We start from the raw sequence: 55708 nt of genomic DNA, 5'->3' as shown, positions 1-55708 counted from the left end.
CGCGGGCCAGGGCCCCGGTGCCGACGGATCGACCCGCCCATGTGCGCCGCGTCCTGGCTGTGGCCAGCGGCAAGGGTGGGGTGGGGAAATCGACCGTGTCGGTGAACCTGGCGACCGCCCTCGCCCGGCGGGGTCTGAGCGTCGGTATCCTGGACGCCGACGTTCATGGGCCCAGCCTGCCGACCATGCTCGGCCTGTCTGGCAAGCCGGACTATGTCGACGGCGCGATGGTCCCGCACATCGCCCACGGCCTGAAGGCCATGTCCGTTGGCCTGCTGACCAAGGCGGAAGACGCCATGGTCTGGCGCGGCCCCATGGCGTCCCAGGCCCTGACCCAGATGCTGACCCAGACCCGCTGGGGCACTGCGGAGGCTCCGCTGGACATCCTCGTCGTCGACCTGCCGCCGGGCACCGGCGACGTCCAGCTGGCCCTGATCCAGAAGACCCCCCTGGACGGAGCCGTGATCGTCTCGACGCCTCAGGAGGTCGCCTTGGCCGACGCCCGCCGCGCCCACACCCTGTTCCAGCGGGTCAACGTGCCGACCCTGGGCCTGATCGAGAACATGTCTGGTCCGGTCTTTGGACGCGGCGGCGCGGAGGCAGAGGCGGGCCGTCTCGGTATCGATTTTTTCGGCGATCTGCCTCTGGAGGCTTCGATTCGGGAGGCGGGCGATGCGGGTGTTCCGCTGGCCTCGGGACCGGTTGCCGACCGGTTCGACGCCATCGCGGATGCCGTCGCGCAAAAACTCAGCCTCTGAGGGTTTTCAAAGGCAACGGCAATCGCCACCTTGTCGGTATCAATCCTCCTCCGCGAGTTTCCCGATGAGCGTCGACACCCTGTTCCGCCCCTTCACCATCAAGGGTCTGACCCTGCCCAATCGCATCGTCATGGCCCCCATGACGCGGTCGTTCAGCCCCGGCGGTATTCCGACCTCGGACGTCGCCGCCTACTATCGTCGCCGCGCGGAGGGTGAGGTCGGCCTGATCATCACCGAGGGCACGGTGGTCGAGCGCCCGGCTGCCCGCAACGACGCCGCCGTGCCCGTCTTCCATGGCGACGCGCTGCCAGAATGGAAGAAGGTGGTGGACGAGGTCCACGCCGCCGGTGGCCTGATCGCGCCGCAGATCTGGCACGTCGGGGCCGCGCGCGGTCAGGGCGAGGACTGGAAGCCGCTGGGTCAGGTCGACAGCCCGTCCGGCCTCGTCGCGCCCGGCAAGCAGAAATATGAACCGATGACCGAGGAGGACATCGCCGACACCATCGCCGCCTTTGGTCGGTCGGCCCGGGCCTCGCGCGAGTTGGGTTTCGACGCAGCCGAGATCCACTCGGCGCACGGCTATCTGATCGATCAGTTCTACTGGTCCGGCCTGAACGCGCGCGGCGACAAGTGGGGCGGACCGTCGATCGGCGAACGCGCCCGGTTCGGCGTCGAGGTGGTCAAGGCGGTGCGCGAGGGCCTGGGTCCGGATATCCCGCTGATCATCCGCCTGTCGCAGTGGAAGCAGCAGGACTACACCGCCCGCATCGCCGAGAACCCGGACCAGATGGCCGAATGGCTGATGCCGCTGTCGGACGCCGGCGTCGATGTCTTCCATTGCTCGCAGCGTCGTTTCTGGGAACCGGAGTTCGAGGGATCGGACCTGAACTTTGCCGGCTGGGCCAAGAAGATCACCGGCAAGCCGACGATCAGCGTGGGCTCGGTCGGTCTGGATGGCGAGTTCATGGCCGCCTTCCGGGGCGAGGGATCCAAGCCTGCCTCGCTGGACGGCCTGATCGAGCGGATGGAGCGCGACGAGTTCGACCTGATCGCCGTCGGCCGCGCCCTGCTGTCCGATCCGCACTGGGTGCTGAAAATCAAAGAAGGCCGCGAGGACGAACTGTCGGCCTTCGAGCGCGGCCATATGGCGGTGCTGCACTAGAGAAGTGGCGAGTATTGAGTGGCGAGAGCCATCCACACCGGCGCGGCGATCTCGTCACTCGCCACCCGCCACTCGTCACTCTAACCTTCGCCCATGACCCCCGCCGCCGTCGCCCTGACCACCCTGTGGCTGACCCTGATCATCGGCGCGCGCTATCTGCTGATCGCGGGCGGAGTGTGGTGGCTGACCTGGGGGCGGATGAAGGGCGTCGGCCGCCGCCTGAACCGCGAACGCCCGTCGCGCCGCCTGATCTTGCACGAGATCAAGTTCTCGCTGCTGTCCACGCCCATCTACGCCTTCCCCGCCGCCATCGCTCTGGAGGCGTGGAAGGCGGGCGGGACGATGATGTACGTCGATCCCGGGGCCTATCCGCTGTGGTGGCTGCCCCTGAGCTTCGTCCTTTTGCTGGTCGTGCAGGACACTCATTATTACTGGACCCACCGCCTGCTGCATGACCGGCGCATCTTCAGCTGGGCCCACGCTGCCCACCACCGTGCCCGCGACCCCAGCCCCTTCGCCAGCTTCGCCTTCGACCCGGCCGAGGCGGTGGCGACGGCGTGGCTGTTGCCGCTGCTGACCTTCCTGATCCCGCTGAACCTGTGGATGTTGGCCGTGATGCTGGCGGTGATGACCGCGACGGCGGTGATGAACCACTGCGGGTGGGAGATGTGGCCCGATCGCTGGGTCAGGGGCCGCGTCGGCTCCCAGCTGATCACCGCGACCCACCACAGCCGCCACCACACCCATATGAAGACGAACTTCGGGCTCTATTTCCGGATGTGGGACCGGTGGTGCGGGACCGATGCGATGCCGGAAGTCAGGTCGGCTCCTCCGCAGGCTTGATCAACAAGTCAAGATTTACCAAGGTAGTCCGCAAGATCGCCGACTAGGTAAGGCGAGAGTCGAGTAGATGGCGCTATGAAGTCGGAACTCTTAGTTTCAATAATCGTCCCGATATTGATCGTTTTTCTTCCCCTGGGGATATATCTTGCCTGGCGAGGATTCTCCGGAAGATCCGCGGGAGGCGCTAAAATTCAAGCGACTAGGCTGACGTTGGCCTGGTCTGCTGCGGCCTTCCTACTTGCCGGATTAACAATCATTTCTGGGTTCTGGGCTGGATCGACAAACATACATTTCTCGCCCGTCGGCATCGCTTGTTTGGTGGCTGGGTTCTGTCTCTCGCTCTTGGCAAGGATGACGAAGCCTATGGCTTAAGCTGAGGTCAGCCAGGCTCCACCACCACCGCCGTGCCATAGGCCAGCACCTCGGTGATGCCGGGCATGATCTCGGTGGCGTCGTAGCGCAGGGCCAGGATGGCGTTGGCGCCGGCGGCCTGGGCGTGTTCGACCAGCTGTTCGAAAGCCTCCTGACGCCCGGCCTCGGCCAGCTTCACATAGGCCCCGACGCGCCCGCCCATCATCGACTGCAGACCGCCGATGGCGTCGGACACGACGTTCCTCGATCGCACGGTGATGCCGCGCACCACGCCGATGTGGCGCACGATCCGGTGGCCGGCGATGTCGTTGGTGGTGGAGGTCATCATGGCGTCAGCTCCGGTCAGATGCGGTCGAGGATGCGGAAGACGAACGGATGGTCGTCCTTCTCGCCTGCATCATGCCGCTCGTTCAGCGTCTCGGCAAACAGGGTCTCGTCAAAGGCGGGGAACACCGCGTCGCCCTCCGGCTCCGCCTCCACCTCGGTGATGTAGAGTCGCCTGGCGCGCGGCAGGGCGGCCTCGAACAGGGCGGTGCCGCCGATCACGCAGATCTCCTCGATCCCGTCATCCTCGGCCGTCTCGCGCGCGATATCGATGGCGTCGGCCAGGTTGGAACAGACCACGGCCCCCTTGGCCTTGCCGCGCTCTTCGTAAGACAGGTCGCGCGACAGGACAAGATTCAGCCGGCCGGGCAGGGGCCGCAAAGGCAGGCTCTCCCACGTCGAGCGTCCCATGATGCAGGGCTTGCCCAGGGTGATCGCCTTGAACCTCTGAAGGTCGGAGCGCAGCTTCCAGGGCAGGTCGCCGTCACGGCCGATGACGCCGTTGCGCGCGCGGGCGACGACCAGGGCGATGTGGGGAATGGTCATGCGTTCCGACGTTGGCTGAGCAAGTACCGGTCAAGCTCGCTCACTGAAAAACTGAATCTGGTCGACCGATCCATTAGTTTGGAGATCTCCCTGTAGGTTTCGTCCGACGTTCGGGCTTCGCTAAACGTATCTCTCACATATTCATGTGCCCAGTTACGATGGAGGCACTCCAGGATTTGCTGTTCAAGTGCAACTATCGACCTACCACGCAAAAGGCGCAGCTCATTTATCAACGTCGCGCAACGCTCGTAATGGTTTAAAACCTCAATAAGAGCAGTCTTATAAGCAGTACGTCTTCTCGAGTTGATGCTATTGAGATTTTCCCATTTTTCATCGATCTGTTCGGAAAGTTTAGTACAAATCTGGAATTCGTTGACTCTTGAGGTTCGCAGAAATGCAATCGTAGCGACTGCAAAGGAAAGCGCTGAGATTATTGGAGGCAACCAAATTGTAAGGCTGGTGCCATCGTGCGGTATCGCGGTTGTGGTGCTCACTTACTTCTTCGTGGGCGGCTTGACGTTTTGGCCTGTCGTGGACGTGCTTCTAGTAGCGCCACGGGGGCCAGCAGCACCTTCGTTGAAGCGGCCGGCTCGGTCCGCACCTGTGGAAGGCGAGGGCCTCGAGGAGGGCGGCTGGCCTGATGGGCCAGTAGGCTTATCGCCGTTTTTGCTCATCTGAAGTTATCTCCTCTAGACCGCGACCGGGGCCTTGATGTGGGGATAGGGCTGATAGTCGCTCAGCACGAAGTCGGACGGCTCGAACGCGAATAGGTCCCGCTTCGCCGCCACCGTCATCGTCGGCAACTCCAGCGGTTGCCGCGTCAACTGCAGCTGGGCTTGTTCGACATGGTTCAGATACAGGTGCGCATCGCCGAAGGTGTGGACGAAGTCGCCAGGCTCCAGCCCCACCACCTGGGCCACCATCAGGGTCAGCAAGGCATAGCTGGCGATGTTGAATGGCACGCCCAGGAAGACGTCGGCGCTGCGCTGATACAGCTGGCAGCTGAGTTTCCCGTCCGCCACGAAGAACTGGAACAGGCAGTGACACGGCGGCAGGGCCATGTCCTCGATATCGGCGGGGTTCCAGGCGGACACGATGTGGCGGCGGCTGTTGGGGTTGGTCTTGAGCCCTTCGATAAGGCGGGTGATCTGGTCGATGCTGTCGCCGTTGGGCGCGGCCCACGATCGCCACTGCTTGCCATAGACGGGACCCAGTTCGCCGCTCTCGTCGGCCCATTCGTCCCAGATGGAACAGCCGTTGTCCTTCAGCCAGCGGATGTTGGTCTCGCCGCGCAGGAACCACAGCAGTTCGACGATGATGGAGCGCAGGTGCAGCTTCTTGGTCGTCAGCAGTGGAAAGCCCTTGGACAGATCGAACCGCATCTGGCGGCCGAACACGCCGAGCGTCCCCGTGCCCGTCCGGTCGTCGCGGCGCACGCCGTTGTCCAGGATGTCGCGCAGCAGGTTCAGATACTGGAACTCGGGATGGTCGGCGGGCGCGGCGGTCGAAGTCCCAGTCCGGGTCGCGAGATCGTTGAGCTGGGCCACGGCGTTCATCGGATCACTTTGCCCGTGATTCGCGGGCTCCGACATGCCGCCGATTCGGTTGCGCACAGATCATTGCGGACCGATGCGGACGGGGGACCCACGGATTGGACTCGGACGGGCCCGAGTCCAGAGAGTCCAACGTCTCAGACCTGAAGGTCACATCGGTTCATAGAGCGTTGTTTTTATTATTATCTTACAACAATCGCAGCTGCCGAGATGTCAGCCCGCGAAGCCGCCTTCGTCCAGAAAGACCTGTTCTTCCGCCGTCGTCTGGCGGCCCAGTGCGCGGTTCCTGTGCGGAAAGCGGCCGAAGCGGACGATGATGTCGCGGTGGATCTTCGCGTATTTCGCCGTCTCCGGCATGTCGTCGCCCAGCAACGGGATCAGGGCGTCGTGGTCGGCCAGATCCTCGGAATGCTCGAACGGGGTCATGAAGAACTGGCGCAGGTCCGGCTCGAAGGTCGCGGGATGGCCGAAGGCGAACGCGCGCCGGGCGAACATCAGGCCCAGGGCGTCGGTGGCGAACTGGTGCCCCGTTCCGCGAAAGCTGTTTCGGGGGTACTGGTCCAGCAGGATCATCAGGGCCAGCGCGCCTTCGGGCGTCTCGATCCAGGCGTCCAGCTGACGTCCCGCCGCCGCCCAGTGCAGGGCGCGGCCCGCATCGCGGAATTCCCGGTCGAAAGCCTCGTCCTTGGCGTACCACTTGCTGCGTCCCACCTCTTTCCAGAAGGCGACGACCGAGGAAGGCGTTATGAGGATGGCCATGACCCAGACCCTACCCGCTCCGCTGCCCGTCTTCCATGACCGCGACTGCGACCTGTCGATCATTCGCGCAAAGCGCGTCGCCGTGATCGGCTATGGCAGCCAGGGGCGGACGCATGCGCTGAACCTGCGCGACAGCGGCGTCGCCGACATCGTCGTCGGGCTGAAAGCAGGATCGGCGACGCGGGCGAAGGCTGAGGCCGACGGCTTTCCTGTCCTGACCGCTGGCGAGGCCACCGCCGGAGCCGATGTCGTCGCGGTCATGGTTTCGGACGAGGCGCACCGCGACCTGTATCGCGATGAGATCGAGCCGAACATCAAGCCGGGCGCGGCGCTGATCTTCGCCCACGGGCTGTCGGTGCGGTTCGGCCTGGTGACCCCTCGCGCGGATCTGGATGTCATCCTCGATTCGCCCAAGGGCATCGGGCCGCGCATCCGCGATCTGTATGAGGCCGGGGAGGGGGTCTTCTGCCTGTTCGGCGTGCATCAGGACGCGACGGGCGGGGCGCATGCGCTGGGTCTGTCCTATGCGGCGGCGCTGGGCTGCGGTCGCAAGGGCATTCTGGAGACGACCTTCGCCGCAGAATGCGAAAGCGACCTGTTCGGCGAACAGGTGGTGCTGTGCGGCGGCGTCGGCGAGCTGATCGACGCCGCCTTCATGAAGCTGGTGAACGCCGGCTATCCGCCCGAGGTCGCCTGGTTCGAGTGCTTCTATGAGGTCAAGCTGGTCACCGACCTGATGTACGAGCGCGGGATCGCCGGGGCCTTCGCCAAGATTTCCAACACCGCCGAATACGGGGCCTATCTGACCGGGCCGCGCGTGATCGGCGAGGCATCGAGGACCGCCATGGATGGGGTGCTGGGCGAGGTCCGCAGCGGGGCCTTCGTCAGGCGGCTGATGGCCGACTACGACGCCGGCTCGCCCGAGTTGCTGGCGCGCAGGAAGGCGCTGGGCGAGCGCACGATCGAGGCCGTCGGCGCGCGACTGGCGGCCGTTGCGGCGAAGGCGTCTGATTGAGGGAAAAAGTGTCCGGGTCGCGCCCGGAAATCTCATGGTCGGAGTGAGAGGATTCGAACCTCCGACCCCTGCGTCCCGAACGCAGTGCTCTACCAGGCTGAGCCACACTCCGACATGAGGACGGGCCTTATAGCGACGGGGTCGAGAGGCCGCAAGCGGCGTTCATGCGGGCGGAAAAATAGTCCGGGAACCGGGTGTTGCATCCCCAGCGGCCTTGGCGTATTCGACCGCCTCCCCAAGGCCCAGGCCCTGGGGCGCACCGGTCCTGCTGGGGAATGGTGTAATGGTAACACTCCGGTTTTTGGTACCGTCATTCTAGGTTCGAGTCCTAGTTCCCCAGCCACCGACCTTCATCGTTCCGATGGCGATCGCCGATCCGGCCCACGGGTCAGTGGGTCGTCGATCCCGTGATCGGCAGGCGCACGCGCACCCCCACGCCGGCTCGTGGCGCGGTTTCCACCGCCATCGTGCCCCCAAGATGCTCCACCAGGCCCTGCACCAGCGAAAGCCCGTCGCCGAACGTCAGGCCGTCGGACCCGATGCCCGTGTCGCGGATCACCAGACTGACGCCGTCCGAGGCGCGTGAATAGGCGACCGCGATCGACCCCCGACGGCAGTCCTCGAAGGCATGCCGAACGGCATTGGACATCAACTCATGAACGATGATGGCCAGCGGCAAGGCGTGGGTTTCGGGTAGCAAGGCCTCCGATGCCCGCACGTCGATTCGGACGCCCCGCGCCTCGGCCACGCGCCGCCAGAAGGCGATCGCGTCATCCAGATAGGCGGCGAAATCGACCGGGCCTTCGTCCGTCATACGCCGGTTCAGCAGGCCCATCGCGGCAACGACGTCGCTCAGCCAGGTCAGGTGACGACGGCTTTCGGGATCGGAAACGCTGCGCAGACGTATACCGACCAGAGCTTGCAACAGGCTGTAGCTTCCCGTCAGGCGGCGCTCGAGCGTCGCGATCCGGACTTCCGCGTTCGCGGTCATTCGCCCTCCGGGCACAATAATACTGACGCTTTTCATAGAGGCGGTGAACCCTTTGGCCAAGCGCGCGTTCGGTGTGTTCGGTAACCGACACAGTAAGCTTAAGATCGGCGGCCGGGACTTTGGGGTGTGTGGGTGAATATGGCTTCTGACCTTCGGGTCATGATCGTTGAAGACCAGGCCATCCTTGCGATGGAGCTGGAGTTGGTGCTCGGCGACGCCGGGTGCGACGTGGTGGGCTGCGCGATGGACCGCGCCGGCGCGTTCGAGATCGCGGCCCGTGAGCGCCCCATGCTGGCCCTGGTCGACGTCAACCTGCTGGATGGCATGACCGGGCCTCAGATCGCGCAGAAGCTGGTCAGCGAGTATGGCACGGCTGTCGTCTTCTTGACCGCCAATCCCGAGCAGATTCCAGACGGCTTCGCCGGTGCTCTGGGTGCCGTGTGCAAACCGTTCGATGACCAGACGATCCACGCCGTCGTCGCCTTCGCCAGCCGGTTCATCACCGACCGCACGGTCGGCGAGGCACCCCGAAAGTTCCGGCTGGCTCCCTGGCTCAAGACACCGCCTGCGGGCATCCCGACCCACTAGAGATCAATCGATCTTCAGCCGGATGAAGATCATCCCGCCGTCCGGATCGCCGCCGTAGGATGGCTCCAGGCCATCCGGCACGACGTTGGACGCATAAAGCGCGCCCAGCCCGAAGCGGACATGTTCGGCCACACGCCAGTCGCGGATCGCACCGACCGAAACCTTGGCGACGGTGAACACCGGACCATGTGCGCCCCCGGGCAGGGCCAGAAGCTCGTCTGTTTCCGTCCGTTCTGCGCGGGCGAAGACGGTCCAGCGTCCGTTTGGGCTGAAAGCGGACTCGAGCGCGAAGGCGTTGGTCGCGTCGTCGTCGCCGTGAGACTTGGCCCCCCAGGCCAGGGTCGTGGACCACCAGCCCCCGGTGCCGACCCGGCGTGTATGAATGGCGCTGGCGGACCATTTCGTGTCGTCTTCGCCCGGGGCCAGCTGTTCCGGAGCCTTTACGTCGGCGTAGGAGGCCTGCAGCGACCATTCCGGCGACGGATTCCAGGACGCCCGCATCGACCAGCTGTCGAACTTCGGTCTTTCGATGTCGAAGCGGTTCTGATCCGGCTCGCGACCCTTGAACGTCGAGGCCTCCACCTTGAAGGCGTCGTGCACCCAGCCCAGCGTCGCGACGCCGAACACAATGTGGGTCGAATCCAGCCAGTGGTGGGTGATGGGCGCTTCGGGTGAGTCCATCGTGCTCATGCGGTGCATGAAGGCGGGCGGGCCGAACGCCGGTTCGCCGGGCAGGCCGACGTAGGCGAAGACGCTGTCGGCATCGGACAGGCGGCGCGCATAGCTGGCCGACAGCTCCATGAACAGGTCGTGCGGGTGCTGGCGATCGACCAGGGTGTTCACCCCGTCCGCGGTCTCTCCGGCGGCCAGCAGCAGGGGATAGCCGCGCTTGCCCATCAAGGGGTCGGGGCTGACCATGGCCCGCAGGTTCAGGGTCGAGCTGTCGTCGAAGTCCCGCCGCGCCGTGGTCATGACCATGCCGGACACGAAGGTCTGATCCTCGCCGCGCGGTCCGTTCTGACCGTCGTATGTCAGATTGAGCAAGGCGTGGGTCATGAACGACCAGGCGCCGCGCGTCGTGTGGATGCCGGCGTGTTCCGACACATCGGGCTGCCAGCTGGTGCCGGAGGCGTCGCGGGTCATGGGCCAAGGACCCAGGGCGCTGGTCATGGGTCTGTCGCCATGGGCCATGACGGACATGTCGTGTCCCTGATGGGTTGTCGGCACCGGCAGCGTCTGAGGATGTTCAGCCGTCGGCGCGGCTTGTCCGGCGTAGGGGGTCGGGGTCGCGGCCGATGTCGCGGTCGCCGGGGGCGGAATCGTCACCGTGTGCCCGGAATGATCCTGGGCGAAGACCGGCTGGGCGAAGGCAAGCAGAGAGACACCGGCACTGAGCGCGGCAAGAGATCGGGCAGCCATGATCGGCTCCTTGCAAAGAGAGTTCGGGTTGGCGAGCGGGTCGCCGGCGAATCCGTTCGAAGGGCTCAGGCCTTGGGGGGGTCGGTATCAGGCGTCGTGCGCAGGCCTGTGGGCAGGGCGCGTTCGAGGGCGATCGGACGGTCGCGAGGCAGGGTCATCGTCGATCGCAGGGGCGGGGTCAGCGACGGCGCGGCGATGCAGGCCACGCAGCAGGCCATTGTCTTCATCGGGCGCTCTGGCGTGGATGCCGGGGCGTTCGATGCCGCGCCTTCCATCCCGGCCATCTCGTGACAGGGCGCCGGGCCAGTGTCGGCCATGACTGGAGAGGCCGCGCCGATCAGCAGGACGCCAAGGGCCCCCAACAGCATCAGCAATGTTCGGATCGTGGACACGGCTCTCTGTAATCGCCATGGCGTCAGGCCTCAAGCCAGGCCACCGCCGAGGTCGAGGCCTGGGCCGGTCGGTGGGGTGTCGGACGGGTTGAGGTCCAGCTGCATCAAATGCACGTCGAGCCAGCGATCGAATTTCCAGCCGACCTGCGCATACGTTCCGACACGCCGGAAGCCCAGCCGTTCATGCAGGGCAATGGAGGCCTCGCTGCTCGCGCTGTCGCTGATGGCACCGATGATGTGGCGCAGGCCCATCCGCGTCACGCGCTGGATCAGGGCGGTCAGCAGAGCGCGACCGACGCCGTGCCCGCGCGCCGCTTCCTCGACATAGATCGAATCCTCGACGCCATAGCGATAGGCGGGACGGGGCCGGAACGGCGAGGCATAGGCATAGCCGGCGAACACTCCGTCGATCTCGGCGACCAGCCACGGCAGGCCCTTGGCGCGAACGGACTCGAACCGGGCTGTCATGTCCGGCAGCGACGGCGGGTCCAGTTCGAACGTCGCGGTGCCCGTCAGGACCTCACGGCCATACAGGGCCGCGATCGCCGGCAGATCAGCCAGGGTCGCGTCGCGGATCACGCCGTCTCCCAACCCCGATCCACAGCCCAGACCGCGAAGGCGTAGTCGTGGGCGACTTCCTTCAGATAGTCGAACCGCCCCGACGCTCCGCCATGCCCGGCCTCCATGTTGATCTTCAGCAGGACTGGATTGCCCGAGGTCGTCGCGGGCCGCAGCTTGGCGACCCACTTCTGCGGCTCCCAGTAGGTCACACGTGGATCGGACAGGCCGCCGGTCGCCAGGATCGCGGGATAGGCCTTGGCCTCCACTTGATCGTAGGGGCTGTAGCTCATCATGTAGTCGTAGGCTGCCGGGTCCTCGATCGGGTTGCCCCACTCGGGCCATTCGGGCGGGGTCAGCGGCAGGCTGGTGTCCGACATGGTGTTGATCACGTCCACGAACGGCACCTGGCCGATGACACCGGCCCACAGGTCGGGCCGCATGTTGTTGACGGCCCCCATCAGCAGGCCCCCCGCCGATCCGCCCTGGGCAACGATCTTTCCGGCGCTGGCGTAGCGGTTGGCGATCAGGTGTTCGGCCGAGGCGATGAAGTCGGTGAAGGTGTTCTTCTTGGTCATCCGCCGCGCGTTCAGGAACCAGCCCCAGCCCTTGTCCGACCCGCCCCGAATATGGGCGATGGCATAGATCCAGCCCCGATCGACCAGCGACAGCCGCCCGGTCGAGAAGCTGGCGGGCATGGGAATGCCGTACGAGCCGTAGCCATAGAGCAGCAAGGGTGCCGAGCCATCGACCGGCGTCGTCTTGCGGCGCAGGACCGTGACCGGAACCAGCTGCCCATCCGTTGCCGGGGCGTTCAGCCGCTCGACGACATAGTCGGCAGGGTCGTGGCCGGATGGGATTTCCTGCACCTTCATGAGCGTCCGCATCTGGGTCGCCATGTCGTAGTCGTAGGTCGATGTCGGGGTGGACGGCGAGTTGTAGGTGTAGCGGGTGACCGTGGTGTCGAACTCCGACGCCCCGGCCAGGGACAGGGCATAGGCGGGCTCGTCGGCGGTGATCTCGTGCTCAGCACCGTCCTTGTCGCGGATGATGATCGTCGTGTTGGCCTCGGCCCGCTCCTGCCAGGCCAGGTGGGCCGAGCTCAGGTCGAAGCCCTCGATGAAACGGCCGGGGCGATGGGGCACCAGCTCGCGCCAGGCGGTGCGCGCGGGCTGGCCGGTCGGGGCCTGCATCAGCTTGAAGTCGACGGCATCGTCGTCGTTGGTGCGGAACACCCAGCCGTCGGGCCAGTGGTCGGCGTCATAGCGGATGCCGACCCTGCGAGGGGCCAGGACGGTCGGCATGGCGGTCGGGGCGCCGTTGGGGATCTGCCAGGCCTCGGACGTCTCCTGGTTCTGGACCGTGATGATGACGAAGGCATCGTCCGACGACCGACCGACGCCCAGGAACATGCCGTCGTCCGCCTCGTCGTAGACCAGCACGGTCTCGCCACCTCGCGACGGGCGGCGATAGATCTTGTCCGGGCGGCCGTTGTCGTCGCGGTTCGTCCAGAAGATGTGGGCGCTGTCAGGCGAGAAGGTGAAGTTGCCGTTCGAGGACTGGATCGGGTCGGGCAGCAGTTCGCCGGTGGTCAGGTCGCGGACATAGATCTGATGGACCTCGGACCCCTGCGCATCCTCGGCATAGGCGAACAGGGTGTGGTCCGGGCTGTGCGCGACGGCGGAGACTTCTGAATAAGCCTTGCCCTGCGCCAAGACGTTGGCGTCCAGCAGCAACTGCGGCGTCGGGGCGACGATGAAGTTTTTCGTCACCCGTTGGCCATTCTCCATCCATGTGCCCTGACGCTCGACCCGCATGAAGCGGGGATGCTGGTCGCCGGTCTTGAACTCGGAGTAGTAGAGCCAGGGACCGTCGGGCGCGGGAACCGACGAATCGTCCTCCTTGATGCGGCCCTTCATCTCTTCGAACATCTGGCCCTGCAGCCCGACTGTGGAGGCCAGCATGGCCTCGCGATAGGCGTTCTCGGCGATCAGGTTTTCCTTCACGTCGGACTTGATCAGGGTCGGATCGCGCAGCACCGCCTGCCAGTTGTCGTCCTTCATCCAGTGATAGTCGTCGGTCCGGGTCCGGCCCAGCTGTTCGATGGTCACCGGGATCTTCTTGGCGACGGGAGGCGTGGGCAGGGTCATCGAAACTCCAGACGGGCGGGCGAAAGCGGGGGAGGCGGCCACAGCCAAGGCGGACACGGCGGTGGTGGCGACGAACTGGCGGCGGTTCATGGCGAGGCTTCCCTTTAGGACAGGACGCCAGCTTGTGCGACGGCAAGCGTCCGCGTCAAATGAAGAGGCGGCGCGCTGACGCTTGGCTCGCGGAGCCTCGCTGCTTGAGCGCGTCGCGATCGCGAGGAGACCTATGATCCAGACCCCGCCCGTTCAGGACGCTCCCCCGCCGGTCGCCGCCCCCGTCTGGGATCTGACCGTCGGGCTGATCAATGCGACGGTGCAACTGGACCAGCCGTCAGGGCCGACGACGCGTACCGTCGGCACGGGCTTCCTGATCCAGGCACCGCGCCCGGATGGCACGCCGCGCATCGTCCTGGTCACCGCCGCCCATGTGCTGGAGACCATGGCGGAGCCGCAGGCGCGGATCGGGTGGCGTGTCGCCTTGCCGGATGGAGCATGGCGGTTCGATCCGGAGCCGTTGACGATCCGCGACGACGTGGGCGAGCCGTTGTGGATCCAGCATCCCACGCAGGATGTCGCGGTCATGGAGGTCACCGCACCCGACACCTTTGCGCGGGCCGCTATCCCGATCGGCTGGTTGGCGGATGCGAACGCCTTCGACGCCTGGCAGGTCGGACCGGGCGATGAACTGCTGTCGCTAGGCTTTCCGCGTGGGCTGTCGGCCAACCGGGCCGGGTTTCCGATCCTGAGGGTCGGACGAATCGCCTCCTATCCGCTGTCGCCGGTCAGCGCCTTTCCCACCTTCCTTCTGGATTTCACGGTCTTTCCGGGCAACTCCGGCGGGCCGGTGTTCTGGACGCCCAGCGCCCGCAAGCGGCCCGGCACGACCGAGCCGGAGACGGCCTTCATCGCGGGCCTGCTGAGCCAGGAGGTTCGTGTCGGCGGTGATGCACTAGAGATCGGCGTGGTCACCCACGCTGTCTTCATCCGCGAGGCGATCGCCCTGCTGGACGCCGAGGCTAGGCCCGCGCCGTGAGGGCGTTCAGCCTGGCCAGCTCGCGGGTGCCGTAGAACTGCGGCTCGAACCCCTTGGTCCAGAAAACCTTGCCCAGGCCGCGTGCGGTGCGATCCATCATCTGCGCGCGCGCCGGATGGGCGACGACTGTCAGGGCGATGGCAGCGAGGCCCCAGACCACAGCCTGCGCTGCGCCGATCAGCATCCAGCGGGCGACGGCCGCCCAGTCTCGCGCCTTGGCCGCCGTCTGACTGGGCCCCTGACCATAGGCGAAGGCGCGCGACAGGGCGTAACGCATCGTGGCCCGGTGCGCCGGCGCGAACTCTTCGACCCAGGCATCGGCGGCCCAGCCGAAGCGACCGCCGCGCGAGCGGAGCGCCGCGAACAGGGCGTCGTCCTCACCGCCGCTCTGGTCGGCGCGGGCGTCGAACGGTGTGGCCCCTTGCAGCGCCTTATCGCGCACCAGAAGCGAATTTCCACAGCCGTAACTGTGGTTGATCAACCCTGTGGACAGGGGGCCTTCGCGGCCGAAGAAGCGTTTGAGATAGGGGGTGGCCCAGCCGGTGCCTTCGGGGACCTGTCCCTCGATCGGTCCGAAGACGGCGTCGGCGCCCGTTTCGGCCTGTGCCGAAAGCAGGCTTGTCAGCCAGCGGGGCGATGCGGCCTCATCGTCATCGAGGAAGGCGATCAGCGGCGCCGCCGTCATGGCCAGCCCGGCATTGCGTGCCGTGGCCACGCCCGGGCGCGGCTCGTGTCGATAGATCAGAGGGCAGGGGCTGTCGGGTCCCAGACGCGATACCGTGTCGGCCGCCGTTCCAGCCGGGTCGTTGTCGACGACGACGATGGACGACAAACGGTCGGCCACCCCTGTCTGGGCGAACAGTGAGCCCAGCGCCCGCTCGAGGCTTTCGGGCCGCCGCATCGTCGGCACGACGACAGCGACATCCGCCATCAGACGGCCTCGGCGTAGAGCGCGGCGCGGTACAGACGAAGAGAGAAGGCACGCGCGCCTGTCGGCATCCAGCGCGCGACGGCGGCCTGTTTCATCCACGGACGGACGCTGGCCAGAGCCGGCATTCGCTTCAGCAATTTCGCCGCCTTGAAGCTGGGATAGGAGCCGACGATGTCGGGGTGGCGAGCGACGACGCGCGCGAAGTTGTCGGCGGATTGCTCATATTTCCCGGCCAGGGCCTCGACCGTGTCCAGGCCCATGTGCGTGGCCGGATTGTCGACGTGGACGACCGTGAAGCGGCGAGAGACCCGCATGGCCCACTCCACGTCCTCCCAGCCCCAACCTGTGAAGGTGGGGTCGAAAGTCTCGGCCTCGAACACATCGCGACGGACCAGCAGGTTGGAGGTGTAGACGTATTTCTCGGGCGTCCTGGCGCGCTCTCCATAAGGCACGCATTCGCTGCGCGTCGCCATGGCGCGGTGAACGCTGAACCGCGCATCGGTCGGGGCCTGCAAAAGGGAGAAGCCACCGAAGGCCACGGCCGGATCCTCGCGCGCCACCAGATCGGCCCAGGCCCACAGGAAGCGGCGATGATCGGGCCGCATGTCGCTGTCTAGGAACAGCAGGCTGCCGCCGCGCGCCGAAGCCGCCAGTCGGTTTCGCCCCTTCGAGCGGCCCTCGTTCTGGGGCAGGGTAATCAGCCGCACGGGCAGGGCCATCGCCCGGACCACCGACTGCAGCCGCGCGGTCAGGTCAGGATCATTGGTCCCGTCGTCCAGCAGGACGATCTCGACCGCGCCATCCAGCGCGCCCGCTTCCTCGTCCAGCAAGCCGAGAAGCTCGGTCGGGTCGTCGTGAAGGAAGGGGATCAGAACCGAGACAGCGGGCTTGGCCGACTTGCGGCACGCGTTGTCGGTCAGCACGGGACGGGTCATGCGGTCATGCTCCGGCCGGTGCGCGCGGCGATGAGGCGGGTGGCCAGGTCACGCACGCCGGCGGCGTTCAGGGCCAGGACGACAGCCGCATAGACGACCGCGCCGACCGCGGCCTTAAGCATCACCTCGAACACTCCGCCGTGCGCGGGCAACATCGGGACGAGCGCGGCCATGGCCCCGCAAGCCAGGGCGCAACGGCTCAGCGTCGTCCACGGGATGGGCATGGGCACGATGCTGCGTCCCATGGCGATGGACGCCAGCACGCCGATGCCGAAGCTGGTGGTCGTCGCCAGCGCCGCGCCCATAACACCCATCCGTGGCACCAGGATCAGGTTCAGGATCACGTTCGACGCCGCCGGAATGCACAGGGTCGCCAGCAGCCTGTCTGTCCGTCGCCCCAGCACGAAGGACTGGCTGAGGTAGTAGGAGGTCATGCCCGACAGCAGCGCCGACAGGGCGATCCAGGGCGTCACCGAAGCCGCGACGCTGCGCAGATCCTCGCCGATCATGAAATCCGCCAATGGGCGCGCGACAAGGGCCACGCCGACGGCGGCGGGCAGGCCGATCAGGATGAAGGTCGAGGCCTGTTCGCGCGCGGCCTTCATGAAGGCCTCCCGACTGCCGCGCTCCCAGGCCATGATAAGGGCAGGCGTTCCCGCCGCGCCCAGCCAGATGAACAGCACGTCCAGCGTCCGGCTGGAGAGGCTGTAGCCTGCGTGATAGGCCCCGACGGCCGCCGGACCCATGAAGACTTCCAGCAGGAACCGGTCGGTCGACGCCATGATCAGCGACAGACCCAGACCGGCCGCGATCGGATAGCCATAGCGCGCATAGCCAAACAGCCGTTCGCGATAATGGACTCCGCCGCGCGCCTGTTTCAATTCGCCCGGCAGGACGAAGGGCAGGGCCAGCAAGGGGGCCGCGGCCAGACCGATCAGGGGCGATGCGGCACCGACCCCCATCAGCGCGCAGGTGGCACCGATCAGGAACCCGCCCAGGGTCACGCCGATGTCCATGGCTGCGGATTTGGTCACCTCACCGGCTGCACGAAAACGCTCCTGGGCCAGCTTTGCCAACGACCGGATCGGCAGTCCCGCCAGCCCCGCCCCGATGGCCAGCTTCAACCCGTCGCCGATCGGCGACAGCCACAACACCAGAGCCGCGAGGGGCAGGACGGCGGCCGTCATCACAGCCATGGTCCGGTAGAGCGTGGTGAAATGATCGGCGAGCCCCTGGTCCTTTTCGGCGGCCCAGAACCGCGCCATGGAGGCCTCAAGCCAGCTGAATGTGCCGACATGGACCAGCGTCATGATCGAAAAGGCGATGGCATATCGGCCGAAGTCCTCGGGGCTCAGCAGTCGGGTGAAGACCACGATGGCCCCGAACCCGACCAGACCCTGGACGATGTTGGCGGGCAGATAGCCCCAGACGCCGCGCCAGAACATCAGCGGACCCCGGTCATCGGACGGCCGCGCGGTCGCCCAACAGGACGGGCACGGTCACGGCCATGATCCACAGGTCGAGCCAGAGCGATTGCCGCTCGATGTAGCTGATGTCCAGCTGCACCCGGCGACGCACGTCCTGGGCGCTGTGCAGAGGGCCGCGCGACCCCTTGATGGCGGCCCAGCCGGTCATGCCCGGCTTCATCCGGTGGCGGTGGGCGTATTCGGCGACCAGGCGCGCGCTCTCGACCGCGCCGGTCTTCATTCCGATGGCGTGGGGGCGCGGGCCCACCAGCGACATCTCGCCCTTCAGCACGTTGAACAGCTGGGGCAGTTCGTCCAGGCTGGTCGAGCGGATCAGCTTGCCGACCCGGGTCACGCGGTCATCGTCGGTGGTGACCTGACGGCTGGCGGTGGCGTCGGCGGCGTCCGCCCGCATCGAGCGGAACTTCCAAACCACGATTTCCTCGTGATTGAAGCCGTGGCGGCGCTGGCGAAAGAAGACCGGGCCGGGGCTGTCCAGCTTGATCGCCAGCGCCGTCAGAAGCATGACGGGCGACAGCAGGATCAGAGCGATGACACCAACGATCAGGTCCTGCATCCGCTTGTTGAAGGCCCGACGGTCATCGTCGACAGGCCCGTCCAGAGAGGCAAGCGGAGCCTTGGCCAGCCGGTCCAGAGCCGCGCCGCGCTCGCCCGCGTCGGCCGGATCGACCAGCAGAGTGACTTCATTGGGCAGGGCGGACAGGCGGGAGGTCAGCTCGCGCACCCGCTTTTCCGCCTTTGGATCGATGGCCAGGACGATCCGGTCGACGTAGGGCGTCATGCGGTGCGTCATCAGCGCCTCCGCGTCGCCGAGCACGGGAACGCCTTCGATGCTGTCCGGCGAGCGCGCCAGGCGGTCGTCGAATACACCCAGCACATTGATGTCGCGCCGCTGCAGGGCCTCACGGATCAGGCGCTCGGCGTGGCGCGTCGCCCCGACCAGAACGATGTTCGGGGTCAGCGCGCCAGAGGCCCGCCAGCGAACAACCGCCTGGCTCCAGCCCAGATGCAGGCCGTAGAGCGCCACGGTGACCAGGGCGGTCCACAGAATATAGCCGGTCAGGGCCGGACTCGAACCGGTGAGCAGGGCTTCGAGGAGGATGGCGCACAGACCACCGCCCAAGGCCACGCCGGACACGGCCGCCAGATGAACTGGAACCTGTTGTCCCCGCGCGAACCGATAGAGGCCCAGCGACCGCAGCAGACCCAGGATCACGAAGGCACCGCCCGCCAGCGGGACGGCGCGAGACAGGGGCATGACCATCAGGCCGCCCGGGGTCATGGCCCAGCCGACGGCGAGGGTCAGGGCGACGACGACCGCCACGTCCGCGCTGCGGAACCAATGCACGGCCAGGCGAGACGCCCCCTTCTGTCGGGCGTTCAGCCAGACATCGGGTCGAAACGGTCCGCGCCGCGCCGCGCCCTGTGCCGGGCCTACCATTGACTTGGCGGCCAGAGCCTGCAGGCCCGGCGCGTCCAGCCGTGGTGCCGCCGCGCGGTCCAGGTCGAGGGCATTGGTCATGGGGGCACTCTGCACACCCCCCGTGGATGTCGCGTTAACGCGGCCGTCTAGGTGTCGGAAGCCAGTCCCCGAAGAGGCCGCAGCGGCTCGAACTGACCTGGCGATCCTGTCTGGCGCGCCTGTATCGCTCCCATGACGTCGGCGACGTTCCACAGCGAACCCTGCATGATCGCGGCCCATTCCAGGCCCTCGGCGACCGTGTGGTCCCGGGCATAGTTCAACGCGGCCTTTGACCCGGAAATCGCCAGGGGGGCCTTTGACGCGATGGCTTGTGCCATCCCCAGGGCGGTTGCAACGCAGGCTTCGGCGTCCGCCACCACCGCATTGACGAAGCCCAGTCGCTCGGCCCGTTCGGCCTTCAGCCCGGTTCCCAGATAGGCCAGCTCGCGCACGACGGCGTCGGGCAACTGCTTGGGCAGGCGTTGAAGACTGCCGACATCGGCCATCATGCCGATGTTGATTTCCTCGATCCGAAAATAGGCGTCCGCCGATGCCACCCGCAGATCGCATGCCGCGATCATGTCGAGCCCCGCACCGACGCAGGCCCCCTGAATCGCGGCGATGACGGGAAACCGGACCCGCTCCAGTTGGCTCAGGGCGTCCTGCAAATCCCGGGCGGCCTGATGAAAGGCCTGGCGCGCGGCGGCGGTATCCGTCTGCAGGATGGCACCGCCTGCGAAAACCGAGACGTCCATGCCCGCGCAGAAGTTTCGACCTTCGCCCGACAGCACCAGGGCCCGCGTGTCGCCGGCCGCGTCCAGGGCCTTCAGCGCCGGGCCGAACTCGTGCCAAAATGCGATGTCCAGCGCATTCGAAGCCTCCGGCCGCGCCAGCCGAAGGTGGGCCACGTGACCCTCGCGGGTGATCTGGAATGCGGTCATGACAGTCCCTTTCCAAGCCGAGCGGCACGTTGACGCCAGATTGGCGACGATCGATGCGAACAGAAAGGGTTCTGGCGGAGACGGAGGGATTCGAACCCTCGGTACCCCTTACAGGGTACGACGATTTAGCAAACCGTTGCCTTCAGCCACTCGGCCACGTCTCCGGCAGGACGGCTCGATAGCGGAGGGCGGGCGAACGCGCAATCCGCGTGGTGAATATCCGGGTCGCCGGTGCGCCAGGGCGAGCCGCGACTTTCCCCGACGTGATCTTGTGACCGGCACCGGGGAGGGATAGGGCTTTGCCTCCATCGCTTCCCAGGAGAGCAAAATGGCCGATCTGGCTCAGGTTACCGATCACATCCGCGCCGCCGTCGGCAACAACTCCGGTCTGGGCAAGACCGTGAAGCTGGACATGGGCGATGCGGGCAAGATCTACATCGACGGCGCGTCGGTGCCCAACACCGTGACCAACGAGGACAAGCCCGCCGATACCACCGTGACCGTCTCGTGGGACGACTTCATCGCCATGTCGGAGGGCAAGCTGGACGGCATGATGGCCTTCATGCAGGGCAAGCTGAAGATCGCCGGCGACATGATGATCGCGCAGAAGCTGATCCCGCTGCTGAAGCGCTGATCTTGCTCCGATAATCAAAACAAGACGCGGCGCGGTCCCACCGGGGTCGCGCCGTTCGTGTCTCGGGAGGACACCGACCATGGATTTCAGACATTCCGACAGGGCCTTGCATTGGCAGGAGCGCGTCACCCGGTTCCTGGACGACAAGGTGCTGCCGCGCGCCGCCGATTACTGGGCCGAGGTCCATGCCGATCACACGGTGCAGCCGAAGACCATGGAGGCCCTGAAGTCCGAGGCGCGCGACGCGGGGCTGTGGAACATGTTCCTGCCGGGCGATCACGGCACCGGTCTGACGAACCTGGAATACGCCCCCCTGGCCGAGGCCATGGGCCGCGCCGGTCTGTGGACGCCCGAGGTGTTCAACTGCAACGCCCCCGACACCGGCAATATGGAAGTCCTCCATATGTACGGGAACGCGGCCCAGCAGGAACGCTGGCTGAAGCCGCTGCTGGCGGGCGAAATCCGCTCGGCCTTCCTGATGACCGAGCCGGCGGTCGCTTCCTCGGACGCCACGAACATCCAGACCTCGATCGTGCGCGAGGGCGACGAATACGTCATCAACGGCCGCAAATGGTGGTCGACCAACATGGGTCACCCGAACGTCGCCATCTCCATCGTGATGGGCAAGACCGACACCGAGGCCGCGACGCATGCACAGCAATCCCAGGTCCTGGTGCCGACCGACACGCCCGGCTTCCGCGTCGAGCGCATGCTGACGGTGTTCGGCTATGACGAGCGCCCGATCGGTCACGCCGAGGTCGTGCTCGACAACGTGCGCGTGCCGGTCGAGAACCTGATCGCGGGCGAGGGCAGGGGGTTCGAAATCGCGCAAGGGCGTCTGGGGCCTGGCCGTATCCACCACTGCATGCGCGTGATCGGCGCAGCGGAAAAGGCGCTTGAGCTGATGTGCGAGCGGCTGCTGAACCGCACGGCCTTCCGCAAGACCCTGTCCGAGCATTCGGTCTGGGAACAGCGCGTCGGCGAGGCGCGCACCAATATCGAGATGTGCCGCCTGATGGTGCTGAAGGCCGCCTGGATGATGGACAACGGCGGGGCCAAGAACGCCAAGTCCGAGATCGCCCAGATCAAGGTCGCGGCCCCCAAGATGGCGCTGCAGATCATCGACGACGCCATCCAGGCCTTTGGCGGCGCCGGGGTCTCGGCCGACACGCCTCTGGCCGAAATGTACGGGACGGTCCGCACGCTGCGGCTCGCCGACGGGCCGGACGAGGTCCACAACCGCACGATCGCTCGCCTGGAATACGCCAAGCACGGCGGTCGCCCGGTTCGATAGTCGAGTGACAGCAGGCGTCAGCAATGACGCCTGCGACCTCTCGTTCCGGCAACGAAACCAGAACGACCGTGTTAGCGTAGGCTATGGCGAAGGACGGGTCTGTCCGGCCCCACACGGAGCAGATCCGATGACACCCTCTCCCCGGATCGCAACGCGCGATACCGATGATGTCTTGCGGTTCCGGACCGTAAGGGCGGCGATGCCCGCACTGGCAGAGGGCCTGTCCGTCGAGGATTTGACGGCCCAGTCCATGCCGGACGCCAGCCCCGCCAAATGGCATCTGGCGCACACCAGCTGGTTCTTCGAGGCGATGATCCTTGCGGCCGACCCCGACTATGTGCCGGTCGATAGCCGTCTGCAGCAGTTGTTCAACTCCTACTACGAAAGCCTGGGTCGCCGTGTAGAGCGCGGCGAGCGCGGGCTGATGACGCGACCCGGGCTGGACGAGGTCATGGCCTATCGCGCCGAGATCGACCGGCGGATGGAGGCGCGGCTGGAGACGGGCCTGACGGGTGACATGGAGCGCTACCTGTTCGTGCTGGGCCTGCATCACGACCAGCAGCATCAGGAGCTCTTCCTGATGGACCTTCTGCATCTGATGTCGCGTTCGCCGATGGATCCCGCGGCCTATTCGGTCGAGCCGCGCCCCGGTGGCGCGCGGCAGCCTTCCCGGGGCGGGGCGACCCGGTTCGAGGGCGGGCTGGTCTGTATCGGTCACGATGGGCAAGGCTTCGCCTTCGACAATGAAGGCCCCCGGCATCGGGTGTGGCTGGAGCCCTTCCTGCTGGATCACGATCTGGTCAAAAACGGGCAGTGGCTCGATTTCATGGCCGACGGCGGCTATCGGCGGCCGGAGTTCTGGCTGGCCGACGGCTGGGCCACTGTGAAGGCCGAAGGTTGGGCCGCGCCTCTGTATTGGCGCGAGGATGACGGCGTCTGGACGGTGCTGGGTCTCTCAGGTCGCGCGCCTGTCGATCCGGACGCGCCCGTGCGTCACATCAGCGCCTACGAGGCTGAAGCCTTCGCCGCCTGGTCGGGCAAGCGTCTGCCGACCGAGGCCGAATGGGAAAGCGCGGTCGCGACCGCGCCGGATGTGTTCTCGAATCTCTTCAACGAGGTCTGGCAGCATACATCAAGCGCCTATTCGCCCTATCCCGGCTTTCGCCGGACCGAGGGCACGGCGTCGGAATACAACGGGAAATTCATGGCCAATCAGCGCGTGCTGAGAGGCGGCAGCCTGGCAACCCCGCCGGGACACGCCCGGGCGACATACCGCAACTTCTTCTATCCGCAGCAAAGGTGGGCATTCATGGGTTTGAGACTGGCTGCGGATGCACCTGCGGGACAACGTCCGCGCATCGAGGACGTCGAGACCGCGAGGTTTCGAGCCGAACTGATCGCGGGTCTATCCAAACCACAGAAGGCCGTGTCGCCAAAGTGGTTCTACGACGCGGCGGGATCCGACCTGTTCGAGGACATCACCCGCCTGCCGGAATACTATCCGACGCGGCAGGAGGCGGCCCTGCTCAGGACCATGGCACCGCGTCTGACGGCCGGGTTCGGTGACAACGCCGTCCTGGTCGAGTTCGGATCGGGGGCCAGCGAGAAGACGCGCATCCTGCTGGACGCCGCGCCGACCCTGTCGACCTATATCCCCATCGACATCAGCCCCGATGCCCTGAACGCGGCGTCCGAGCGGATCGCCGAGGCCTATCCCCACATCGACGTCGTCCCCGTGGTCGGCGATTTCCTGAACCTGCCGCCGCTCCCGGAACTGGGTCGTGGCCGTCGCATCGGCTTCTTCCCCGGCTCGACCATCGGCAATCTGGAGCCGCAGCAGGCGATCGCCTTTCTGGCCAATGCGCGCGAGCGTCTGGGACCCGGCGCCCTGTTCATCCTGGGCGTGGACCTGGTCAAGACCACCGACGTGCTGGTCGCGGCCTATGACGATGCCTCGGGCGTCACGGCGGCGTTCAACCAGAACCTTCTCGTCCGGGCCAATCGCGAGCTCGGAGCCGATTTCGACCTGAGAGGCTTCCGTCATCGCGCGATCTGGAATGCCGAACAGTCGCGGATGGAGATGCATCTGGAAGCGACGCGGGATCAGATCGTGAGGATCGGCGACGACCGCTTCGAGTTCCGGGCCGGCGAAACGATCCACACCGAGAGCTCGCGCAAGTTCACGCACGACAGCGTCTCGTCAATGGCGGTGGCTTCGGGCTGGACCGTGACGGCGTTCGAGGCAAGCGACGAACCCTCGGTGGCCATCGTACTGCTGTCGAACTGAGGGGTACGAGCAATAAAAAGGCGGCCGGTGATCCACCGGCCGCCTCTATTTCGTTCGTGAGGATGGTCGCTTACTCGGCCTGACCTTCGACGTCGTCCGGGCGGCGTGTGCCGTGCGAGGCTTCACCCCCCTTTCGACCGGCCTGAGCGGCCAGGCTGCGATCTTGCGAGAAGCTGCGCTTTTCGCTTGGAACGCTTGCTCCCCCCTTGCGGGCAATCTCGCGTTGGCGTTCCGGATCCATGGAGGCGAAGCCCCGTTTGGACACGCCGGAAGGGCGGGTTGGCTGACCTTGGGCCATTCTGAACTTCCTTTACTGATGTATGCTGGCGGTTGAATAGCTAACCCCATCCGACCGCCAAGGTTCCCAAAGCCCCGCGATTTCAAGCCCGTGCGAATCAGATGGCGCCTGGACGATCGAAGTCGCCGTCGTTGTCGCCGGGCTGGGGCGGCATCTCATCGGGCGTTCCGGCAGGATCGATTTCAGGTTGTGCCGGGACCGGATCCATCGGCGGGATTTCAGGCTGGGGGGTCGGGTCGGTCATGGGGCGATGCTCCGGGCCGGAAGTGGCCTGTCAGGGGAACCGCGCGCACGGCCTTGGGTTCATTGCGGCAGTATCAAACCTGCTTGAGGACGCCTGATGACCGACTTCCAATCGAACCCGACCATCGACGATATCGTTGATGATGTGGACAGCGAACGCGCCCGGCTGGACCGCGCGGGCGATCGCTGGATGGAGCAGGGCGAAGACCGCGCCTTCGCCCGCGACCAGGGTCTGCGCCAGGCCGTGCGCAGCGACATCGACACCGGACGCGAGTGGGCGCGCGAACGCGCGGCCATCGCGCGCAGCCAGATCGAGGAAGAGCCGCTGAAGGCCTCGCTCTATGCGCTCGGCATCGGCGTGCTGATCGGTATTCTGCTGCGCCGCTGATCTAGGCTGGACCGGACGCGGCCCGCACCGGCCGCGTTCCGGCCAGGGCAGCATCGGACACGAAGGGGTTGGTGCGACGCTCTTCGCCCAGGGTCGAGATCGGGCCATGGCCTGGCACGAAGGTCACGTCGTCGCCCAGCGGCCAGAGCTTTTCGACGACCGACCTCACCAGGGCATCGGGGTCGCTCTGCGGGAAGTCGGTGCGCCCGACCGAACCCTTGAATAGGACATCGCCGACCTGGGCGAAACGTGCCGCGGCGTTGTAGAAGATGACGTGGCCGGGCGTGTGGCCGGGGCAGTGGTGCACCTGCCAGCTCGTATCGCCCAGGGTGACGACGTCGCCCTCGTCCAGCCAGCGCGTCGGGAGGAAGCTGCGCGCCTCGGGTAAGCCATACATCTGTCCCTGGGCGGGTATGCCGTCGATCCAGAACTGGTCGGCCGGGTGGGGACCGACAATCGGCGCTCCGGATTTTTCCGCCATTTCCGCCGCGCCGCCTGCGTGATCGAGGTGTCCGTGGGTGATCCAGATCTGGTCCAGCGTCAGCCCGCGACGGGCGACCTCGCCCAACACGGCGTCCACGGACCCGCCCGGATCGATCACGGCGGCCTTCATCGTGGAGGTGCACCAGACGGTCGTGCAGTTCTGTTGCAGGGGGGTGACCGGCGTCACGAACACGCCGACGGGGGAGGGACTGTTTGCCATGACCAAGAGATAGCGAACCGGGCGGTCCGGTGAAACCGCCTTCGCGTTGACCTTTGGCGTCCCTCTCGACATAAGGGCGGGCTTCGAGGTGCCGCTCCGACAGGGGCGGCCCTTTCTGCTTTACCCATCCCTGCGCGCGCACTCGTCAGTGGTGCCGCCCCAGAGCGTCAGATTCCGCCATGCAAGTCGTCGAAAAGTCCACCGAAGGTCTGAGCCGCGTCATCACCGTGACCGTGCCCGCCACCGAACTGAACGCCAAGCTGGACGCCAAGCTGGCCGAGTTCGCGCCGAAGATGAAGCTGAAGGGCTTCCGTCCCGGCAAGGTGCCCGTCTCGCACGTTAAGAAGACCTTCGGCCGCGAGATGATGGGCGAAATCGTCAACGATACGATCAACGAGACCAGCCAGAAGGCCCTGGACGAAATCAAGGTGCGTCCCGCCGCCCCGGCCGACATGAAGCTGACCTCGGACATGGACAAGGTCCTGGCCGGCTCGGACGACCTCGCCTACGAGATGGCGCTGGAAGTCATGCCCGAGTTCACGCCGGTCGATCCGAAGACCCTGAAGCTGGAACGCCCGACCTATGAGGCGTCGGACGCCGATCTGGACGAGGCCCTGACCGAACTGGCGGGTCAGGCCAAGAACTACGAAGACAAGAAGGGCAAGGCCGTGAAGGCCGCCGACGGCGACCAGCTGACGATCGACTTCCTGGGCAAGCTGGACGGCGAACCCTTCGAGGGCGGTGCCGCCGAGGACGCGGATCTGGTCATCGGCTCCAACCGCTTCATCCCCGGCTTCGAAGAGCAGCTGAAGGGCGCCAAGGTCGGCGAGGAGAAGACCATCGAGGTCACCTTCCCCGAGGACTACCAGGCCAAGAACCTGGCCGGAAAGCTGGCCACCTTCGACGTCAAGGTGAAGGCCATCAAGGCCGAGGCCCCCGCCGTCGTCGATGAGGACTTCGCCAAGCGCATCGGCCTGGAGAGCCTGGACAAGCTCAAGGAACTGCTGCGCAACAACCTGAACCAGCAGTACGCCGGCCAGGCGCGATTCAAGCTGAAGCGGGGCCTGCTGGACGCCCTGGACACCGCCCACAGCTTCGATCTGCCGCCCAAGATGGTCGAGGCCGAGTTCGACGGCATCTGGCAACAGGTCGAGGCCGACAAGGCCGCGGGCAATCTGACGCCGGAAGACGCCAAGAAGTCCGACAAGGCGCTGAAGGCCGAATACAAGAAGATCGCCGAGCGCCGCGTCCGCCTGGGTCTGGTGCTGGCCGAGATCGGCCGGGCCAACAACGTCGGTGTGACGGATCAGGAACTGAACAACGCCATCATGGCCGAGGCCCGCAACTATCCGGGTCAGGAGCGTCAGGTGCTGGACTTCTATCGCCAGAACCCCAACGCCGCCGCCTCGATGCGCGCCCCGATCTATGAGGAGAAGGTCTGCGACCTGATCTTCGGCATGGCCGATGTGACCGATACGCCGATCACCAAGGAAGAGCTGCTGAAGGACGAAGACGAGGGTTGATGGCCAGGCACCGCGCGCCGGCGCCGGCGCGCGGCCTTGTTTCCGCCAAGTGTCGTGCCTGAAACGACGGTGCCCTGACCCGAACACGGTTCGCGGCGAAGGTCCGCTCAACATCGGATCGGGAGCGTCTTCATGTTGATCGGGGTTATCGCGGCCTTGGTGCTGGGGTCGGGTCAGGGCCAGGACCCCGAACCGACCCGGCTCGGTGATATCATCGTCAATGCGCCACCGACCGAAGCGCGCGCCTTGGGGTTCATCGACCGGGTCGCGGCACCGCCCAACGGGCGACGGCTGGCCCGGTGGGAACGCAGCCTTTGCGTCCGCGTCGCCGGTCTGGACGCATCCTATGCCCAGTTCATCGTCGATCGCGTTACGGCCGTCGGTACCTCGGTCGGTCTGAGGCCAGGGCAGCCGGGATGCAAACCGGACGTGCTCATCATCTTCACCGCCGACCCCGACGCGGCCGCCGGCCGACTGATCGACGAGGATCTGGATACCTTTCGACCCGTGCGCTATGGCGCGACCGACCGGGGCGAAGCCGCGCTGGAACAGTTCCACCACTCCGACGCGCCGGTGCGCTGGTGGCATGTCAGTGCCCCTGTCAGCATCCTGACCGGCGAGGTGATGATGGCCACCGATGACGGCCCCGCCATCATGAACGCCCCGAACGCTTCGCATATCGGATCGAACACCCGCGAGGCGCTGCAGCGGGCCATCATCATCGTCGATGCCAACCAGATCGGCGAAGTCTCGTTCGGGGCTCTGGGCGAATACCTGGGCATGGTGACGCTGGCCCAGGTCGAGCCGGGGGCCGACCTGACGGGCTATCAGAGCGTGCTGAACCTGTTCGCCGGCACCACCGGCCAGCGCATCACGGACTGGGACCAGGCCTATCTTCAGGCCCTTTACGGCGCCCGGGGTGATCAACTCCGCTATTTCCAGCAGGCGACCGATATCGCCGAACGCATGGCCGAGCGCGCGACAGGATCACGTCCGACGCCGGATTCGGGCGAATCCCGCAACTGATGAAGCTGGCTCGCTTGCATAGCCGGCACCCGAACGCGATATGCTGAGAGAACGGCGCGACGCCCGAGTCGCCGCCCACAGCATCCGAGAAGGCCTGAATGCGCGATCCCATCGACTACATCTCGAACAACCTCGTCCCCATGGTGGTGGAGCAGTCCAGCCGGGGCGAGCGGTCGTTCGACATCTTTTCGCGTCTGCTGCGCGAGCGGATCATCTTCCTGACCGGCCCGTTCGAGGACGGCATGGCCAGCCTGATCTGCGCCCAGCTGCTGTTCCTGGAATCGGAGAACCCGAAGAAGGAAATCAGCATGTATATCAACAGCCCCGGCGGTCAGGTGACCTCGGCGCTCGCGATCTACGACACCATGCAATACATCAAGTCTCCGGTTTCGACCGTGGTCATGGGCATGGCCGCCTCGGCCGGGTCGCTGATCCTGACGGCCGGTGAGGCGGGTCAGCGTATCGCCCTGCCGAATGCCCGCATCATGGTTCACCAACCCTCGGGCGGGTTCCGTGGCCAAGCCTCGGACATCGAACTGCACGCCGCCGACATCCGCTACACCAAGCGCCGCCTGAACGAGATCTACGTCCACCACACCGGTCGGACCTATGACGAAGTCGAGAAGACCCTGGACCGCGACCACTTCATGGACGCCGAGGCCGCCAAGGAATGGGGCATCGTCGATCACGTCTACGACAAGCGCGAACAGGCCGACGCGGACGGTGTGAAGACCGTCTGATTTCTTTGATCTTTGACAACGAGGGCGCGCCACGATCGGCGCGCCCTTTTTGTTTTGTGGTATCAGCGCCCCATGCAGCATACACGCGACCTCAAGGGCATCGTCACCGTCGACGGCGACGACTACGAATGGGAAGTGCGCCGTCAGCCCCAGCGCACGACCGGCAACGAATGGCAGGGCATCGGTGTGGCGCTGAAGCTCGTCGATGGCCAGCGCGAGGCCCTGGTACAGTTTCCGATGGTCATGCGCGCCAGCGGCATCCCGAACTTCGAACGCCAGCGCATCAACGTCGAGAGCATCAAGAACGCCGTCGCCTCTGCCATCGCGGCGGGCTGGAACCCGACCTCGCGCGGCAAGGTCGTGGTCTTCGACGTGGATGCCGACGGCCGCTGATCCTCTGGCCCCCGACGGGTTTCGTCAGGCGCGCGACGCGGCCCGGCGTTGCAGCCGACGACCCCGATGGGCTAGCGTCCCCCGCAACGGGGGTGGACGTGACGGAACCGGATTCGAGCCCGAAGCGGCTGACCAATGTCGCGGGCGTCATCGGCCTCGCAACGGCCGTGATCGGCCTGGCCGGCACCGGTCTGGCCGTCTGGGGCGGCAACAAGCCTGCGCCCGGCGCGCCGGGGACGCCAGCGGTCACCGCGCCCGTCGAGGAAAGCCTTGAGGGCGTCCCCGCCCTTGTGGACGGCCACATGAGCGGCCCCGCCTATGTCGATTTCATCGCCGGCAATACGCTTTGCTACGAAATGGACGAGGACGGCGACTGTCAGGCGACGGTCAATCTGATCCAGCGTGGACCACGCACGTTTCGCATCCGGCTGATGCTGGCGACCCGTATTCCGGATCCGGCCTATGATCCCGTGGATCTGGCCATCGTGGACGACTTCGAGACGCACAGGCTCGGACGGCCAAAGGGCATGATGAAGGTCGACGAGGTCGACTACACGGTCACCCGCGACAGCATCTGTATCACGCCCGAAGTCCGCGCGGCCGGTGCGACCCGATCCCTGGCCTTCGGCATCAAGAACGACGGCAGCATGGTGCCGGTGTCATCGGCGGGTTTGACGACCTTCCGCGAGCGACTGCGCGAATCCTTCGCCAACGAGTCCATCGCCGCGCGCCAGTGCTGGCAATATCGGCTTGAAGGCAAACAGCTTCGTCAGGATTATTTCATCGACGGCGTCCTTCAGGCCGATGACGCGATCATGTTCGGCTATCTTCCGACCGACGCGTCGCCTCGGCTGCGCCTGCCCGAATAGTCGGTCGGCCCTTGAACACGCGAAATCCCGCGATGTCGGCGATGGCCAGCATCTCGGTGTCGCCCGAGGTGTCGCCATAGGCGGCCGCGAGCCGCAGATCCGGACCGAAAGCGGCCTTCAACCGCAGCACCTTTTCCTGCCCCCGACAGTTCGGACCCTCGAACGCGCCCGTGAACCAGCCCTTTTCATCGGTGACGAGGTCGGTGCCCAACAGGGCGTCCGCGCCCAGCCGATCCGCGAACGGCCGAACCGTCAGGCAGGGGGAAGCGGTCACGATTGCGCGATATGCGCCGCGTCGACCCCAATCGTGCCAGACGTCCAGAGCGTCCGGCCGCATCAGGGTGTCCCACCGTTCGCGGGCGAACTGTTCGGCTTCGATGCCCAGCGCCAGCGCGCCCATATAGGGCAGAAAGCGCCGAACGGCGGCTTCCTTCAGCTTTTGACGGTCGCGGTCCAGGGCGTATGCCGCAAGCTGGGGTGCCATGGCCAGAAGCCCGGCGCGCCAGCGTTCGGAACCGACTTTCCACTTCAGGAAGGCGGTGAAGCTGTCGCGCACCGTCAGGGTGCCATCGAAATCGAAGGCCACGACGGGCTGTCCCGGCATCGGTGACTGGCGAATCACGCCGCTGGTTCCCATGTCACCCATTCGCCTTGATCGTCTTCCAGCCTGAACCGTACACCCTCTGTCGTCTGCGCCGCGCCTTGGCGGGGTTGTCGCGGCCGTTCGGATGGGGGATTGTCATTTTTTGAATATCTTCGCGTCCATAGTGGTGGAATCATTGCGAAGAAAGCGCGTTCCCCCTCCCGGGCGCGAGAGTGAGAAGGGTCCATGACCAAAGCTGCCGGCACCGACGCCAAGAGCACCCTCTACTGCAGCTTCTGCGGAAAGAGCCAGCACGAGGTGCGCAAGCTCATCGCCGGACCGACCGTGTTCATCTGCGATGAATGCGTCGAACTGTGCATGGATATCATCCGCGAAGAGCACAAGATCGGCTTCAAGAAGGCCGGGGCCGACGGCGTGCCGACGCCCAAGGAAATCCGCGAAGTCCTCGACGACTACGTGATCGGGCAAAGCCACGCCAAGAAGGTGCTCTCGGTCGCCGTCCACAACCATTACAAGCGCCTGAACCACGCGACGAAGAACAACGACGTCGAACTGGCCAAGTCCAACATCATGCTGATTGGGCCCACCGGCTCGGGCAAGACGCTGCTGGCCCAGACGCTGGCCCGCATCATCGACGTGCCCTTCACCATGGCCGACGCCACGACCCTGACCGAGGCCGGTTATGTGGGCGAGGACGTCGAGAACATTATCCTGAAGCTGCTTCAGGCGTCCGACTACAACGTCGAGCGGGCCCAGCGCGGCATCGTCTACATCGACGAGATCGACAAGATCAGCCGCAAGTCCGACAACCCCTCCATCACCCGCGACGTCTCGGGCGAAGGCGTGCAGCAGGCTCTGCTGAAGATCATGGAAGGCACCGTCGCCTCCGTGCCTCCGCAGGGTGGTCGCAAGCATCCGCAGCAGGAGTTCCTGCAGGTCGACACCGCCAACATCCTGTTCATCGTCGGCGGCGCTTTCGCCGGGCTTGAAAAGGTCATCTCCGCGCGCGGTGCCGGGGCTTCCATCGGTTTCGGGGCCAAGGTCAAGGACGTCGACGAGCGCCGGACCGGTGACATCCTGAAGGGTGTCGAGCCGGACGATCTGATGCGCTTTGGCCTGATCCCGGAGTTCATCGGCCGTTTGCCGGTCCTGGCCACGCTGGAGGATCTGGACGAAAAGGCCCTGGTCACCATCCTGACCGAGCCGAAGAACGCCCTGGTCAAACAGTACAAGCGTCTGTTCGAGATGGAGAACGTCGGCCTGACCTTCACCGACGACGCCCTGAACGCCGTCGCCAAGAAGGCGATCACGCGCAAGACCGGGGCCCGAGGCCTGCGTTCCATCCTGGAAGGCATCCTGCTGGAGACGATGTTCGAGCTGCCCACCTTCGACGGCGTTGAAGAGGTCGTCGTCAACGCCGAGGTCATCGAGGGCAACGCCCAGCCTCTGCTCATCTACGCCGAGAAGAAGAAGGCCGACGGCGCGGCCTGATCGCGTCGTCCGCGCCACACTGGCGCGAGGTTGAAACTTGCAGCCCCGGGGTCGAAAGGCCCTGGGGCTTACTCGTTTCGGCAGAAGTCCGCACGGAATGACTGGCTCTCGAGATAAACTCGGGTTCCGTGGACTGATCGTCCGCAACGCTTGAACCGGACGATCAAGGGGCCACATACTCACTCGAACGCCGTCGGAATCGACGGGCCTCTTCACAGGTGTCGCTGCATATCGCGGGGCATCGGGGGAGGCGGGCCGGAGATCGTCAATGGCCCAGGAGCGCATTATGTCCGAGTCCAAGATCCTTCCCGTCCTGCCTTTGCGGGACATCGTCGTGTTTCCCCACATGGTCGTGCCGCTCTTCGTAGGGCGCGAGAAATCCGTGCGGGCGCTCGACGAAATCATGAAGGGTGAAAAGCAGATCCTGCTGGCCACCCAGAAGAACAGCGTCGATGACGATCCGTCGCCCGATGCCATCTATCCCGTCGGCGTGCTGGCCACCGTCCTGCAACTGCTGAAACTGCCCGACGGCACGGTCAAGGTGCTGGTCGAAGGCAAGGGCCGGGCCCAGCTGACCCGCTTCACCGACCGCGAGGAGTATTTCGAGGCCGAGGCCGTCGAGATCGAGGATGACCTGGGCGAGCCCTCACAGGCCGAGGCTCTGCTGCGCGCCGTGGTCGAGCAGTTCGAGAACTATGTGAAGCTGAACAAGAAGGTCCCGCCCGAGGCGCTAAGCTCCATTCCCCAGATCACCGATGCGTCGAAACTGGCCGACAGCGTCGCCGCCCACCTGTCGGTCAAGATCGCCGACAAACAGGCCCTGCTGGAAACCATCGACGTGCCCAAGCGGCTCGAGAAGGTCTACGGCCTGATGGAGGGCGAGATTTCGGTCCTGCAGGTAGAGAAGAAGATCCGCTCGCGCGTGAAGCGTCAGATGGAGAAGACCCAGCGCGAATATTATCTGAACGAGCAGATGAAGGCGATCCAGCGCGAGCTGGGCGAGACCGACGACGCCCGCGACGAGATCATGGAGCTGGAGAAGCGCATCCGTAAGACGCGCCTGTCCAAGGAGGCTCGCACCAAGGCCGAGGCCGAGGTCAAGAAACTGCGCAACATGAGCCCGATGTCGGCCGAATCGACCGTGGTGCGCAACTACCTCGACTGGCTGCTGGCGATCCCGTGGGGCAAGGCCAAGCAGAAGCCGATCGACCTGGCCAAGGCCGAGGACATCCTCGAGGAGGACCACTACGGCCTCGAGAAGGTCAAGGAGCGCATCATCGAGTATCTGGCGGTGCAGGCGCGCACCAACAGCCTCAAGGGTCCGATCCTGTGCCTGGTCGGCCCTCCCGGCGTCGGCAAGACCTCGCTGGCCAAGTCGATCGCCAAGGCGACGGGGCGGGAATACGTCCGCATGTCGCTGGGCGGGATGCGCGACGAGGCCGAGATCCGCGGTCACCGCCGGACCTACATTGGGTCCATGCCCGGCAAGATCATTCAGTCGATGAAGAAGGTGAAGACCACCAACGCCTTCATCCTGCTGGACGAGATCGACAAGCTGGGGGCCGACTGGCGCGGGGATCCTTCCAGCGCCCTGCTGGAGGTGCTGGATCCGGCGCAGAACAATGCGTTCGGCGACCACTATCTTGAGGTCGACTACGATCTGTCCAACGTCATGTTCGTGACCACGGCCAACAGCCTGAACATGCCCCAGCCCCTGATGGACCGGATGGAGATCATCCGTGTCAGCGGCTACACCGAGGACGAGAAGGTCGAGATCGCCAAGCGTCACGTCCTGCCAAAGGTGACCAAGGACAATGGCCTGACCCCGGCCGAGTTCGTGGTGCCCGAGGACACCATCCGCGACCTGATCCGCTACTACACGCGCGAAGCCGGCGTCCGGTCGCTGGAACGTGCTCTGGGCGGGCTGGCGCGCAAGGCCGTGCGCGAGATGTCCAAGGAGAAGACGCTGTCGATCACGGTCGATAGCGCCAAGCTGGCCGACTACGCCGGCGTCAAGAAGTACCGCTATGGCGAGACGGACGAGGAGGATCAGGTCGGCATCGTCACCGGCCTGGCCTGGACCGAGTTCGGCGGCGACATCCTGACCATCGAGGCGATCAAGATGCCGGGCCGGGGTCGCATGACCGTTACCGGCAACCTGAAGGAGGTGATGAAGGAATCCATCTCCGCCGCCGCCTCCTATGTCCGGGCGCGCTCGCTCAGCTTCGGCGTCAAGCCGCCGGTGTTCGAGAAGACCGACATCCACGTCCACGTGCCGGACGGCGCCACGCCCAAGGACGGCCCGTCCGCCGGCGTCGCCATGACCGTGGCCATGGTCTCGGTCCTGACCGGCGTGCCGATCAGGAAGGACATCGCCATGACCGGCGAGATCACCCTGCGTGGTCGCGTGACGGCTATCGGCGGCCTGAAGGAGAAGCTGCTCGCGGCGCTGCGGTCCGGCGTCAAGACCGTGCTGATCCCGCAGGAGAACGAGAAGGACCTGGCCGACGTGCCCGACAATGTGAAGGGCGCGCTGGAGATCGTGCCGATATCGACGGCCGACGAGGCGCTGAAGTGGGCCCTGACCGGCTCGCTGACGGCGGTGGAGTGGGACGAAGTGGCCGAACCCCTGAACCCCGCGCCCGCCACGGTGCCGCCGATCGACGGCACCACGGTGGTCAGCCACTGACCCAACGGGTCTCCTCCCCATACGCAGGATGGGGCTTGCGGTCGGCTCGTAGACGAGCCGACCGCAAGGCGCGGCCGTTCTTCACGGAGGTGGCGGAGGGGTTCTGGACGCAGCCTCGATCTACAGGCAAACAGAGCGTCTGGATGGGCGGCTAGCTCAGCTGGTCAGAGCATCTCGTTTACACCGAGAGGGTCGGCGGTTCGAACCCGTCGCCGCCTACCACCTCCATCGAAAAGGCCGCCGGAGCGATCCGGCGGCCTTTGTCGTTTTCGGGCTGAGGCCTCCGGCCCCGCCATCAGAACTTGAAGCTGGCCCGCAGCAGCAGGCTGTAGCGGATGTAGTCCTCGATCTTTTCGGCGTCGGCCGTGATCGACAGCTTGCCCAGATCGTTACCAACGCTGAGGCTGAAGCCCGCGATCGGTCCCCCGCCTTCGATCGTGTCAGGCGTGAGCTTGAACGCCGAACCCGTCGAGACGAACCTGGCCGTGGTCGCCCCCGGATCGACCGAGATGTTCTGACGCCAGCCCAGCCGCACCTCCGGCCGGATCCAGCCGTCCTGACCGAACCCATAGCCGATGTTCACCGCCGCCACCGTAGAGAACAGGTGGCCATCGCGACTCTCGATGTCCAGATTGAAACTGTCGTTGGGGCCTTCTTCGGTGTGTGCGTCCTCGTTGAGCGAGAAGTACTCGGCGTAGACCTCGGGGCGGACGCTCAAGCGACCGAACTTGCGCTCGTATGAGGCACCACCGGCCAGCGCCAGGGTGAAGCCGTTCCAGCTGGAGGTATTCTGGATATTGATCGCCGTCGTCACGATCTGACGGGTCGAATCGAAGGTTGCATAGCCGCCGGCCGCGCGCGCCCAGGTCGTCCAGGCCTGACCCTGGGCCCGCCAGTAGAGGCCCAGCTCCACCAGATTGGCCGTCAGGACCTCTTCGGCCTCGGCCTCCGGGTCCTGGATGTCGGACGAGGTGAAGGCCAGGGAGAGGCCGAGCGCGCCCAGAGACGATCCGCGCTCGACACCGCCGGCGACGCCGAAGCCCTCGGACCGGAAGCCATAGGAATCCGTCTTGTCCTTGTCGGCGTAGAAGTTGATTTCCTGCAGCCAGGCGCTGGTCTCGCCCGGCGCGACGGTCGCGTTGCGACCGGTCAGGGCGCGGGTGACGGCATCGACGCCGGATGCCAGCGACAGCAGCGGACCTCCCGAGTGATCTGGCAGGACCTGTTCGTAGAGCTCGATGAAGCCGTCGCGGGTGCCCTGCGACGTGAAGGCGTTCAGCAGCGCGCCGCTGCCCGCCAGGCCGGCATAGAAGGCGTCGAAGGCCTGGGCTTCGACCGGAATCAGCCCCGCTTCGGCCGCCGTGCGGCGTCGCGCATCGATGTAGACGTCGCCCGCGGCCACGTCCGTGCCCGCCGTGACGATGAACAGATAGGGCGAGTTGGCCTGAACGGCCGTCTGATCGATCGTCCCGGCGACCAGGGTGTTTGCGTCGATGATCGTATAGCGCTGCGCCGATGTGATCAGGGAGTTGAACCGGATTCCCAGGCCCGCGCCGTCGGCCAGGGTCGCCGTGCCGTTGACCTTGAACCCTGAACTCGTGCCCGTCGCCGGATCCAGGGTGACGATCAGATCGCCGTCGGTTCCGATGTTCAGCCGCGTGACGTTGGTGGCGGTGGTCTGACGCGCGTCCAGGGTGCCCTTGGTGATGTCGACGGTCAGCAGGCCGTCGCTGTCGGTGATCGCGCCCTGGACCCGTGCGCCGCCGGTGATCGCCAGCTGGTCGGCCCCTGCGCCGAACGACACGTCACCCAGGATCGTACCGTTTTCGGCCGCGAGAACGTCCGCACCCGACCCGAAGCGGATGTTGCCCGCCGTGATGGGTTCCAGCGAGTTGGGCACACCGTCGCCGTCCGTGTCCGGATCGGCCGCGCTGACGGTGCCGGTGACCCCATACTGACGATAGGTCACGCCCGTCGTGTTGGCGGAAACGTCGATCGCGGTCGTGACGCCGGTGATCAGGCCCGTCGTGTCGTTGGGGGCCAGCAGCGCCTGAATGGAGCGGGTATTGGTGATCGAGGTCAGCGTGCCTGACGCGTCGCGAATGGCTGTCGTCGACGCCAGTCCGCCGGTCGCGGATGCCAGCAGTGAGCCGCTGTTGTTGAAGGTCGGCAGACTGGCTCCGGCGGCGATGTCGACGCCAACAACCGTCTGGGCGGCCGTCGTGGCCAGAGCGCCCGCGGTCAGGGAACTGGTGTTGTCGAAACGGGGCGTCGTGACTCCGCTGTTGATCCGATATCCGGTGGCCCCGGCCTCGGTTCCGATGGCGACGACCGCCCCCTCGTTCCGGATGCCACCGTCGATGGTCACGGTCTGCCCGCCGGCGACGCCCACCTGGACGGCCGTGGCGCTGACGCCGTCATAGACGCCGTTGGCGCTGATCGAGCCCCGGTTGATCAGGCCGTAGGCGTTGTTGCCGGTCCCGGCGACTCCCAGGGTGATGCCGCGTGTCGCCGAACCGACCGTCAGGGCTGCGGCGCTGCCGAAGGCGTTGAGCTCGGCGTTGCCTTCGGTGGCGTCAGGGATCCCGTCGCCGTCTTCGTCGGTGCTGTTGGGGTCGCTGTCGGTGGGGCGGATATCGAGGACGACGCCGCCGGCGACATTGCCGGCGATCAGGACGGTCGATCCGCCCTGCAGCAGGTCGTCGGGCTCGAGCTTCGAGATCTGTGCTGCCGTGGGGCGCGATGAGTAACGATAGCCGGTCGACGAGATCTGACCTTGCAGCGTGACCCGACCGCCGACATCGCCCTGGATGTTGACCGCGTTGGCATCCAGGCCCTGGGCCGTGACCGTGCCTGAGACGTTGACCCCGCCAGAGACCGACGCCGTCGTGCCGACCGCCGCCGCGTTCGTTCCCACGGCGCGCAGGGTGCCGAAGTTGGTCAGGTTGCCGACCAGAGCCCGCTCGACCGAGATCGCACGCGCGTTCGCGCCCTCGACCAAGATGCTGCCTGAGGTTTCGACGAGCACATTGCCGGTGAGTGCCGTCGGACCGATCAGGCGCACGCCAAAGCGATTGGATCCATTGGCCAGGGGACCATCCAGGTCGCCGTCGCTGTCGGTGTCGGGGTAGGTGTCGATATCGTCGCTGACCGAAATCGTGCCGCCGACGGTGACGTTCGCGGTATCGGCTCCCGGTCCGACCAGGATCGCGGTCGTGCCGTCGGAACTGGCGGGCAGGGTCAGATTGGATCCGCTGTCCAGATCGACGCTGTTGTTGGAATCGACCGTTACGGCCACGCCGCTGGTCACGGTGATCGATCCGCCCGAGGCGAATCGGATGTCGTCACGCGCGGTGCCGGTGGCATTGGAGGTCTGGATCGGCGTGGTCCGAACCGTCGAAATGACAACCTCGGCCCGCGCGGCGGTGACCGCCATCAGAGGGGCAAGCGCCACCGCGGTCGCAAGCAGTCTACGCATTCGCAAAGTTCACCCCAGAAGGACACGCCAGAAGGCGCGGGGCCTTCTAACAGGAGGGCCGCCACCTGTCTCAAGTTTCGCGAATTTGAGGCGATTGCAAGGCTAAAGCGGCCTGCTCAGTCATGTAGCGCGGGTTTGCAGATGGGTGTTGCCGGGCGCGCCAGCCAGGGACCGATCTCCCGGCGAACGGGCTTGAGCTTGACCGTCGCCGGGCGTAGGGGCGTTCGATGGCAACGCGCAAATCGTCCGCACGCATCCAAAAGTCCAGACCTAGCGTTACGCGCCGGTCGCCGGAGACCGACTTTATGACCATGACCGATCTGGACGTGCAGGAAGGCGAGCTGCGGCTGATCCCCGGGCTGGACGAGGAGGTCGCCGAGACGCTGCGTGTTCTGAAGGCCTCCACCGCCGATCCGCGGCCGCGGATGGTCGATACCACCATGCTCTATGCGCCGCGATCGGGCGGCGTGAAGCGTTATCTGCTGTCCAAGAAGGCCTGGATCGAGGCGAACCGCCCCGGTGTCGCGCATTCCCTGATCGTCCCCGGCGCGCGCCATGAGGCGGGCAAGGACGGCATCATCAAGCTGCACGCCACCAAGCTGCCGTTTGGGGACGGTTATCGCTGGCCCAGCTCGGTCAAGCGTTGGGCCGCCTGGGTCGCGTCGGTCAAGCCGTCGCTGATCGAGGCGGGTGATCCCTACACGCCGGGGCAGGGTGCCCTGGAGGCCGGTCAGCGGGCGGGATGCCCGGTTGTCGGCTTCTGCCATTCGGACCCTGCCGGCCTGGCGGCGCTGCATTTCGGCGAATGGGCCAAGAAGCCGGTGGAGAAGCGCTGGGCCCGGCTGTTCGGACAGTTCGATCGCGTCATCTCGCCCAGCCGCTTCATCGCCCGCAGGCTGGAGGAGGCCGGCGTGCGCGACATCGTGATCCGTCCCCTGGGGGTCGAGATCGACACCTTCCGTCCCGACCGGCGCGACCGCGACTGGCTGCTGAAGCGGCTGGGCCTGCCGAACGATGCGCGTTTGCTGTGCTTCGCCGGTCGTCCGGCCCGCGAGAAGAATATCGATGTCCTGATCGAGGCCGTTCAGAAGCTCGGCGCGCCCTACCACCTCGTGCTGGTCGGCGCCGGCGCCGGCATGCCGGCCGAGGACCGCGTGATCGCCCTGCCTTACGAGCGCGACCCCCGCGCGGTGGCCCGCATCATCGCCTCCTGCGACGCCTTTGTTCACGCCAATGACAAGGAGCCCTTCGGCCTGATCGTGCTGGAGGCCATGGCTTGTGGTCGTCCGGTCGTGGGCGTCAATGCGGGCGGTGTCGCGGAAACGGTGACGGATCAGGTCGGTCAACTGGCCCGCAGCGCCGATCCCGATGACTATGCCCAGGCTATCGCGGCCCTGTTCGAGCGTGACATCGATGCGATCGGCGCGGCCGCCCGGGTTCATACCGTCGAGAAGTTCGCCTGGAACCGCGTCTTCGAGGACCTGTGCATGACCTATAGCGAGGTCAGCGGAAAAGCGGCGTTCGTGACCCCGGCCGAGGCTCGGCCGGTTCACTGATCGGCCTGGTCAGACGCCCTCAGACCAGGGCTGATCGCGCGGCATACAGGTCGGCCGAGGCACGCTCCAGGACCGCCGCCGCGCTCTCGCCCGGCATCAGCTCGGCCGATCCGACATGAAAGTCGGCGACGAACGGCGACCGGTCCGGGCCCGCGTCGAAGGCCGTGCAGCCGATGACCGCCGCGATCCTCTCGGCCGCCAGCCTCGAAGCCCCCGCAGGGGTCGCAGGCAGGGCCAGGGCGAAGACCTCGGGGGCCAGTCGCGCGGCCGTGTCCTCGACACGGACCAATCGGGAAACCATCGCCCCGATCTGCGGCATGGCCCGGTCCAGCCAACCGCCGGCGCGGGCGCGGACCAGGGCTTCGGTATCGCCCAGCCGCAGCACACAGACCGACAGAGGTCTGCGTCGCGCGGTCGCCGCCTCCGCCACCCGGCCCAGGTGGCTCGCGAACAGGGTCCGGGTGAACAGACCGGTGGATGGATCCATGATCCCGGCACCCCGCGCGCCTTCCAGTGCCTTGCGGATCGCCAGGTGGCGGCGATGGGTGCGGGCCAGCGACAGCACCCGGGCGGCCGTGTCCGGTTCCGGCGTGTCGGCCGCCGCGACGTCCGAGAAGCCCCGGTTGAACAGTTCGCTCAAGTTGATCTCGCCCTCGCTGCGCAGATAAAGGGCCAGGGGGATGTGATACAGGCGGGTGTTTCGCTTCATGCCCGACGCGATGGACAGGGCCGGGGCGTGGTCCGGCGCGCCCCAAAGCACCGCCGCGTCGAAGGCGGTCTCGTGCAGATAGTCGAAGGCGGTGTATGGCGTCGGGGCCGCGATCACCTCTGCCCCCGCCGCGGTCAGGGTGTTCGACAGGGCCAGGAACCGGTGGTCCGGGGCTCCGGCGATCAGGATCTTCAAAGGGGCCGGATCGGGCGCGCCTGGGTCCAGGGTCGCGCCGTGCAGGGCGAAGGTCGCCTGGCGAAGGCGGAACTCCTCCTCGGCGATGGCGGCGCGGACCAGCTGTTCGATCCGCAGGGCGGCCTGTGCGGGGTGTGGGGCCTGAACGGCCACCATGTCGAAATCGCCGCCTTCCTCCAGTCCTTCGCCGATGCCGACGATGGGCAGGCGGCGCGCGCCCGCCGCACTGCGCAGCGCGTCGGGCAGGGCGGCAATCTCGGGGTGATCGGCGTCCAGGATCGCGACTTCCAGCGCGAAGTCCGTCAGGGCGGCTACCGCAGCGGCACCGCTGCGCGCCGTCATCGTGCGCCAGCCCAGCGAATCCAGCCCGCGGCACAAGGCCTCGATCCGTTCATCGGTCGCGGCGACGACCAGCACGCGCGGCTCCTGACCCAAGACGTCGTCTCCTCATTCGCCGGACAAGCGCCAACGGGCTTCGTGCAGGCATGCGCCGTATACCGACGCCGTCCCGGTCGGCGCAACGCCGCTGATACCGCAGCGAGCGAAAAGCACGGGACGGTGGACGCTTCCCATGGGGCTGCTTTACGATAGGGTCACAAACCTGAAGGCTGCGGCGGGAACCGGCTTGAGCGGATATCGGACGGACATCGCATCCCCAGGCTTCTGGGGCAGGCTCTCGGTGCGGGCCTTCACCCGCAGCTGGGGCCGTGACGTCATGCTCTACACCGGCGGGGTGTCGTTCTTCGCCCTGCTGGCGGTCTTCCCGGCCATCGCCATCCTGATCGGCTTCTACAAGGCGGTCCTGTCCATCGCCCAGGTGGGCGAACAGGCGGCGGCGCTGGCCGACGTCATGCCCCATGCCGCGCGTGCCATCTTCCGCGCCGAGATCGAGCGCCTGTCCAACGCCTCGGCCCGCACCGTCTCGACCCAGAGCGCCTTCGCCCTGATCGTCGGTGCCTATGCCGCCCACCGGGGATTCAAGGCCCTGCTGGCGGGGCTGAACCTGATCCACGACGAGACCGAACCCCACGGCTTCTTCAAGTTCAACCTGTTGGCCTTTTTCGTCGCTCTGTTCGCCTTCGCCCTGTTCACGATCGTTTCCGGTGCCGTCGTGACGTCCCGGCTGCTGGAACACACCGGGCCGGTGGCGGCGGACAGCGGATTCCTGCCGCTGGATGGGCTGTGGCCGGCGCTGGGTCTCGGGCTGGGCCTGACGCTGCTGTATCGATACGCCATGTCCCACCGCGACCCCGTGGCCTGGGGGCCGTCGATCACGGGCGGCGTGGTGGCGACCTTCATGTCGATGGTGTCGTCCTGGCTTTGCGCGATCTACGTCGAGCAGATCGCCCAACTGGGCGCCACCTATGGCTCGGTGGGGGCGGTGGTGGTGCTGCTGATCTGGCTGTCGTGGAACGTCAACGCCATCTTCTATGGTGGGGCATTCGCCACCGAGATGGAGATCGCCTGGCGTTCGCGTGGCGCGCCGGACGTGGAGCCCGAAGCCTCTGGTTCCGTCGTCAACCTGTCGGAGCGGCGCGCCTCGCGACGGTGATGGCAAGGCCGTCTTCGGTCTCCTGCACGGACAACACGCGCCCCCCCAGGTCTGCCATCAGGAACGGCACATCGATCCGGGCCATCGGATCTGTGGCCAGCAGCGTGAACTCGTCGCTGTCCTGCTGTTCTTCCAGCGCCTTTCGGAGCCGAAGGCTGGGGACGGGACACCGGTGCCCTCGCGCGTCAACGACGGTCGTCACGCGGCCTCCGCGGCGTCGAGCAGGAGCCGAAGCGCGACACGCACGCTCTCCAGGCGAACCGCCTCGCGGCCGATGTCACCGAACCGATGGGCCTCATGGCGGACGCCGCTTTTCGAAGCGCAGCCGAAATGCACCAGGCCAACCGGCTTGTCGGTCGACCCGCCGCCCGGCCCGGCGATGCCGGTGATCGACACGGTCAAATCGACGCCCGAACGATCCCGTGCCCCATCGGCCATCGCCCGGGCGACCGGCTCCGAGACCGCGCCGTTCCGCTCGATCAGGTCGGTGGAAACACCCAGCAGCGCCGTCTTGGCCGCGTTGCTGTAGGTGACGAAGCCCCGATCCACGACGGCCGAGGATCCCGGGATGGCCGTCAGGGCGGCTGCCACCAGGCCGCCGGTGCAGCTTTCGGCCGTGGCCAGGGTCAGGCCGCGATCGGTCGCCACGGCGATCACCGCTGCCGCCATCGCCTGGATATCGTCTGGAAACATCGCCCTATCCGCAGCCGCGCCGAGTCAGTCTAGCGTGGGCCGCGACAGGGGTTCTGTCGAGCCGAACACGCCCGGGGGATCCATGTCCGAAACCACCCTGAACGCGGATATGCCCGGCCTGGGCACCCCGGCGACCGGAGACAGGCTGACGCCGATCCTGTTCGCGGTGGCGATCTTCACCTCGGCCTCGCTGGTGTTCGTGGTCCAGCCGATGGTCACCAAGCTGGTCCTGCCGATGCTGGGGGGCTCGCCCTCGGTCTGGAACACCTCCATGGTCTTCTTCCAGACGGCGCTGTTGGTCGGCTACGCCTACGCCCACGTCCTGCAACGGCTGAAAAGCCTGCGCGCGCAGCTTGGTGTGCATCTGGCGCTGCTGGTCGTGGCGGCCTTGTTCCTGCCGTTGCACATCAACGGCCTGCTGGGTGATCCGAACCCCTCGGCTCCGATCGGGTGGCTGCTGATGACCCTGGTGCTGTCGGTCGGCGCGCCCTTCGCCGTGCTGAGCGCCACCGCGCCGCTGCTCCAGGCCTGGTTCGCGCGGGTCAGGGCGGGGCACGCGGACGGCAAGAATCCCTATGTGCTCTACGCCGCCTCCAACCTCGGCAGTTTTCTCGCGCTTCTGGCCTATCCGGTCGTGATCGAGCCGCTGATGACGCTGTCCGGCCAGCGCGCGGCATGGAGCGGGGGCTATGCGATCTTCATGCTGCTGGTCGTGGCGCTGGCCGCCTTGACGTGGAAGCGGGGGTTCGTTCCGGTGCTGGATGCCGCGCCGGTCGTCCGCAGCAAGCCGATCGTATGGCCCGACAAGATCAAGCTGATCCTGATCGCCGCCGCGCCGTCCAGCCTGATGCTGGGCGTTACGCAGCACCTGTCCACCGATGTCGCCTCCGCGCCCTTCCTGTGGATCATTCCGCTGGCGCTGTATCTGTTGACGTTCGTGATCGCGTTCGCGTCCAAGCCACTGATTCCTCTGGAATACACCTTCGCGTTCCAGGCCGCCTTGGCCGCCGCCTGTATCGTGCTGCTGCCCTTCCGGAACGGCGACTGGGTAATGATGTTCGCCCTGCACCTGGGCACCTTCTTCCTGACCGCCCTGATGTGCCACCAGGTGCTGGCGGCGCGGCGACCGGCCCCGGATCGGCTGACGGAGTTCTTCCTGCTGCTGTCGGTTGGTGGCGTCGTGGGCGGGGTGTTCAACGCCCTGATCGCGCCTGTGATCTTCAACATGGTGTGGGAGTATCCGCTGGTCCTGGTGCTGGTCGGGCTGGTTCGCCCCTGGAGCTGGGAGCCGGTCGGCAAGGCTGAGGTCGCGCTGCTGCTGGGCGGCATCCTGCTCGCCATCGTGCCGCCGGTGGCGCTGGAGGTCATGCGCTACAATGCCCCTTTCCGGGCCCTGTTCACGCTGGAGCAGATCGTGGCCCTGTCGCAGCTGATCTTCGGCGCGGCCGCGATCTGCGCCTTCGTGGTCCGTGATCGGGCACCGTTCTTCACCGTCATCCTGGCGGTCGTGGCCATGGGGTCGCACCACATCGCCCGCGGTTATGTCTGGGACCTCAGCGAGCGCAGCTTCTTTGGCCTGCTGAGGGTGGCGACGCCTCAGGACCCGCGCCTGGGCGGCCCTGTCCACGTGCTGATGCATGGAACGACGCTGCACGGCGCGCAGCCGGTGGACCGTCGGTTCGCCTGCATGCCCACCCTCTACTATGCGCCGTCGACGCCTCTGGGCCAGGTCATGCAGGGGCTGCAGCTGCGCAACGAGGGCCGGGGCGTCACCGTCGGGGTGGTGGGGCAGGGGTCAGGCGCCATGGCGGGCTACAAGCGCGCGGAGGACCGCCTGACCTATTTCGAGATCGATCCGATGGTCGACCGACTGTCGCGCGATCCCAAGTGGTTCACCTTCATCTCCGACTGCGCGGACGGACCGGTGCGCACCGTGCTGGGCGACGCGCGCCTGTCGATGGCCCACGAGACGCCTGGCAGCTACGACTATCTGGTCATCGACGCCTTTTCGTCCGACGCCGTGCCGACCCATCTGCTGACGGTCGAGGCGATCGCTGGTTACCTCAAGCTGCTTAAGCCGGATGGCGTGCTGCTCCTGCACCTGTCGAACCGCAATCTGGATATCACCCAGCCCGCCCAGGCGGCGGCCGTCTCGCTGGGGGTGCCCTATCTGCATCAGCTCTACGCGGAGCAGCCCTATGCGCCGGACATGGCGGAGGCTTCGACCGAGGCGATCATCCTGTCACCGACCGAGGCGGGGCTGACACGCTTCCGGGCCGACCCGCGCTGGGCCGTGTTGCCGGACACCCGGGTCAAGCCCTGGACCGACGACTATGTGAACCTGTTCGGCTCGCTGTGGCGTCACTTCAAGGGACGGGGTTAGTCAGGCCGGCAGTTCGATCGTCGCGATGGCCGAGGCGGCCAGGCCCTCTTCCCGCCCGGTGAATCCCATCTTCTCCATCGTGGTCGCCTTCACGCTGACCGCATCGAGCGGCAGACGCAGGATGTCCGCCAGGCGTTCGCGCATGGCCTGACGGTGCGGCTTCACCTTGGGCCGCTCGCAGATCAGGGTGACGTCGACGTTCACCAGCCGCCCGCCGCGCGCAGCAAGCCGTTCGACGGCATGGATCAGGAACTGGTCCGAGGCCGCGCCCTTCCACTTCGGATCGGTCGGCGGGAAGTGATCGCCGATGTCGCCGTCGCCCATGGCCCCCAGCACGGCGTCGGTCAGGGCGTGCAGCCCGGCGTCCGCGTCCGAATGCCCGATAAGGGTCTGGTCGTGCGCGATCTCGACGCCGCAGAGCCAGACGCTGTCGCCGGGCCCCCAGCGGTGAGCGTCGAACCCCTGACCGACACGGGTCTGTCTGGCGATCAGGGCCTCGGCCATGGCGAAATCCTCCGGATAGGTCAGTTTCATCAGGCGCGGATCGCCGGGAACGAGGCGGACGGTGCCGCCATCCCGCTCCACGACCGCGGCATCGTCGGTCGGCGGCTCACCAGCGGGCCAGGCCGCATAGGCGGCCAGCAGGCGGCCGATTCGGAACGCCTGCGGGGTCTGGGCCCGCCAAAGGCCCGCGCGGTCCACCGTGCCGTCGATGCAGTCGTCACCGCGCTTCAGGGTATCGGACACGGGCAGGGCGGCGATGGCGCCGTCAGCATGGGGCAGCGCAGCCAGCAGGCGCGTGATGACCTCGGCCGACAGCAGGGGCCGGGCCGCATCGTGGATCAGCACGATCTGATCCGGCGCGCCGTTCAGCACCCGCAGCCCCGCCTGCACGGAGTCGCTGCGTTCTGCGCCACCGTCGATGGCCGACCAACTCGACAGCCCGGCCAGGGCCTCGCCCGCGCGTTTCCCGCTCCCCGGCGCCACGACGACCACCACCTGTTCGGCCCCTGCGTCCAGCAGCGCCTCGACCGACCAGCGCACCACGGCCTTGCCGCCCAGCCGCCGCCACTGCTTGTCTCCACCGGCCCGAGAGCCGGATCCCGCCGCCACCACGATCGCTGCAAAGGTCATGACGGCCTTCTAGGGGCCACGATGGCGGTTGACGAGAGGCTCCGCATGCGATGGTGACGGACGGATGAGCACAGGCTTCCAGATCGGCGACGTGACCATTCCCGGACGGGTGCTGATGGCCCCCATGACCGGCATCACCGACCTGCCGTTTCGGCAACTCGCCTGTCGCCTGGGCGCGGCCTATGTGGCGACCGAGATGGTGGCCTCAGCCGAGCTGGCGCGCGGGCGGCCGGACGTCATGCGCCGGGCCGCCGTCGGCGACGGCCTGCCCCTGACGGTGATCCAGCTGGTCGGGCGCGATCCGGCGGCGATGGCCCAGGGTGCGCGGATGGCCGAGGAAGCCGGAGCCGACATCGTCGATCTGAATTTCGGCTGTCCGGCCAAAGAGGTCACGGGGTCCGCCTCCGGTTCAGCGCTCATGCGGACGCCCGATCTGGCGGGACGGATCATGGCGGCGGTGGTTGGGGCGACGTCGCGTCCGGTCACGGTCAAGATGCGGCTGGGCTGGGACGAAAACAGCCGCAACGCCGCCGAACTAGCCGCCCGCGCCGAAGCCCTGGGCGTGAAGGCGGTCACCGTTCACGGCCGCACGCGCCAGCAGTTCTACACCGGTCATGCGGACTGGGACGCGATCGGCGCGGTAAAGGCGGCGGTCGGGATTCCGGTGATCGTCAACGGTGACATCGTCACGGCCGAGCAGGCGAAGGAGGCCCTCGACAAGTCCGGTGCCGACGCCCTGATGCTGGGACGGGGCGTCTATGGTCGACCCTGGTTGGCGGCGCATCTGGACCGGGCGCTGCGTGACGGAACCGTCCTGACCGAGCCGGATGCCGCCGAACGATATGGCATCGTCGTCGATCACATGCGGGCCTCGATCGCCTTCTATGGAGCGGGGCTGGGTCTGAAGATGTTTCGCAAGCATCTGGGCTGGTATGTCGAGCAGGCCCCCTGGCCGGCCTCGCCCGAGGAACGTCGCGCAGCCAAGGGCCGGATTTGCCGCCTGGACGATCCGTCAGAGGTCGCCGAGGCTTTGGCGCGTCTGTGGGGCACCTTCTCCGAGACACATTTCCGCAACGGCGCTGTTGAGTTTTCGCCACAGCTAGCCGAAGCTGTCGCGATATGAACGACACGCCGGTCCAGCCCAGCGCGACAGATGGCGAGCCGTCCCTCTGGGGTCGGCTGGAGGCCGGACCCATGCGCGCCGCGTTCGGCGCGGCCTATGCCCTGGCCTTCCTGATCGCCGGTGCCGCCATCTGGTTGGTCGCTGTGGCCCCCGGTGCCGCTGCCGGCGATGACGCGCGAGCGACGGCCAGCCGCGCGGTCCTGTTCATCCTCGTCGCCAACCTGGTGCTGATCGCCGGGTTGGGCGCGGTGATCGGCAGTCGTGTGCTGCGTCTGTCGCAACGTCGGGCAGACGAACCGGGCGCACGCCTTCATCTGCGCTTCGTCACCCTGTTTTCACTGGTGGCGGTCGTCCCTGCGGTCCTGATTGCTCTGGTGTTCGGCCTGCTGGTCAATCGCGGCGTGGACCAATGGTTCAGCCAGAACGTCCGCTCGGCCGTGGAGAACGGCGCCACCATCGGCAGGGCCTATATCGCCGACGTCGGCGGCGGGCTGGATCGCGATCTCGGCACGATGGCGAACGAGCTGGGCGGCGTGCGCGATGTGTTCGACAATCGCATTCAGTTTTCGGGGGCCTTGAGCCAGATCGCGGAGTTCTTCGGCTATCCGGCGGTCTACATCCTGAACGGGCAGGGCGAAGTCCTGGCGCGTGGCGAGCTCCCGGGCGCGCCACCCTATGTCGCGCCGCCGCGCGAGGTTTTTGAAACCGCCGCCGAGGGCAATGAGGTCCCCGTCACGGTCACGGAGCATCCCGACACCGTTCGGGCCGTCTATCCGCTGCCCGACTATGGCGACGCCTATCTCTATGTCGTGCGGCCTCTGGCTCCCGGGATCGTCGCCCAGATGCGCAATGGCGAGGAATCGATCCAGGGCTATCGCGTCGCCGAGGAAAGCCGCGCCAGGCTCCAGGCGGCCTTCGCGCTCAGCTATCTCGAAACCGCGCTTCTGGTGCTTGTCGGCGCCGTCTGGCTGGGCATGTCGGCGGCCAGCGCGATCTCGGCCCCCATCGGCCGACTGGTGAAGGCGGCGGATCAGGTGGCGGCCGGCGATCTGTCGGCCCGGGTCGAGGCGGACGGGGCACCCGGCGAGATCGCCACCCTGTCGCGCGCGTTCAACCGCATGACTGGCGATCTGGAGGCGCAGCAAGCCGCCCTGAAGACCGCCAGCGAGGACGCCCAGGATCGCAGCCGCTTTATCGAGACCGTCCTGTCGGGCGTCAGCGCCGGCGTCATCGGCCTGGACAAGCGCGGCAGGATTTCCGCGATCAACGACAGCGCCTTGCAGCTGCTTTCGATCTCGGAAGTTGAGGTTCGTGGAAAGAAGTTGGCCGAGGTCGCCCCCGAGCTTGGCGAACTGGTCCGCCGCGTCGAAGCGCACATCGAGGAGGACATCGACGTGTCGCGCGAAGGCGAAATGCGCCGCCTGCGCGTCCGCATCGAGGGCGGGGTCGGCGGCGAGATGGTGCTGACCTTCGACGACATCACCCGGCTGGTCACGGCCCAGCGCAACGCCGCCTGGCGCGACGTCGCTCGCCGGATCGCCCACGAGATCAAGAACCCCCTGACGCCGATCCAGCTGTCGGCCGAACGGCTGAGGCGGAAATTCCGTCCCGCCATCACCGAGGACGTCGAGATCTTCGATCGCTGCACCGACACCATCATCCGCCAGGTGGGCGACATCGGCCGGATGGTGGACGAGTTCTCGTCCTTCGCCCGCATGCCCGCCCCGCGCTTCACCAATGAGAACCCCGCCGAACTTCTGCGCGAGGCCGTCTTCGCCCAGCGCGTCGCCGCGCCCGACATGGTCGTCGAACTGGTCGAACCCCTGCCCAAGGCCAAGATGAAGGCCGACGGCCGCATGGTCGGTCAGGCCCTGGCCAACATTTTGAAGAATGCCGGCGAGGCTGTGTCGGCCAGACGACTGGGCACGCCCGCCGACGAGGGCGACGTGGCCATCATCGCGCGGCTGGAGGTCGAGAGCGGTATCGCCACCTTCATCATCGAGGACGCGGGCAAGGGTTTGCCTGTCCGGGATCGCGATCGCCTGACCGAACCCTATGTCACCACGCGCGAGAAGGGCACGGGCCTCGGTCTCGCGATCGTGAAACGCATCTGCGAGGACCACGGCGGCGATCTGAAACTGTCCGACGCCGACACCCTGGGCGGTGCCAAGATCTGTCTGATCTTTCCCCTCATCCCCACCGGCAAAGCCGACCGCGCGCCCGAGCCGCAAAGCTCGCGCACGCTGGCGGCCGAATAGCGAGGCGATATGCGTTCAAACGGTGCAGACATCCTGGTCGTCGACGACGAGGCCGACATCCGCGACCTGGTCTCCGGCCTGCTGGAGGACGAGGGACATGCCGTGCGCTGCGCCTCCAGCTCGGAGGAGGCGCTGGCCGGTATCCGCGCCAGAAAGCCCAGCCTGATCGTGCTGGATATCTGGATGCAGGGCGGGGGCATGGACGGGCTGGAGCTGCTCGACCTGGTCAAGACGCTGGACGCCGACCTGCCCGTCGTCATGATCTCCGGCCACGGAAACATTGAGACGGCCGTCAGCGCCCTGAAGCGCGGCGCCTACGACTTCATCGAAAAGCCGTTCAAGTCCGACCGGCTGGTGGTCGTCATCGAGCGTGCCCTGGAGGCTGCCTCGCTGAAGCGCGAGAACAGGCGTCTGCGGGGGATCGCGATGACGCCGACCGGGCTGATCGGCCGCTCCGCCGCCGCCCAGGTCCTGCGCACCACCATCACCAAGGTCGCCCCGGCCAACAGCCGCGTGCTGATCTCGGGCCCGCCCGGATCGGGCAAGGAACTGGTCGCGCGCCAGATCCACGAGGCCAGTCCGCGCGCCAAATCGGAGTTCGTCGCCATCTCGGCCGCCGGGATGACGCCCGAACGCCTGGATCTGGAGCTGTTCGGCGAGGAGGGTCATGACGGTCGTCCGCGCAAGATCGGCGTCTTCGAACGCGCCCACAACGGCACCCTGTATCTGGACGACGTCGGCGACATGCCGCGTGAAAGCCAGAGCCGCATCCTGCGCGTCCTGGTCGAACAGCGCTTCCGGCGGGTGGGTGGAGAACAGGACGTCCAGGTCGATGTCCGCGTCGTCACCTCGACCTCGCGCGACCTGAAGATCGAGATCGCCGAGGGGCGCTTCCGCGAGGACCTGTTCCATCGGCTGAACGTCGTGCCCATCCGCGTGCCACCCCTGTCGGAACGGCGCGAGGACATCGCCGAACTGGTCGATTATTTCATCGAAACGCTGAGCACGTCTCAGGGGCTGCCGCGTCGTCGCCTGGGCGAGGACGCCATCGCCGTGCTTCAGGTCCACCCCTGGCCGGGCAATGTCCGCCAGCTGCGCAACAACGTGGAACGCCTGCTGATCCTGGCCACCGGCGACCTGAACGACCCGATCTCGGCCGACATGCTGCCTCAGGAGGTCGCCTCGACCGGCGGGACCGGCATCGGCACCGAACGCACCATCGCCCTGCCGCTGCGTGAGGCGCGCGAGGTGTTCGAGCGGGAATATCTGGCCGCCCAGATCATGCGTTTCGGCGGAAACATCTCGCGCACGGCCGCCTTCATCGGCATGGAAAGATCGGCCCTTCACCGCAAACTCAAGTCGCTGGGCGTGTCGCCCTCGCGCGGTGGTGACGAGGACGAAGGGAGCATCGACTGATGTCGCGCGTCGCCTATGTGAACGGGGTCTACCAGCGCCACTCGGAGGCGACGATTCACGTCGAGGATCGCGGATTCCAGTTCGCCGACGGCGTCTATGAGGTCTGGTCGGTCTTCGGCGGCCGCATGGCCGATTTCGAAGGTCACATGACCCGGCTTCATCGCAGTCTCAATGAGTTGCGCATCGACATCCCCATGACGTCCGAAGCCCTGACCCGCGTCCTGAAGGAAACCATCCGCAGGAACCGCGTCCGGGACGGCATCGTCTATCTGCAGGTCACGCGCGGCACGGCCCGGCGCGACCACCCGTTCCCCGCGCCCGGCACCCCGCCCAGCGTGGTGGTGACGTCCAAATCCATCCCCTTCGCCCGGTCTCAGGCCCAGGCCGCCAAGGGCGTCGCCGTCGTCACCCATCCCGACATCCGCTGGGGCCGTTGCGACATCAAGACGGTCGGCCTGTTGCCCAACGTCCTGGCCAAACAGGCCGCGCGCGACAAGGGGGCCTATGAGGCCTGGATGGTCGACGAGATGGGCCTGATCACCGAGGGCTCGTCCACCAACGCCTGGATCGTCGACAAGGCCGGAAAGCTACGGACGCGGGATACCCAGGCCAATATCCTGAAGGGCATCACCCGCACCGCCATCATGGCGATGATCGAGGCCGAGGGCATCGAGCTGGACGAACGCCCCTTCAGCGTCGACGAGGCCAAGGAGGCGAAAGAGGCCTTCTTCACCGCCGCCGGGGCCTTCGTCATGCCCGCCATCTCCATCGACGGCGTGAAGATCGGCGACGGCAAACCGGGCCCCATCGCGACGAAACTGCGCGCGCGCTACCTTGAAGAGGCGAAGCGGGGCGCGGTGTGATCAGGCTGTATCGCTGGCTGTTTGGCCGAGCCGGCCATCGGCCAGAACCACTCTCGACCCCGATCCGCGACACGGACGCCGACTGGGAGGCGATCGGCCGAACGCAGCCCTATTACGGTGTCCTCACGGATCCGAAGTTTCGCACCGAGGCGATCGACGCGGATGCGAAGGCCGCCTTTTTCGCCAGCGGGGATGCCGAGATACGCCATCAGCTCGCCGTCCAGCGCGCGCGGTTCGGCCCTTTCGAGCCGCGTTCGGCGCTGGACTTCGGCTGCGGTGTGGGGCGGTTGACCCGTGCGCTGGGCGCGGTCACGGGCCGGGCCGTGGGCATAGATGTGGCGCCTTCCATGCTGGCGGAGGCCCGCCGTGACGCGCCCCACAGCGTCGCGTTCGCCGACCATCTTCCTGCGGGGCCTTTCGATTGGATCGTATCCATCATCGTGTTCCAACATATCCCACCCGATCGCGGCTATCGCCTGCTGCGCGACTTGCTGGCGCGGGCCGGGCCAGCGGCCGGGCTGACCCTGCAGTTCGTTCTTTACCGCGATCCGCGACACCGCCACATCGCCGGTGGCCGCCTGTCGGTGGGGGAGGGGATCGAGACGCTCGACACGTCGGACGCCCTGGCGCGGCTTGCCCCGGGCGAAATGGTCATGTTCGACTACGACCTTTCGATCGTGATGGCCTTGGTCTTCGAGGCGGGCTTTGAAGAGGCGGCCCTGGTCCACACCAACCATGGCGGCTTCCATGGTGTCTACATTCACGGCCGGAGGCGCGCCTGAGGGGCTTGCAGGGCGGCGTCCGCCGTACCATTTGCCGAAATCGTCGATCCGACGTTGCGACCCGGCAACCCCGTCGTCTAGGCTGACAAGGTCGGGTTCAACCGGCCCCGCGTTCCTCCCCGGACGCGGCGAAACAACAAAAGAACAGGACAAACCTGCCATGTCGCAAGACAAGCGTCAGAACCTTCAGGACACCTTCCTCAACTCGGTCCGCAAGACCAAGACCCCGCTGACCATCTTCCTCGTCAACGGCGTCAAGCTGCAGGGCATCGTGACCTGGTTCGACAACTTCTGTGTGCTGCTGCGTCGCGACGGGCAGTCCCAGCTCGTCTACAAGCACGCCATCTCCACCATCATGCCGTCAGCACCCGTGCAGCTGTACGAGCCTGAAGCCGACGAAGATTGACGCCACGCGTCAACCATCGGGCTTGACCCGAGGGCCAGACGTTCAGGGGCTCGTTTTCTAGGCGCGGAGGCACCATCTTGCCTCCCGTCCGCTATTCACGCGCGGACACTCCGATCCTCCGATCAAGTCGGAGGATGACGAAGACAGGAAACCCTTGGCTACACATCTCATCGACCATTCCGTGCCGCTCATCCGGGCGGTCGTCATCCATCCCGACATGGGCGAGCGATCGTCCCGACCGGCACAGGAACGGCTTGAAGAGGCCGCCGGCCTCGCCCGCGCGCTGGACCTCGACGTCCGCGCCGAGGAGGTCGTGCGCCTGCGCAAGACCACGCCCGCGACCCTGTTCGGCACCGGCAAGGTCGAGGAACTGGCCGCCCTGATCCGCGCGGCGGAGGCCGAGGCCGCCGTCATCGACGACGACCTGACCCCCGTCCAGCAGCGCAATCTGGAAAAGGAATGGGACTGCAAGGTCATCGACCGCACCGGTCTGATCCTGGAGATCTTCGGCCGTCGCGCCCGGACGAAGGAAGGCCGGCTGCAGGTCGAACTGGCCCGCCTCGACTATGAGCGCTCCCGCCTCGTCCGCACCTGGACCCACCTCGAACGCCAGCGCGGCGGCACCAGCTCGACCGGCGGCCCCGGCGAGACCCAGATCGAGCTCGATCGCCGCCTGATCGCCGACCGCATCGTCAAGCTGAAGGGCGAACTGGAGGAGGTCCGCCGCACGCGCGGCCTGCATCGGAAACAACGCAAGAAGGCCCCGTTCCCCGCCGTCGCCCTGGTCGGCTACACCAACGCCGGCAAGTCGACCCTGTTCAACCGGCTGACGGGGTCCGAGGTCCTGGCCAAGGACCTGCTGTTCGCCACCCTCGACACCACCCAGCGCACCATCCGCCTGCCCCAGGGCCGCCCGGCCATCATCGCCGACACCGTGGGCTTCATCTCCGACCTGCCGCACGAACTGGTCGAGAGCTTCCGCGCGACGCTGGAGGAGGTGGGCGAGGCCGACCTGATCCTGCACGTCCGCGACATCGCCTCGGCCGACACGGAGGCGCAGGCCAGGGACGTCGAGGACGTCCTGAAAATGATCGAGCAGCCTGAGGGCAAACCCCGCCGCATCCTGGAAGTCTGGAACAAGACCGACCTGCTGGACCCTGACGCCCGCGAGGCCATCGAGGGCCAGGCCGCCCGTTCCGGCAACACCGCCGTCGCCGTCTCCGCCTGGAAGGGGGAGGGTATCGAACGCTTACGCCAAGCCATCACCGACCTGATCGACGACGACCCCGAGACCGAACTGATCCTCCAGCCCTCACAGGGCGAGGCCCTCGCCTGGCTCTACGAGCACGGCCGCGTGACGGCGCGCGACACGGACGATCAGGGGCGGATGCTGCTGACCGTCCGCCTTGACCCTCAAGCGATGGGACGGTTCGAGCGGCAGTTTGGGTGAGGTGAGGGCTTCGACTTCGGACGGGAAATGTACGCTTTTCGACCAAAAGCCTACGACCGCTTCCGACCCATTGCGGACACTTCGGTAGGTTGGTTGATCAGTTCATTGCCCCGTAAATCAGCGCGGCTGCCGCCCGCCAGCCTGGACTGTCAAACATAAGAGCCTCAGTCGTCTGTTCTGCGACAACTGGAAGCCCCACGAACCACCACACCGGGTGGACACGCCCCTCCACCAACCGGTCGCGGAGCATGGCGATCGGGACGAGACTGTATGCGGCGACAACCGCGAACCAGACCTCCGGTCGCGGAACGT

The 55708-nt window shown here is 66.5% G+C and carries 51 protein-coding genes and 4 tRNA genes (1 of these 55 cut by a window edge); 29 read left to right on the top strand and 26 right to left on the bottom strand.

Features of this window, described 5'->3' with window-relative positions:
* The 3 genes from AC1DW4_RS11180 to AC1DW4_RS11170 all read left to right on the top strand — a co-directional run.
* Positions 1 to 758, top strand: the 3' portion of a protein-coding gene (locus tag AC1DW4_RS11180) for an Mrp/NBP35 family ATP-binding protein (RefSeq protein WP_477017343.1). The gene continues 292 nt to the left of window position 1, outside the view; the window shows 758 of its 1050 coding nt (coding positions 293-1050); the start codon falls outside the window, past its left edge; the stop codon is at positions 756 to 758.
* 64 nt (positions 759 to 822) lie between these two features.
* Positions 823 to 1920, top strand: coding sequence for an NADH:flavin oxidoreductase (locus tag AC1DW4_RS11175; RefSeq protein ID WP_477017342.1), 1098 nt, complete (start codon positions 823 to 825; stop codon positions 1918 to 1920).
* Between the two features lie 93 nt (positions 1921 to 2013).
* Positions 2014 to 2763 (top strand): sterol desaturase family protein, encoded by a 750-nt coding sequence (locus AC1DW4_RS11170; RefSeq protein WP_477017341.1) that lies wholly within the window; start codon positions 2014 to 2016, stop codon positions 2761 to 2763.
* A gap of 379 nt (positions 2764 to 3142) precedes the next feature.
* Here the strand turns inward: AC1DW4_RS11170 and AC1DW4_RS11165 are convergent, their stop codons facing one another.
* The 4 genes from AC1DW4_RS11165 to AC1DW4_RS11150 form a co-directional block, all read right to left on the bottom strand.
* Positions 3143 to 3463 (bottom strand): YbjQ family protein, encoded by a 321-nt coding sequence (locus AC1DW4_RS11165; protein ID WP_477017340.1) that lies wholly within the window; start codon positions 3461 to 3463, stop codon positions 3143 to 3145.
* Between the two features lie 14 nt (positions 3464 to 3477).
* Positions 3478 to 4005, bottom strand: coding sequence for a dihydrofolate reductase (locus tag AC1DW4_RS11160; RefSeq protein ID WP_477017339.1), 528 nt, complete (start codon positions 4003 to 4005; stop codon positions 3478 to 3480).
* Between the two features lie 689 nt (positions 4006 to 4694).
* Entirely contained in the window at positions 4695 to 5561 is an 867-nt protein-coding gene (locus AC1DW4_RS11155) for a thymidylate synthase (protein ID WP_477017537.1), read from the bottom strand.
* Between the two features lie 210 nt (positions 5562 to 5771).
* Positions 5772 to 6317 (bottom strand): DUF924 family protein, encoded by a 546-nt coding sequence (locus AC1DW4_RS11150; protein ID WP_477017338.1) that lies wholly within the window; start codon positions 6315 to 6317, stop codon positions 5772 to 5774.
* Between AC1DW4_RS11150 and ilvC the strand changes: the two genes are divergently transcribed.
* A complete protein-coding gene (gene ilvC / locus AC1DW4_RS11145; protein WP_477017337.1) occupies positions 6316 to 7332 on the top strand; it encodes a ketol-acid reductoisomerase in 1017 nt (338 codons plus the stop codon). The two genes, AC1DW4_RS11150 and ilvC, sit on opposite strands and share 2 nt — an antisense overlap.
* 35 nt (positions 7333 to 7367) lie before the next feature.
* Here the strand turns inward: ilvC and AC1DW4_RS11140 are convergent.
* A tRNA-Pro gene (locus AC1DW4_RS11140) sits at positions 7368 to 7444 on the bottom strand.
* Positions 7445 to 7601: 157 nt separating this feature from the next.
* On the opposite strand from AC1DW4_RS11140, the gene AC1DW4_RS11135 reads away from it, so the two are divergent.
* A tRNA-Gln gene (locus tag AC1DW4_RS11135) sits at positions 7602 to 7675 on the top strand.
* Positions 7676 to 7720: 45 nt separating this feature from the next.
* Here the strand turns inward: AC1DW4_RS11135 and AC1DW4_RS11130 are convergent.
* A complete protein-coding gene (locus AC1DW4_RS11130) occupies positions 7721 to 8323 on the bottom strand; it encodes a sensor histidine kinase (protein WP_477017336.1) in 603 nt (200 codons plus the stop codon).
* A gap of 159 nt (positions 8324 to 8482) precedes the next feature.
* Between AC1DW4_RS11130 and AC1DW4_RS11125 the strand changes: the two genes are divergently transcribed.
* Entirely contained in the window at positions 8483 to 8911 is a 429-nt protein-coding gene (locus AC1DW4_RS11125; RefSeq protein ID WP_477017335.1) for a response regulator, read from the top strand.
* Positions 8912 to 8914: 3 nt separating this feature from the next.
* Here AC1DW4_RS11125 and AC1DW4_RS11120 read toward each other — a convergent pair whose 3' ends face one another.
* From AC1DW4_RS11120 to AC1DW4_RS11105, 4 genes are all read right to left on the bottom strand, one after another.
* A complete protein-coding gene (locus AC1DW4_RS11120) occupies positions 8915 to 10330 on the bottom strand; it encodes a hypothetical protein (protein ID WP_477017334.1) in 1416 nt (471 codons plus the stop codon).
* Positions 10331 to 10395: 65 nt separating this feature from the next.
* Positions 10396 to 10722 carry a hypothetical protein gene (locus AC1DW4_RS11115; RefSeq protein WP_477017333.1) on the bottom strand — a complete coding sequence of 109 codons (327 nt, stop codon included), beginning with the start codon at positions 10720 to 10722 and terminating at the stop codon, positions 10396 to 10398.
* A 30-nt stretch (positions 10723 to 10752) separates the two neighbouring features.
* A complete protein-coding gene (locus tag AC1DW4_RS11110; RefSeq protein ID WP_477017332.1) occupies positions 10753 to 11301 on the bottom strand; it encodes an N-acetyltransferase family protein in 549 nt (182 codons plus the stop codon).
* On the bottom strand, positions 11298 to 13520 hold the full coding sequence (locus AC1DW4_RS11105) for a S9 family peptidase (protein ID WP_477017331.1): 2223 nt from the start codon (positions 13518 to 13520) through the stop codon (positions 11298 to 11300). The genes AC1DW4_RS11110 and AC1DW4_RS11105 overlap by 4 nt, the downstream gene beginning before the upstream one ends.
* A 133-nt stretch (positions 13521 to 13653) precedes the next feature.
* On the opposite strand from AC1DW4_RS11105, the gene AC1DW4_RS11100 reads away from it, so the two are divergent.
* Complete coding sequence (locus tag AC1DW4_RS11100; protein ID WP_477017330.1) at positions 13654 to 14460, top strand: trypsin-like serine peptidase; 807 nt, start codon at positions 13654 to 13656, stop codon at positions 14458 to 14460.
* Here AC1DW4_RS11100 and AC1DW4_RS11095 read toward each other — a convergent pair.
* From AC1DW4_RS11095 to AC1DW4_RS11070, 6 genes are all read right to left on the bottom strand, one after another.
* Positions 14444 to 15391, bottom strand: a complete 948-nt coding sequence (locus AC1DW4_RS11095) for a glycosyltransferase family 2 protein (protein ID WP_477017329.1) — start codon at positions 15389 to 15391, stop codon at positions 14444 to 14446. The two genes, AC1DW4_RS11100 and AC1DW4_RS11095, sit on opposite strands and share 17 nt — an antisense overlap.
* Positions 15391 to 16326 (bottom strand): glycosyltransferase family 2 protein, encoded by a 936-nt coding sequence (locus AC1DW4_RS11090; protein ID WP_477017328.1) that lies wholly within the window; start codon positions 16324 to 16326, stop codon positions 15391 to 15393. Before AC1DW4_RS11090 ends, AC1DW4_RS11095 begins: the two co-directional genes overlap by 1 nt.
* Positions 16323 to 17771: a lipopolysaccharide biosynthesis protein gene (locus AC1DW4_RS11085; protein WP_477017327.1), complete on the bottom strand. Its 1449-nt coding sequence runs from the start codon at positions 17769 to 17771 to the stop codon at positions 16323 to 16325. Before AC1DW4_RS11085 ends, AC1DW4_RS11090 begins: the two co-directional genes overlap by 4 nt.
* 13 nt (positions 17772 to 17784) lie before the next feature.
* Entirely contained in the window at positions 17785 to 19335 is a 1551-nt protein-coding gene (locus AC1DW4_RS11080) for an exopolysaccharide biosynthesis polyprenyl glycosylphosphotransferase (RefSeq protein WP_477017326.1), read from the bottom strand.
* Between the two features lie 47 nt (positions 19336 to 19382).
* Positions 19383 to 20216 (bottom strand): enoyl-CoA hydratase-related protein, encoded by an 834-nt coding sequence (locus AC1DW4_RS11075; protein WP_477017325.1) that lies wholly within the window; start codon positions 20214 to 20216, stop codon positions 19383 to 19385.
* A 72-nt stretch (positions 20217 to 20288) separates the two neighbouring features.
* Positions 20289 to 20380: transfer RNA gene (locus AC1DW4_RS11070), tRNA-Ser, on the bottom strand.
* A 164-nt stretch (positions 20381 to 20544) separates the two neighbouring features.
* On the opposite strand from AC1DW4_RS11070, the gene AC1DW4_RS11065 reads away from it, so the two are divergent.
* The 3 genes from AC1DW4_RS11065 (at position 20545) to egtB (ending at position 24431) form a co-directional block, all read left to right on the top strand.
* Entirely contained in the window at positions 20545 to 20850 is a 306-nt protein-coding gene (locus AC1DW4_RS11065) for an SCP2 sterol-binding domain-containing protein (RefSeq protein WP_477017324.1), read from the top strand.
* Between the two features lie 79 nt (positions 20851 to 20929).
* Positions 20930 to 22144: an acyl-CoA dehydrogenase family protein gene (locus tag AC1DW4_RS11060; RefSeq protein ID WP_477017323.1), complete on the top strand. Its 1215-nt coding sequence runs from the start codon at positions 20930 to 20932 to the stop codon at positions 22142 to 22144.
* Positions 22145 to 22271: 127 nt separating this feature from the next.
* A complete protein-coding gene (egtB, locus tag AC1DW4_RS11055) occupies positions 22272 to 24431 on the top strand; it encodes an ergothioneine biosynthesis protein EgtB (protein ID WP_477017322.1) in 2160 nt (719 codons plus the stop codon).
* A gap of 70 nt (positions 24432 to 24501) precedes the next feature.
* Here the strand turns inward: egtB and AC1DW4_RS11050 are convergent, their stop codons facing one another.
* Positions 24502 to 24729 carry a con-10 family general stress protein gene (locus AC1DW4_RS11050; protein WP_477017321.1) on the bottom strand — a complete coding sequence of 76 codons (228 nt, stop codon included), beginning with the start codon at positions 24727 to 24729 and terminating at the stop codon, positions 24502 to 24504.
* Between the two features lie 97 nt (positions 24730 to 24826).
* Positions 24827 to 24973 (bottom strand): hypothetical protein, encoded by a 147-nt coding sequence (locus AC1DW4_RS11045; RefSeq protein WP_477017320.1) that lies wholly within the window; start codon positions 24971 to 24973, stop codon positions 24827 to 24829.
* Between the two features lie 96 nt (positions 24974 to 25069).
* On the opposite strand from AC1DW4_RS11045, the gene AC1DW4_RS11040 reads away from it, so the two are divergent.
* A complete protein-coding gene (locus AC1DW4_RS11040) occupies positions 25070 to 25360 on the top strand; it encodes a hypothetical protein (protein ID WP_477017319.1) in 291 nt (96 codons plus the stop codon).
* A 1-nt stretch (position 25361) separates the two neighbouring features.
* Here AC1DW4_RS11040 and AC1DW4_RS11035 read toward each other — a convergent pair whose 3' ends face one another.
* Complete coding sequence (locus AC1DW4_RS11035; RefSeq protein WP_477017318.1) at positions 25362 to 26063, bottom strand: MBL fold metallo-hydrolase; 702 nt, start codon at positions 26061 to 26063, stop codon at positions 25362 to 25364.
* A 179-nt stretch (positions 26064 to 26242) separates the two neighbouring features.
* Here AC1DW4_RS11035 and tig point away from each other — a divergent pair, with 179 nt between their 5' ends.
* The 5 genes from tig (at position 26243) to AC1DW4_RS11010 (ending at position 30614) form a co-directional block, all read left to right on the top strand.
* Positions 26243 to 27586 (top strand): trigger factor, encoded by a 1344-nt coding sequence (gene tig / locus AC1DW4_RS11030; protein ID WP_477017317.1) that lies wholly within the window; start codon positions 26243 to 26245, stop codon positions 27584 to 27586.
* Positions 27587 to 27718: 132 nt separating this feature from the next.
* Positions 27719 to 28612 carry a hypothetical protein gene (locus AC1DW4_RS11025; protein ID WP_477017316.1) on the top strand — a complete coding sequence of 298 codons (894 nt, stop codon included), beginning with the start codon at positions 27719 to 27721 and terminating at the stop codon, positions 28610 to 28612.
* A gap of 98 nt (positions 28613 to 28710) precedes the next feature.
* Positions 28711 to 29352 (top strand): ATP-dependent Clp protease proteolytic subunit, encoded by a 642-nt coding sequence (locus tag AC1DW4_RS11020; RefSeq protein ID WP_477017315.1) that lies wholly within the window; start codon positions 28711 to 28713, stop codon positions 29350 to 29352.
* Positions 29353 to 29424: 72 nt separating this feature from the next.
* Positions 29425 to 29745, top strand: a complete 321-nt coding sequence (locus AC1DW4_RS11015) for a hypothetical protein (protein WP_477017314.1) — start codon at positions 29425 to 29427, stop codon at positions 29743 to 29745.
* Positions 29746 to 29843: 98 nt separating this feature from the next.
* Positions 29844 to 30614, top strand: coding sequence for a hypothetical protein (locus tag AC1DW4_RS11010; RefSeq protein WP_477017313.1), 771 nt, complete (start codon positions 29844 to 29846; stop codon positions 30612 to 30614).
* On the opposite strand, the gene AC1DW4_RS11005 is transcribed toward AC1DW4_RS11010, so the two are convergent.
* On the bottom strand, positions 30559 to 31260 hold the full coding sequence (locus tag AC1DW4_RS11005; RefSeq protein ID WP_477017312.1) for an HAD family hydrolase: 702 nt from the start codon (positions 31258 to 31260) through the stop codon (positions 30559 to 30561). The genes AC1DW4_RS11010 and AC1DW4_RS11005 overlap by 56 nt on opposite strands.
* Before the next feature lie 183 nt (positions 31261 to 31443).
* On the opposite strand from AC1DW4_RS11005, the gene clpX reads away from it, so the two are divergent.
* The 3 genes from clpX to AC1DW4_RS10990 all read left to right on the top strand — a co-directional run bounded on the left by clpX (position 31444) and on the right by AC1DW4_RS10990 (position 35620).
* Complete coding sequence (clpX, locus tag AC1DW4_RS11000) at positions 31444 to 32709, top strand: ATP-dependent Clp protease ATP-binding subunit ClpX (protein ID WP_477017311.1); 1266 nt, start codon at positions 31444 to 31446, stop codon at positions 32707 to 32709.
* A 286-nt stretch (positions 32710 to 32995) separates the two neighbouring features.
* Positions 32996 to 35398, top strand: coding sequence for an endopeptidase La (gene lon, locus AC1DW4_RS10995; RefSeq protein WP_477017310.1), 2403 nt, complete (start codon positions 32996 to 32998; stop codon positions 35396 to 35398).
* A gap of 145 nt (positions 35399 to 35543) precedes the next feature.
* Positions 35544 to 35620: transfer RNA gene (locus AC1DW4_RS10990), tRNA-Val, on the top strand.
* Between the two features lie 73 nt (positions 35621 to 35693).
* Here the strand turns inward: AC1DW4_RS10990 and AC1DW4_RS10985 are convergent.
* Positions 35694 to 38876 (bottom strand): autotransporter outer membrane beta-barrel domain-containing protein, encoded by a 3183-nt coding sequence (locus tag AC1DW4_RS10985; RefSeq protein WP_477017309.1) that lies wholly within the window; start codon positions 38874 to 38876, stop codon positions 35694 to 35696.
* A gap of 305 nt (positions 38877 to 39181) precedes the next feature.
* Here AC1DW4_RS10985 and AC1DW4_RS10980 point away from each other — a divergent pair, with 305 nt between their 5' ends.
* Positions 39182 to 40432 carry a glycosyltransferase gene (locus tag AC1DW4_RS10980; protein ID WP_477017308.1) on the top strand — a complete coding sequence of 417 codons (1251 nt, stop codon included), beginning with the start codon at positions 39182 to 39184 and terminating at the stop codon, positions 40430 to 40432.
* 19 nt (positions 40433 to 40451) lie between these two features.
* On the opposite strand, the gene AC1DW4_RS10975 is transcribed toward AC1DW4_RS10980, so the two are convergent.
* On the bottom strand, positions 40452 to 41771 hold the full coding sequence (locus AC1DW4_RS10975) for a diguanylate cyclase domain-containing protein (protein ID WP_477017307.1): 1320 nt from the start codon (positions 41769 to 41771) through the stop codon (positions 40452 to 40454).
* Positions 41772 to 41961: 190 nt separating this feature from the next.
* Between AC1DW4_RS10975 and AC1DW4_RS10970 the strand changes: the two genes are divergently transcribed.
* A complete protein-coding gene (locus AC1DW4_RS10970; RefSeq protein ID WP_477017306.1) occupies positions 41962 to 42888 on the top strand; it encodes a YihY/virulence factor BrkB family protein in 927 nt (308 codons plus the stop codon).
* Here AC1DW4_RS10970 and AC1DW4_RS10965 read toward each other — a convergent pair.
* Positions 42854 to 43090, bottom strand: coding sequence for a sulfurtransferase TusA family protein (locus AC1DW4_RS10965; RefSeq protein ID WP_477017305.1), 237 nt, complete (start codon positions 43088 to 43090; stop codon positions 42854 to 42856). The two genes, AC1DW4_RS10970 and AC1DW4_RS10965, sit on opposite strands and share 35 nt — an antisense overlap.
* A complete protein-coding gene (locus AC1DW4_RS10960; protein WP_477017304.1) occupies positions 43087 to 43581 on the bottom strand; it encodes a CinA family protein in 495 nt (164 codons plus the stop codon). Before AC1DW4_RS10960 ends, AC1DW4_RS10965 begins: the two co-directional genes overlap by 4 nt.
* 82 nt (positions 43582 to 43663) lie before the next feature.
* On the opposite strand from AC1DW4_RS10960, the gene AC1DW4_RS10955 reads away from it, so the two are divergent.
* The gene (locus tag AC1DW4_RS10955; protein WP_477017303.1) at positions 43664 to 45964 is read left to right on the top strand and encodes a fused MFS/spermidine synthase; all 2301 of its coding nucleotides are present in this window, start codon (positions 43664 to 43666) and stop codon (positions 45962 to 45964) included.
* Here the strand turns inward: AC1DW4_RS10955 and AC1DW4_RS10950 are convergent, their stop codons facing one another.
* Complete coding sequence (locus tag AC1DW4_RS10950) at positions 45965 to 47098, bottom strand: bifunctional 2-C-methyl-D-erythritol 4-phosphate cytidylyltransferase/2-C-methyl-D-erythritol 2,4-cyclodiphosphate synthase (RefSeq protein ID WP_477017302.1); 1134 nt, start codon at positions 47096 to 47098, stop codon at positions 45965 to 45967.
* Positions 47099 to 47162: 64 nt separating this feature from the next.
* Here AC1DW4_RS10950 and dusB point away from each other — a divergent pair, with 64 nt between their 5' ends.
* From dusB to hflX, 7 genes are all read left to right on the top strand, one after another.
* A complete protein-coding gene (gene dusB / locus AC1DW4_RS10945; protein ID WP_477017301.1) occupies positions 47163 to 48221 on the top strand; it encodes a tRNA dihydrouridine synthase DusB in 1059 nt (352 codons plus the stop codon).
* Positions 48218 to 50479 carry a sensor histidine kinase NtrY-like gene (locus tag AC1DW4_RS10940; protein WP_477017300.1) on the top strand — a complete coding sequence of 754 codons (2262 nt, stop codon included), beginning with the start codon at positions 48218 to 48220 and terminating at the stop codon, positions 50477 to 50479. The genes dusB and AC1DW4_RS10940 overlap by 4 nt, the downstream gene beginning before the upstream one ends.
* Positions 50480 to 50488: 9 nt before the next feature.
* Entirely contained in the window at positions 50489 to 51895 is a 1407-nt protein-coding gene (ntrX, locus tag AC1DW4_RS10935) for a nitrogen assimilation response regulator NtrX (RefSeq protein ID WP_477017299.1), read from the top strand.
* Positions 51895 to 52758 (top strand): D-amino-acid transaminase, encoded by an 864-nt coding sequence (locus tag AC1DW4_RS10930; RefSeq protein ID WP_477017298.1) that lies wholly within the window; start codon positions 51895 to 51897, stop codon positions 52756 to 52758. Before ntrX ends, AC1DW4_RS10930 begins: the two co-directional genes overlap by 1 nt.
* Complete coding sequence (locus AC1DW4_RS10925) at positions 52755 to 53540, top strand: class I SAM-dependent methyltransferase (protein ID WP_477017297.1); 786 nt, start codon at positions 52755 to 52757, stop codon at positions 53538 to 53540. Before AC1DW4_RS10930 ends, AC1DW4_RS10925 begins: the two co-directional genes overlap by 4 nt.
* 160 nt (positions 53541 to 53700) lie before the next feature.
* A complete protein-coding gene (hfq, locus tag AC1DW4_RS10920) occupies positions 53701 to 53946 on the top strand; it encodes an RNA chaperone Hfq (protein WP_013269198.1) in 246 nt (81 codons plus the stop codon).
* 154 nt (positions 53947 to 54100) lie between these two features.
* Positions 54101 to 55396, top strand: coding sequence for a GTPase HflX (gene hflX, locus AC1DW4_RS10915; protein WP_477017296.1), 1296 nt, complete (start codon positions 54101 to 54103; stop codon positions 55394 to 55396).
* A 97-nt stretch (positions 55397 to 55493) separates the two neighbouring features.
* On the opposite strand, the gene AC1DW4_RS10910 is transcribed toward hflX, so the two are convergent.
* A partial coding sequence (locus AC1DW4_RS10910) for a hypothetical protein (protein ID WP_477016228.1) occupies positions 55494 to 55708 on the bottom strand: 215 nt, incomplete at its 5' end.

The organism is Brevundimonas sp. P2_A6 (assembly GCF_056404975.1).
Note: the sequence above shows the minus strand (reverse complement) of the source record. Positions and strands in the feature narration are given on the sequence as shown.

Bases quoted from the DNA above. Each gene is read 5' to 3' on its own strand.
- AC1DW4_RS11175 (WP_477017342.1), top strand. From the start codon at position 823: ATGAGCGTCGACACCCTGTTCCGCCCCTTCACCATCAAGGGTCTGACC.
- AC1DW4_RS11170 (WP_477017341.1), top strand. From the start codon at position 2,014: ATGACCCCCGCCGCCGTCGCCCTGACCACCCTGTGGCTGACCCTGATC.
- AC1DW4_RS11165 (WP_477017340.1), bottom strand. From the start codon at position 3,463: ATGATGACCTCCACCACCAACGACATCGCCGGCCACCGGATCGTGCGC.
- AC1DW4_RS11160 (WP_477017339.1), bottom strand. From the start codon at position 4,005: ATGACCATTCCCCACATCGCCCTGGTCGTCGCCCGCGCGCGCAACGGC.
- AC1DW4_RS11155 (WP_477017537.1), bottom strand. From the start codon at position 5,561: ATGAACGCCGTGGCCCAGCTCAACGATCTCGCGACCCGGACTGGGACT.
- ilvC (WP_477017337.1), top strand. From the start codon at position 6,316: ATGACCCAGACCCTACCCGCTCCGCTGCCCGTCTTCCATGACCGCGAC.
- AC1DW4_RS11150 (WP_477017338.1), bottom strand. From the start codon at position 6,317: ATGGCCATCCTCATAACGCCTTCCTCGGTCGTCGCCTTCTGGAAAGAG.
- AC1DW4_RS11130 (WP_477017336.1), bottom strand. From the start codon at position 8,323: ATGACCGCGAACGCGGAAGTCCGGATCGCGACGCTCGAGCGCCGCCTG.
- AC1DW4_RS11125 (WP_477017335.1), top strand. From the start codon at position 8,483: ATGATCGTTGAAGACCAGGCCATCCTTGCGATGGAGCTGGAGTTGGTG.
- AC1DW4_RS11120 (WP_477017334.1), bottom strand. From the start codon at position 10,330: ATGGCTGCCCGATCTCTTGCCGCGCTCAGTGCCGGTGTCTCTCTGCTT.
- AC1DW4_RS11105 (WP_477017331.1), bottom strand. From the start codon at position 13,520: ATGAACCGCCGCCAGTTCGTCGCCACCACCGCCGTGTCCGCCTTGGCT.
- AC1DW4_RS11100 (WP_477017330.1), top strand. From the start codon at position 13,654: ATGATCCAGACCCCGCCCGTTCAGGACGCTCCCCCGCCGGTCGCCGCC.
- AC1DW4_RS11095 (WP_477017329.1), bottom strand. From the start codon at position 15,391: ATGGCGGATGTCGCTGTCGTCGTGCCGACGATGCGGCGGCCCGAAAGC.
- AC1DW4_RS11090 (WP_477017328.1), bottom strand. From the start codon at position 16,326: ATGACCCGTCCCGTGCTGACCGACAACGCGTGCCGCAAGTCGGCCAAG.
- AC1DW4_RS11085 (WP_477017327.1), bottom strand. From the start codon at position 17,771: ATGTTCTGGCGCGGCGTCTGGGGCTATCTGCCCGCCAACATCGTCCAG.
- AC1DW4_RS11080 (WP_477017326.1), bottom strand. From the start codon at position 19,335: ATGACCAATGCCCTCGACCTGGACCGCGCGGCGGCACCACGGCTGGAC.
- AC1DW4_RS11075 (WP_477017325.1), bottom strand. From the start codon at position 20,216: ATGACCGCATTCCAGATCACCCGCGAGGGTCACGTGGCCCACCTTCGG.
- AC1DW4_RS11065 (WP_477017324.1), top strand. From the start codon at position 20,545: ATGGCCGATCTGGCTCAGGTTACCGATCACATCCGCGCCGCCGTCGGC.
- AC1DW4_RS11060 (WP_477017323.1), top strand. From the start codon at position 20,930: ATGGATTTCAGACATTCCGACAGGGCCTTGCATTGGCAGGAGCGCGTC.
- egtB (WP_477017322.1), top strand. From the start codon at position 22,272: ATGACACCCTCTCCCCGGATCGCAACGCGCGATACCGATGATGTCTTG.
- AC1DW4_RS11050 (WP_477017321.1), bottom strand. From the start codon at position 24,729: ATGGCCCAAGGTCAGCCAACCCGCCCTTCCGGCGTGTCCAAACGGGGC.
- AC1DW4_RS11045 (WP_477017320.1), bottom strand. From the start codon at position 24,973: ATGACCGACCCGACCCCCCAGCCTGAAATCCCGCCGATGGATCCGGTC.
- AC1DW4_RS11040 (WP_477017319.1), top strand. From the start codon at position 25,070: ATGACCGACTTCCAATCGAACCCGACCATCGACGATATCGTTGATGAT.
- AC1DW4_RS11035 (WP_477017318.1), bottom strand. From the start codon at position 26,063: ATGGCAAACAGTCCCTCCCCCGTCGGCGTGTTCGTGACGCCGGTCACC.
- tig (WP_477017317.1), top strand. From the start codon at position 26,243: ATGCAAGTCGTCGAAAAGTCCACCGAAGGTCTGAGCCGCGTCATCACC.
- AC1DW4_RS11025 (WP_477017316.1), top strand. From the start codon at position 27,719: ATGTTGATCGGGGTTATCGCGGCCTTGGTGCTGGGGTCGGGTCAGGGC.
- AC1DW4_RS11020 (WP_477017315.1), top strand. From the start codon at position 28,711: ATGCGCGATCCCATCGACTACATCTCGAACAACCTCGTCCCCATGGTG.
- AC1DW4_RS11015 (WP_477017314.1), top strand. From the start codon at position 29,425: ATGCAGCATACACGCGACCTCAAGGGCATCGTCACCGTCGACGGCGAC.
- AC1DW4_RS11005 (WP_477017312.1), bottom strand. From the start codon at position 31,260: ATGGGTGACATGGGAACCAGCGGCGTGATTCGCCAGTCACCGATGCCG.
- clpX (WP_477017311.1), top strand. From the start codon at position 31,444: ATGACCAAAGCTGCCGGCACCGACGCCAAGAGCACCCTCTACTGCAGC.
- lon (WP_477017310.1), top strand. From the start codon at position 32,996: ATGTCCGAGTCCAAGATCCTTCCCGTCCTGCCTTTGCGGGACATCGTC.
- AC1DW4_RS10985 (WP_477017309.1), bottom strand. From the start codon at position 38,876: ATGCGTAGACTGCTTGCGACCGCGGTGGCGCTTGCCCCTCTGATGGCG.
- AC1DW4_RS10980 (WP_477017308.1), top strand. From the start codon at position 39,182: ATGACCATGACCGATCTGGACGTGCAGGAAGGCGAGCTGCGGCTGATC.
- AC1DW4_RS10960 (WP_477017304.1), bottom strand. From the start codon at position 43,581: ATGTTTCCAGACGATATCCAGGCGATGGCGGCAGCGGTGATCGCCGTG.
- AC1DW4_RS10955 (WP_477017303.1), top strand. From the start codon at position 43,664: ATGTCCGAAACCACCCTGAACGCGGATATGCCCGGCCTGGGCACCCCG.
- AC1DW4_RS10950 (WP_477017302.1), bottom strand. From the start codon at position 47,098: ATGACCTTTGCAGCGATCGTGGTGGCGGCGGGATCCGGCTCTCGGGCC.
- dusB (WP_477017301.1), top strand. From the start codon at position 47,163: ATGAGCACAGGCTTCCAGATCGGCGACGTGACCATTCCCGGACGGGTG.
- AC1DW4_RS10940 (WP_477017300.1), top strand. From the start codon at position 48,218: ATGAACGACACGCCGGTCCAGCCCAGCGCGACAGATGGCGAGCCGTCC.
- ntrX (WP_477017299.1), top strand. From the start codon at position 50,489: ATGCGTTCAAACGGTGCAGACATCCTGGTCGTCGACGACGAGGCCGAC.
- AC1DW4_RS10930 (WP_477017298.1), top strand. From the start codon at position 51,895: ATGTCGCGCGTCGCCTATGTGAACGGGGTCTACCAGCGCCACTCGGAG.
- hfq (WP_013269198.1), top strand. From the start codon at position 53,701: ATGTCGCAAGACAAGCGTCAGAACCTTCAGGACACCTTCCTCAACTCG.